Annotated in this window: 50 protein-coding genes (2 of these 50 cut by a window edge); 33 read left to right on the forward strand and 17 right to left on the reverse strand. The window is 35.2% G+C overall.

From position 1 onward, the window contains the following. A protein-coding gene (locus tag B3P23_RS07445) for an FKBP-type peptidyl-prolyl cis-trans isomerase (RefSeq protein ID WP_045753552.1) crosses the window boundary here: on the reverse strand, positions 1–569 show its 5' portion. It extends 139 nt beyond the left edge of the window; the window shows 569 of its 708 coding nt (coding positions 1–569); the start codon lies at positions 567–569; its stop codon lies beyond the left edge, outside the window. Between the two features lie 6 nt (positions 570–575). Further along, the gene (locus B3P23_RS07450; protein ID WP_293925281.1) at positions 576–1,562 is read right to left on the reverse strand and encodes a glycosyltransferase family protein; all 987 of its coding nucleotides are present in this window, start codon (positions 1,560–1,562) and stop codon (positions 576–578) included. Between the two features lie 148 nt (positions 1,563–1,710). On the opposite strand from B3P23_RS07450, the gene B3P23_RS07455 reads away from it, so the two are divergent. Continuing rightward, the gene (locus tag B3P23_RS07455; protein WP_293925282.1) at positions 1,711–2,649 is read left to right on the forward strand and encodes a zinc dependent phospholipase C family protein; all 939 of its coding nucleotides are present in this window, start codon (positions 1,711–1,713) and stop codon (positions 2,647–2,649) included. Between the two features lie 91 nt (positions 2,650–2,740). Continuing rightward, on the forward strand, positions 2,741–4,630 hold the full coding sequence (locus tag B3P23_RS07460) for a TonB-dependent receptor plug domain-containing protein (RefSeq protein WP_293925283.1): 1,890 nt from the start codon (positions 2,741–2,743) through the stop codon (positions 4,628–4,630). Between the two features lie 81 nt (positions 4,631–4,711). On the opposite strand, the gene B3P23_RS07465 is transcribed toward B3P23_RS07460, so the two are convergent. The 3 genes from B3P23_RS07465 to B3P23_RS07475 are packed head-to-tail and all read right to left on the reverse strand — an operon-like array spanning position 4,712 to position 6,765. Continuing rightward, the gene (locus B3P23_RS07465; protein ID WP_248754131.1) at positions 4,712–5,431 is read right to left on the reverse strand and encodes a ThuA domain-containing protein; all 720 of its coding nucleotides are present in this window, start codon (positions 5,429–5,431) and stop codon (positions 4,712–4,714) included. A 14-nt stretch (positions 5,432–5,445) separates the two neighbouring features. Next, entirely contained in the window at positions 5,446–6,510 is a 1,065-nt protein-coding gene (aroB, locus tag B3P23_RS07470) for a 3-dehydroquinate synthase (protein ID WP_293925284.1), read from the reverse strand. Positions 6,511–6,558: 48 nt separating this feature from the next. Continuing rightward, positions 6,559–6,765: an RNA-binding S4 domain-containing protein gene (locus B3P23_RS07475; protein WP_045753558.1), complete on the reverse strand. Its 207-nt coding sequence runs from the start codon at positions 6,763–6,765 to the stop codon at positions 6,559–6,561. Between the two features lie 93 nt (positions 6,766–6,858). Here B3P23_RS07475 and B3P23_RS07480 point away from each other — a divergent pair, with 93 nt between their 5' ends. Together B3P23_RS07480 and B3P23_RS07485 are read left to right on the forward strand one after the other, a co-directional pair. Further along, a complete protein-coding gene (locus B3P23_RS07480) occupies positions 6,859–8,052 on the forward strand; it encodes a proline dehydrogenase family protein (protein WP_045755412.1) in 1,194 nt (397 codons plus the stop codon). A 41-nt stretch (positions 8,053–8,093) separates the two neighbouring features. Then, positions 8,094–8,705, forward strand: a complete 612-nt coding sequence (locus tag B3P23_RS07485) for an HAD family hydrolase (protein ID WP_045753559.1) — start codon at positions 8,094–8,096, stop codon at positions 8,703–8,705. Here B3P23_RS07485 and B3P23_RS07490 read toward each other — a convergent pair. Both B3P23_RS07490 and B3P23_RS07495 read right to left on the reverse strand, forming a co-directional pair. Next, positions 8,702–10,042 (reverse strand): hypothetical protein, encoded by a 1,341-nt coding sequence (locus B3P23_RS07490; protein WP_260949918.1) that lies wholly within the window; start codon positions 10,040–10,042, stop codon positions 8,702–8,704. The two genes, B3P23_RS07485 and B3P23_RS07490, sit on opposite strands and share 4 nt — an antisense overlap. Positions 10,043–10,060: 18 nt before the next feature. Next, complete coding sequence (locus tag B3P23_RS07495; RefSeq protein WP_045754491.1) at positions 10,061–10,666, reverse strand: RNA polymerase sigma factor; 606 nt, start codon at positions 10,664–10,666, stop codon at positions 10,061–10,063. Positions 10,667–10,902: 236 nt separating this feature from the next. On the opposite strand from B3P23_RS07495, the gene lysS reads away from it, so the two are divergent. The 6 genes from lysS (at position 10,903) to coaA (ending at position 17,018) form a co-directional block, all read left to right on the forward strand. Continuing rightward, a complete protein-coding gene (gene lysS, locus B3P23_RS07500; RefSeq protein ID WP_094771630.1) occupies positions 10,903–12,621 on the forward strand; it encodes a lysine--tRNA ligase in 1,719 nt (572 codons plus the stop codon). A gap of 193 nt (positions 12,622–12,814) precedes the next feature. Further along, complete coding sequence (locus tag B3P23_RS07505) at positions 12,815–13,870, forward strand: patatin-like phospholipase family protein (RefSeq protein WP_045754489.1); 1,056 nt, start codon at positions 12,815–12,817, stop codon at positions 13,868–13,870. A 31-nt stretch (positions 13,871–13,901) separates the two neighbouring features. Beyond that, positions 13,902–15,134 carry a nucleoside recognition domain-containing protein gene (locus B3P23_RS07510; protein WP_293925285.1) on the forward strand — a complete coding sequence of 411 codons (1,233 nt, stop codon included), beginning with the start codon at positions 13,902–13,904 and terminating at the stop codon, positions 15,132–15,134. Between the two features lie 20 nt (positions 15,135–15,154). Next, the gene (locus B3P23_RS07515; RefSeq protein WP_045754487.1) at positions 15,155–15,529 is read left to right on the forward strand and encodes a methylglyoxal synthase; all 375 of its coding nucleotides are present in this window, start codon (positions 15,155–15,157) and stop codon (positions 15,527–15,529) included. A gap of 55 nt (positions 15,530–15,584) precedes the next feature. Then, the gene (locus B3P23_RS07520) at positions 15,585–15,989 is read left to right on the forward strand and encodes an OsmC family protein (protein ID WP_045754486.1); all 405 of its coding nucleotides are present in this window, start codon (positions 15,585–15,587) and stop codon (positions 15,987–15,989) included. Positions 15,990–16,052: 63 nt separating this feature from the next. Beyond that, positions 16,053–17,018, forward strand: a complete 966-nt coding sequence (gene coaA / locus B3P23_RS07525) for a type I pantothenate kinase (RefSeq protein WP_248754137.1) — start codon at positions 16,053–16,055, stop codon at positions 17,016–17,018. Here coaA and B3P23_RS07530 read toward each other — a convergent pair. Next, a complete protein-coding gene (locus B3P23_RS07530; protein WP_045754484.1) occupies positions 17,015–17,866 on the reverse strand; it encodes a mechanosensitive ion channel family protein in 852 nt (283 codons plus the stop codon). The genes coaA and B3P23_RS07530 overlap by 4 nt on opposite strands. A 108-nt stretch (positions 17,867–17,974) precedes the next feature. On the opposite strand from B3P23_RS07530, the gene B3P23_RS07535 reads away from it, so the two are divergent. The 5 genes from B3P23_RS07535 (at position 17,975) to B3P23_RS07555 (ending at position 26,473) form a co-directional block, all read left to right on the forward strand. Further along, a complete protein-coding gene (locus B3P23_RS07535) occupies positions 17,975–20,074 on the forward strand; it encodes a heavy metal translocating P-type ATPase (protein ID WP_045754483.1) in 2,100 nt (699 codons plus the stop codon). Positions 20,075–20,245: 171 nt separating this feature from the next. After that, a complete protein-coding gene (gene gyrA / locus B3P23_RS07540) occupies positions 20,246–22,840 on the forward strand; it encodes a DNA gyrase subunit A (protein WP_045754482.1) in 2,595 nt (864 codons plus the stop codon). A gap of 6 nt (positions 22,841–22,846) precedes the next feature. Continuing rightward, positions 22,847–23,944 (forward strand): tetratricopeptide repeat protein, encoded by a 1,098-nt coding sequence (locus B3P23_RS07545; RefSeq protein ID WP_094771633.1) that lies wholly within the window; start codon positions 22,847–22,849, stop codon positions 23,942–23,944. 2 nt (positions 23,945–23,946) lie between these two features. Beyond that, positions 23,947–25,116, forward strand: a complete 1,170-nt coding sequence (locus B3P23_RS07550; RefSeq protein ID WP_248754139.1) for a tetratricopeptide repeat protein — start codon at positions 23,947–23,949, stop codon at positions 25,114–25,116. Positions 25,117–25,399: 283 nt separating this feature from the next. Next, positions 25,400–26,473 (forward strand): fatty acid desaturase family protein, encoded by a 1,074-nt coding sequence (locus tag B3P23_RS07555; protein ID WP_045754479.1) that lies wholly within the window; start codon positions 25,400–25,402, stop codon positions 26,471–26,473. A gap of 359 nt (positions 26,474–26,832) precedes the next feature. Here the strand turns inward: B3P23_RS07555 and B3P23_RS07560 are convergent, their stop codons facing one another. After that, positions 26,833–29,406 (reverse strand): TonB-dependent receptor, encoded by a 2,574-nt coding sequence (locus B3P23_RS07560; RefSeq protein ID WP_293925286.1) that lies wholly within the window; start codon positions 29,404–29,406, stop codon positions 26,833–26,835. Between the two features lie 457 nt (positions 29,407–29,863). Then, a complete protein-coding gene (locus tag B3P23_RS07565) occupies positions 29,864–31,330 on the reverse strand; it encodes an aminoacyl-histidine dipeptidase (RefSeq protein WP_293925287.1) in 1,467 nt (488 codons plus the stop codon). 52 nt (positions 31,331–31,382) lie between these two features. Here B3P23_RS07565 and B3P23_RS07570 point away from each other — a divergent pair, with 52 nt between their 5' ends. From B3P23_RS07570 to B3P23_RS07585, 3 genes are all read left to right on the forward strand, one after another. Continuing rightward, entirely contained in the window at positions 31,383–31,820 is a 438-nt protein-coding gene (locus B3P23_RS07570; protein ID WP_293925288.1) for a sugar O-acetyltransferase, read from the forward strand. A gap of 263 nt (positions 31,821–32,083) precedes the next feature. Continuing rightward, positions 32,084–33,604: a DUF3943 domain-containing protein gene (locus B3P23_RS07580; protein ID WP_293925289.1), complete on the forward strand. Its 1,521-nt coding sequence runs from the start codon at positions 32,084–32,086 to the stop codon at positions 33,602–33,604. An 11-nt stretch (positions 33,605–33,615) separates the two neighbouring features. Next, positions 33,616–34,443, forward strand: a complete 828-nt coding sequence (locus tag B3P23_RS07585; RefSeq protein ID WP_293925290.1) for a DUF4846 domain-containing protein — start codon at positions 33,616–33,618, stop codon at positions 34,441–34,443. Between the two features lie 86 nt (positions 34,444–34,529). Here B3P23_RS07585 and B3P23_RS07590 read toward each other — a convergent pair whose 3' ends face one another. Beyond that, positions 34,530–34,967 carry a GNAT family N-acetyltransferase gene (locus B3P23_RS07590; protein WP_293925291.1) on the reverse strand — a complete coding sequence of 146 codons (438 nt, stop codon included), beginning with the start codon at positions 34,965–34,967 and terminating at the stop codon, positions 34,530–34,532. Positions 34,968–35,476: 509 nt separating this feature from the next. On the opposite strand from B3P23_RS07590, the gene B3P23_RS07595 reads away from it, so the two are divergent. Genes B3P23_RS07595 through B3P23_RS07605 form a run of 3 tightly spaced genes read left to right on the forward strand, consistent with a single transcriptional unit; the run spans position 35,477 to position 37,840 of the window. Continuing rightward, a complete protein-coding gene (locus B3P23_RS07595) occupies positions 35,477–36,733 on the forward strand; it encodes a putative DNA modification/repair radical SAM protein (protein WP_248754145.1) in 1,257 nt (418 codons plus the stop codon). Between the two features lies 1 nt (position 36,734). Next, positions 36,735–37,499, forward strand: coding sequence for a TIGR03915 family putative DNA repair protein (locus tag B3P23_RS07600; RefSeq protein WP_248754146.1), 765 nt, complete (start codon positions 36,735–36,737; stop codon positions 37,497–37,499). A 59-nt stretch (positions 37,500–37,558) separates the two neighbouring features. Further along, on the forward strand, positions 37,559–37,840 hold the full coding sequence (locus B3P23_RS07605) for a GNAT family N-acetyltransferase (protein WP_045754472.1): 282 nt from the start codon (positions 37,559–37,561) through the stop codon (positions 37,838–37,840). A 225-nt stretch (positions 37,841–38,065) separates the two neighbouring features. On the opposite strand, the gene leuS is transcribed toward B3P23_RS07605, so the two are convergent. After that, positions 38,066–40,849, reverse strand: a complete 2,784-nt coding sequence (gene leuS / locus B3P23_RS07610) for a leucine--tRNA ligase (protein WP_293925292.1) — start codon at positions 40,847–40,849, stop codon at positions 38,066–38,068. Between the two features lie 217 nt (positions 40,850–41,066). On the opposite strand from leuS, the gene B3P23_RS07615 reads away from it, so the two are divergent. From B3P23_RS07615 to B3P23_RS07635, 5 genes are all read left to right on the forward strand, one after another. Next, positions 41,067–41,945 (forward strand): cell division protein FtsX, encoded by an 879-nt coding sequence (locus B3P23_RS07615; RefSeq protein WP_045754416.1) that lies wholly within the window; start codon positions 41,067–41,069, stop codon positions 41,943–41,945. A 2-nt stretch (positions 41,946–41,947) separates the two neighbouring features. Beyond that, positions 41,948–42,178 (forward strand): DUF3098 domain-containing protein, encoded by a 231-nt coding sequence (locus B3P23_RS07620; protein ID WP_045754415.1) that lies wholly within the window; start codon positions 41,948–41,950, stop codon positions 42,176–42,178. Between the two features lie 14 nt (positions 42,179–42,192). After that, complete coding sequence (locus B3P23_RS07625; RefSeq protein ID WP_045754414.1) at positions 42,193–43,008, forward strand: undecaprenyl-diphosphate phosphatase; 816 nt, start codon at positions 42,193–42,195, stop codon at positions 43,006–43,008. 167 nt (positions 43,009–43,175) lie between these two features. Continuing rightward, entirely contained in the window at positions 43,176–43,913 is a 738-nt protein-coding gene (truB, locus tag B3P23_RS07630) for a tRNA pseudouridine(55) synthase TruB (protein ID WP_248754148.1), read from the forward strand. Between the two features lie 43 nt (positions 43,914–43,956). Then, complete coding sequence (locus tag B3P23_RS07635; protein ID WP_045754412.1) at positions 43,957–44,931, forward strand: bifunctional riboflavin kinase/FAD synthetase; 975 nt, start codon at positions 43,957–43,959, stop codon at positions 44,929–44,931. 76 nt (positions 44,932–45,007) lie between these two features. Here B3P23_RS07635 and B3P23_RS07640 read toward each other — a convergent pair whose 3' ends face one another. Continuing rightward, a complete protein-coding gene (locus B3P23_RS07640; RefSeq protein WP_094771681.1) occupies positions 45,008–47,011 on the reverse strand; it encodes a M13 family metallopeptidase in 2,004 nt (667 codons plus the stop codon). Between the two features lie 83 nt (positions 47,012–47,094). Between B3P23_RS07640 and B3P23_RS07645 the strand changes: the two genes are divergently transcribed. From B3P23_RS07645 to B3P23_RS07655, 3 genes are read left to right on the forward strand one after another with little or no spacing between them, the layout of a single operon-like run. After that, positions 47,095–47,736, forward strand: coding sequence for a YgjP-like metallopeptidase domain-containing protein (locus B3P23_RS07645; protein WP_045754410.1), 642 nt, complete (start codon positions 47,095–47,097; stop codon positions 47,734–47,736). Further along, a complete protein-coding gene (locus B3P23_RS07650; RefSeq protein WP_045754409.1) occupies positions 47,718–48,080 on the forward strand; it encodes a hypothetical protein in 363 nt (120 codons plus the stop codon). Before B3P23_RS07645 ends, B3P23_RS07650 begins: the two co-directional genes overlap by 19 nt. A gap of 6 nt (positions 48,081–48,086) precedes the next feature. Then, positions 48,087–49,289 (forward strand): oxygenase MpaB family protein, encoded by a 1,203-nt coding sequence (locus tag B3P23_RS07655; protein ID WP_248754151.1) that lies wholly within the window; start codon positions 48,087–48,089, stop codon positions 49,287–49,289. 5 nt (positions 49,290–49,294) lie between these two features. On the opposite strand, the gene B3P23_RS07660 is transcribed toward B3P23_RS07655, so the two are convergent. Next, positions 49,295–50,341 carry an alpha/beta hydrolase gene (locus tag B3P23_RS07660; RefSeq protein WP_045755563.1) on the reverse strand — a complete coding sequence of 349 codons (1,047 nt, stop codon included), beginning with the start codon at positions 50,339–50,341 and terminating at the stop codon, positions 49,295–49,297. A gap of 258 nt (positions 50,342–50,599) precedes the next feature. On the opposite strand from B3P23_RS07660, the gene B3P23_RS07665 reads away from it, so the two are divergent. Both B3P23_RS07665 and B3P23_RS07670 read left to right on the forward strand, forming a co-directional pair. Next, positions 50,600–51,640 (forward strand): L,D-transpeptidase, encoded by a 1,041-nt coding sequence (locus B3P23_RS07665; protein ID WP_293925293.1) that lies wholly within the window; start codon positions 50,600–50,602, stop codon positions 51,638–51,640. Positions 51,641–51,731: 91 nt separating this feature from the next. Continuing rightward, on the forward strand, positions 51,732–52,493 hold the full coding sequence (locus B3P23_RS07670; protein WP_045754406.1) for a murein L,D-transpeptidase catalytic domain family protein: 762 nt from the start codon (positions 51,732–51,734) through the stop codon (positions 52,491–52,493). Between the two features lie 125 nt (positions 52,494–52,618). Here the strand turns inward: B3P23_RS07670 and B3P23_RS07675 are convergent, their stop codons facing one another. The 3 genes from B3P23_RS07675 to yihA all read right to left on the reverse strand — a co-directional run bounded on the left by B3P23_RS07675 (position 52,619) and on the right by yihA (position 55,813). Continuing rightward, positions 52,619–54,082, reverse strand: coding sequence for an alanine/glycine:cation symporter family protein (locus B3P23_RS07675; protein WP_293925294.1), 1,464 nt, complete (start codon positions 54,080–54,082; stop codon positions 52,619–52,621). 171 nt (positions 54,083–54,253) lie between these two features. Beyond that, positions 54,254–55,102 carry a UbiA-like polyprenyltransferase gene (locus tag B3P23_RS07680; RefSeq protein WP_094771646.1) on the reverse strand — a complete coding sequence of 283 codons (849 nt, stop codon included), beginning with the start codon at positions 55,100–55,102 and terminating at the stop codon, positions 54,254–54,256. Between the two features lie 3 nt (positions 55,103–55,105). Further along, a complete protein-coding gene (yihA, locus tag B3P23_RS07685) occupies positions 55,106–55,813 on the reverse strand; it encodes a ribosome biogenesis GTP-binding protein YihA/YsxC (RefSeq protein ID WP_084405355.1) in 708 nt (235 codons plus the stop codon). A gap of 269 nt (positions 55,814–56,082) precedes the next feature. Here yihA and B3P23_RS07690 point away from each other — a divergent pair, with 269 nt between their 5' ends. Both B3P23_RS07690 and B3P23_RS07695 read left to right on the forward strand, forming a co-directional pair. Further along, entirely contained in the window at positions 56,083–57,024 is a 942-nt protein-coding gene (locus tag B3P23_RS07690) for an ABC transporter ATP-binding protein (protein ID WP_293925295.1), read from the forward strand. Continuing rightward, a protein-coding gene (locus B3P23_RS07695; protein ID WP_248754157.1) for an ABC transporter permease crosses the window boundary here: on the forward strand, positions 57,017–57,671 show its 5' portion. The gene runs 653 nt beyond the window's last position; the window shows 655 of its 1,308 coding nt (coding positions 1–655); its start codon is at positions 57,017–57,019; its stop codon lies off the right edge, out of view. Before B3P23_RS07690 ends, B3P23_RS07695 begins: the two co-directional genes overlap by 8 nt.

Consider the following 57,671-nt stretch of genomic DNA (forward strand, 5'->3'; position numbering starts at 1 on the left):
AGTGGCACGCCTATTTTCCAACCTTCAATCACACGATCCAACTTCATTTTCAAGGGTTCATTGCGATCAAGAGAACTATCAAATTTTTTACCATCCAATAAGGTTCCCGTATAATGCACTGTTACTTCATTTTCACGACTAGGCTTTTCACCATTACCCTCGACCAATATTTCATATTGTAATCCTTCTTCCGTACTTTTGACTGTAGCTCTCTTAGCATTTTCAGTAAAAAAAGCTTGCTCTTTTGCAAGATTCTCTTTTTCTTTAAGTTCTCTGGCTTCGTTAACGGCATTTTGGATCACAACACGTAATTGATCTTCTGCAATTAAAGAGTTCTGTCCATCAAGTGCACTGATGATAGCTTTGCCTATCAGTTCTTTATTCCAGTCGGCAATTTCTAAACTTTTTAAAGAACCACCAATATCGCGTCCAAAAGCATAAGAGATAGAATCTGCTTTTGAGGATAATAATGGTTTTACCGTTGTCGTTGTTTTTACGGTTTTCTTTTTCTGTTGTGCTGATACCGATAGTGTAGCCAAAGACAGTAATGCTAAAGCAATATATTTCATAAAATTTTAAGTATGTTTTGTCACAATATTAGTAATAATTTCTTGAGTATTATTTTTATAATCCACTACTACTCGAGATTTGCTATTTAACCAAGCTTCTATGGACAACATATTTTTTTGCTTAAGGCTAGATATGACAGGTACCCCCATTTCTTCTAAAGCTGCGGCATTCAAATGTTGTTCATACTGATTTTTCATCGGAACGACCAATAATTTCTTTTGTAGGAATAATGCTTCAGCAGGTGTTTCAAATCCTGCACCACATAGAACACCAGAAGAGCTTGCCATACTGGTGATGAAGGCATCGTTATTAATAGGACGTATGGAAACATTTTTCATATCAAAAGCGCGCGAATTATGTTTACTAAATACCTGCCAATTGATATCTGAAAATTTCATCAGATGCTTCAAGAGATGCGCATCATCATATGCTGGTAGATATACCGTATAATGCCCCTTGTCTTGCACATCGAGTTCACGAACAGAATTTCGAATAACCGGAGTAAATATGTTTTTATTATAACTTTTGAAGTGAAATCCATAAGCATAGGTAGAAGGAGCATAATTTTTCATGATAAATTTACCCAACATATCGGTATCATCGGGCTTAGGACTGGACGGGTCTAAAGCGGCAATTTGATGGCTCAACCCAATACAGGGATACTCTTTCATATGGGCCGACCAAGCAGATATGGGTTCAAAATCATTGATAACAAGATCGTACTGTTCGATAGGAAGTGATTTAATCTCCTGAGTAAATTTGCGAACCGTGGAACTCATAAATGTCTTCCAAAGATCTACTCCCCCCGATTTCCCAAAGATAAAGCTCAAACCATGTAATCGATACTTTACTTCAAACGGTAAAACCAAATCAGCCTGTGTCCCGCTAACCAATACATCTACTTCTCCAAAATTACGTAAACAAGGTACAATATCCATAGCTCGACTGAGATGACCATTTCCTGTACCCTGTACCGCATAAAGTATTTTCATAAACTTCGCGATTATTTATCGCCAAAATAAAAATTTTTGATGACATTAAAGTTAAATTTAGGTTAGGTTTTTATATTTCTCTAGAATAAATAGTTGGCATTTTAAATGATAGTATGTAACTTACTTTCTATTAACCAATTATTGAACTATGAAAAGATTATCCTTTATAATCTCTTTATTCATTATTTTTCTTCTATGCGGTTCTTGGGGATTTTTTGCACATAAAAAAATTAATGAATATGCTGTATATACCTTACCTCCTACATTAGCATCCTTTTATAAGAAAAATATTCTCTTAATTAGTGAGAAAGCTGTCGATGCAGATAAAAGATGTTACATCGATAGTCTCGAACCAACTCGTCATTATATCGACATCGATGATTTTGATGAACCTACTATTGACTCTATTCCGATACATTGGTCAAAAGCAAAAGAAAAATATCAAGAAAAACAGTTATTATTAACTGGAATCGTTCCTTGGCAAATCTCTTTCAGTTACAACAAATTAGTACAGGCATTTAAAGATAAAGATATTCCTAAGATTATTCGATTTTCAGCAGATTTGGGTCATTATATCGGGGATGCCCATGTCCCGCTTCATACCACTAAAAATTACAATGGACAATTGACTAACCAAATTGGTATACATGCTTTCTGGGAAAGTCGTCTACCCGAAATGTTTTCTAACAAATATGTATTTATTAAGGGGCGGGCACAGTTTATTAGCGATCCAATAACGACCGCTTGGGATATCGTAAAAGAAAGCAATCGACTTGTAGATTCTGTACTCATGCTTGAAAAACAATTGAACAATTCATTCTCAAAATATCAAAAATATGCATTCATTGAACGAAACAATATATTGATCAGAACTTATTCGGATGAATATGCAAATGCTTATCATCAACTACTCAATGGTATGGTTGAAAGAAGAATGACAGGCGCTATACAACAAGTAGGTGCATTTTGGTACTCTGCATGGGTGGAAGCTGGTCAACCAAACCTCAAAAACATAGGCAAAGTGACGATTGATGAGGCGCCGATCAATACAAAAAATAAAAAAAATATGGGTAGAGAAGAACTCTAAATCAGCCGGACTAGATACAATTTAAAAACCGGCACCTTAAAACACGACGTGATGAAATTACTTTTGTCCCATAAATTTTAAGACATGCCCTATGAGTAAAAAAGTTACCCTACTAGCTCTTGCTTTAGTAGCATCTACTTATGCTTTTAGTCAAGTGAATAGTGATCAAGTCGCAAGATTAAAAGATACAACAAATTTAAGTGAGGTGATCATCAATCAAAATCGATTGCAAATTCCTTTTACAAAACAAACAAGAAATATTCAAATTATCACGCAGGAAGATATCAAACGGTTGCCTGCACGCTCTGTTAATGAATTATTAGCCTATATAAATGGTGTCGATATGCGCCAAAGAGGGCCATTTGGTTCGCAGGCTGACGTTAACATTGATGGGGGGTCTTTTGAGCAAACACTTATACTGTTAAACGGAGCTAAAATATCTGATCCACAAACAGCACATCATTCGCTTAACCTTCCTATTCCAACAGAAGCAATTGAACGTATTGAAATTATTAAGGGTCCTGCATCTCGAATTTATGGTATCAATAGTTTAACGGGTGCGATTAATATTGTCACCAAATCAGCAACGAGCAACCTCATCAGTGCTCATGTATACACGGGAAGCTCTTTTCAAAACAGTGAGGATACAAAAACTGGAAAACACTATGGTAAGGGGTTCCAGTTGGGGATTATGAATAAGATCGCTAAGTTTGACCAGCAGCTTTATTTAGGACATGAAGATTCAAATGGACAGCGCTATAACACCGCATCAAAAAACAATAAAATTTATTATCAAGGAACTTATACTCCAGATAGCTTAAATAATATTGCAACCTCTATTGGCTACATCGATAATCAGTTTGGAGCAAATGGCTATTACGCTTCTCCTGGAGATAAAGAATCTTACGAATTGGTTAAAACAGCTTTTGCAACCATACAGTCAAAACATAAACTCACCGAAACAATAACTTTATCTCCTCGGATTTCTAATCGTTATAATGAAGACGATTACCGTTATTTTAGACATGACCTCAGTAAAGCAAGAAGCCAACATTACAATAATGCTTTTATGGCAGAATTAAATGCTACTTACGATCAAAATTACGGTTCATTTGGATTAGGGGTTGAAAGTCGTTTTGAAAATATAACCAGTTCCAATATAGGTAAGCACAGTCGTGAAAACTATGGTGGATACATCGAATTCAAGACTGAAATGATCAAAAATCTATATATCAACTTGGGTACTTATGTCAATTATAACAGTGACTACAGTTGGCAAGTATTTCCAGGAATAGATTTAGGATATGATCTGAATACGAATTGGAAATTGATTTTTAATATGGGATCGAGTCAACGTATACCATCGTTTACAGATCTGTATTTAAATCAAAGGCCTGCTAACATTGGAAATCCACAATTGCAAGCTGAAAGGGCTAAACAAATTGAAGGGGCTGTCAAATATACGAATGCGCATATCATTGCACAAGCTGGATATTTCTACAGAACAATTAATGATTTTATAGACTGGACGCGTTCTGCAAATACTGAACCTTGGCAACCACAAAACATGGATCACAATAAGGTACAGGGTTTTAATGCTAATATACGTATAGACTTGAATGCCCCAGAAGCTTACACAAAATATTATGCTACAGTGGGCTATAGTTACTTAAATCCTAAAATAGAGAATGACCATAATAATGCCTCTAAATATGCTATTGAAAGTTTGAGAAATCAGGTTAACGTAAATTTGACAGTTAGTCATAAAAACTGGAGTTTAACCACAGCTAATCGCTTCAATGAACGACTTTCGTATAAATCGTACTATATATCAGATATTCGTCTTGCAAATCAGATCAACAAATTAAATATTTATGCAGATGCACAAAACCTGTTTAATGTGAAATACATTGAAGCGGGTGCAGTACCCATGCCTGGCACTTGGTACACGCTGGGTGCAAAGTATACAATTGGCTATTAAAGTAACAACTGGGTAGCTAAAATAAAATGGCCCCAAATAGTTCGTCACTATTTGGGGCACACTAATGGAACTACCCTTTTGTTATTTTTTCTTCATTACATATTGGAGTCCCCCAATAATATGCTGTTGAAATTTTTCAGTATCAAAGGCATCTACAGTATGACCGAGACCGGTATAGAATGATCTTCCGCCATCAAACTCCTGATACCAGGCAATGGGATGAAATTTTCCCATCTTTCCTCCTTTATAACTGGTCTCATCCAATTCCATTAAAATATGAAGTCCTTTTTTCATTGATTTAAAATCATACCATTCGTCGCGATGAAACCAAACTTTAGGTAAGTGTTTCGTTGCTAAATGATCATGATCAACAACATTAATGTTAGCTTTCTGAACAGCTGGATGAGAAGCAAAATATCCACCAACAAGCTGTCCATACCAAGGCCAGCTATATTCGGTATCACTTGCGGCATGTATGCCTACAAATCCTTTTCCAGACTGCATAAAGCGAACAAATGCGGCTTTTTCACTTTCATTAAAAATATCACCCGTTGTGCTCAAAAAGACTAAAGCATCGTATTTTGCTAGCGTAGAGTCGGTAAATAAGCGACTGTCTTCTGAATGATCAGCCTTCATATTATTCCGTAAAGCTAATTGCTTTAATACGGCAACACCATGCTCGATGCTTTCATGCCTAAATCCTGTTGTCTTTGAAAAAATTAAAATTCGCTCCTGAGCACTCACCTGAGTTGCACAAAATGTTGTAAAAAGGAATACTATTTTTTTGAAAAGATTAGACATAACTATTATCAGGTTTATGCTATTAAATTACGATAAAAATCTAAACTTTCAATAATTAAATCTTCCGTAACAAAAATATCATAATCACATGATCCAATTTTACTCAATAAAGCAAACCCAATCTGATTAGAATGATTTTTCTTATCGTTATACATCAAACTGAGTAACTCGTGATCAATGGAATCATCAAATCTATAGTCATTGAAGTTTTTCCTAAATGTGGCAATTAAATCTTGTAGATCTTCCAACGGAAGGCCATTCAACTTGTGTGACAAATAAGCTTCGCAAATCATACCGATTGCAATAGCCTCACCATGAAGTAGGGATTGCTCATCATGAACTAATGAATAACCTTCTATAGCATGACCAATCGTATGTCCAAAATTTAATATTTTACGAAGCCCCTTTTCCTTTGGGTCTTGTGTGATCACCGTATTTTTGATTCCTACCGAATGTCGGACATATTCTGAATTAATCGCACTTACCTCAAGATTTTTGACCGTATTATAATAGGAAGCATCAAAAATCAATCCGTGTTTAATCACTTCTGCAAACCCCGAAACCAATTGCTTTCTTTCCAGAGTTTTCAAAAATAGGCTGGATATATACACGGCTTGAGGCTGAGTAAATGTACCGATGATATTTTTATAATTATCTAAATCTATACCAGTCTTACCGCCAACGGATGCGTCTACTTGAGATAATAGTGTGGTCGGAACTTGAATAAAATCAATTCCTCTTTTGAACGTTGAAGCAGCAAAACCACCCATATCTGTCACCACACCACCTCCTAAATTAATTAACAGACTGTGTCTATCTGCACCAAAATCAAGCATGGTATTCCATACACCGATACAAAAATCAATGTTCTTATTTTCTTCTCCAGGATCGACTTCAATCACATCAAAATTTCCGAGATCAGCCAAAATAGGTTGTAAAATAGGTAAACAATGATCACTGGTGTTTCGATCAACTAAGACCAAAATCTTGGAGTAATTTCTTTCTTGTATAAAGGTTTTTAGAGACTGTAATGAGTCGTCAAAGACTACTTGATAGCCTAAACTTTCTATAAATTGCATTTCTATTGCGTTCAGTTGATGTTTTTTATAAACAAATTTTGTTAAATATTATACCAATTTTACTTGTTGACCTTCAAATTCAACGATATCATTAGGCCTCACTTTCATTCTTTTCCTGTACTCCACCTCACCATTAACGATGACCATACCTTCAGTCACAACTAATTGAGCCATAGCACCATGTTCCACCCAGTTTAAAGCTTTAAGTAACTGAATTAATGGAATATATTCTCCTTCGATTTTGAATGTTTGCATACAGCAAAAATAAGTTAATATTTCAGGAATCTCCTAATCAATAAGTGGTAATATTTTTGAATTTACTACATTTGTGTGGATTAGATTAAAATGATGACACAGATTGTTGAAACCAGAAAACTATCTTTTGATAATACAGAAATTGCATTCAAAAGTAAAACCGATAAAGATTTAGATCGTGCTTATTTACTTTACAAAGTAATAGCTAGCAACTTTTTAGTAAAAGTCGGTCCTCCAATCACTAATTTTGCACTTAATATTGGATTACCTATTCAAGGAATCATCAAATCAACAATCTTTAAGCAATTCTGTGGGGGAGAAACAATTGAAGGTTGCACAGCAGCAATCAATCATTTGGGCGAAAATAACGTTGGTACGATTTTAGACTACTCGGTAGAAGGTGAGGATACAGAAGCAGCTTTTGATGCTACCTTTAAGGAAACCTTACGCACGGTAGTTGCAGCTAAAACTAATAAATACATTCCTTTTTCCGTATTTAAACCTACTGGATTAGGTCGTTTTGATCTATTTGAAAAAGTAAATGCAAACCAAACATTAACTACAGCAGAACAAGCGGAATACGACAGAATGTATGATCGTTGTGATCAAATTTGTAAAGCTTGTTATGAGGCTAATGTGAAGGTACTGATCGATGCTGAACACTCTTGGATCCAAGATGCTATTGATGATATCGCACGTGATATGATGGAAAAATACAATAAAGAACAACCTATTGTATACAACACCTACCAGTTATATCGCCACGACAAATTAGCATCATTAAAAGCAGATTTTGACTATGCTAATACACAAAATTTCTTCATAGGGGCAAAAATAGTACGTGGTGCTTATATGGAGATTGAGAGACAGAGAGCTGCAGAAAAGGGCTACCCATCTCCTATCCAACCAACAAAAGCAGCAACTGACAAAGATTATGATGCTGCTATCCATTTCATATTGGATCATATCGATCGGTTTGGCATGATGGCTGGTACTCACAATGAGGAAAGCAGTCTTTTACTAGCGAATGAACTGGACAAACGTGGTATCGACCATAGAAGTGATCGCATCTATTTTGCACAATTGTTGGGGATGTCTGATAATTTGACATTCAACCTATCTGAGTCAAACTACAATGTAGCAAAATATATGCCTTATGGTCCAATTAAGGCTGTAATGCCGTATTTATTTCGGAGAGCACAGGAAAATACTTCGGTTGCAGGCCAGACAGGTCGCGAACTGGGTTTAATCATAAAAGAAAAACAAAGAAGAAAAGCTAGTCGTTAAGACTAGCTTTTTTTGTAAGTTTGCAGACTTAAAATTTAGATATGTCACCTGAATCAATAGCGAAATTTAATAAACTTAATGAAATAGCGGAATCATACGAAGCCTTATTATTTGATGTAGATGGTACATTAGCCGATAATATAAGTGCACATAAAGCAGCCTATGTCGCTACGGCGCTAGAATATGATGTATTATTGGATGATGGCCTCATCGATGAAACTGCGGGCTGGCCTACTGTCGCGGTTGCAAAAGAAATTTGTATTCGCTATAATAAATCTTTTGATGTTCAAGAATTTTCAACTCGTAAATCAGCGATTTTTATAGAACGTTTTATTCAGGAAACCCAACCTATAGACTATGTTGTCGAACATTTAAAATTTCAAATTGGCAAAAAACGTATTGCAGCGGTATCGGGAGGATCTAGATCGACTCTAAATATCACCCTAACAGTACTTGATGTATTGGATAAATTGGAAACTTTGGTATGTGCGGGTGACACGCCTCATGGCAAACCCTCTCCAGAACCTTTTCTTTTGGCAGCGGAGAGATTGCAGATAGCTCCATCAAAATGTTTAGTTTATGAAGATGGAGTACCTGGAGTGCAGGGCGCTTTGGCTGCAGGAATGGGTGCTGTACGTATTGACCAGATTTAAAAGCTGGTCACCACTTTCAGACCTCCGTTGGTATAGTTAAAATCGGTAGACTTAAGTCCGCCAACAGGAAGTTTTACAAATGGTTCGACTGCTACAGACAATTTCTTTCCTACCTGCATCTTTTTACCAACAGAGAAATTGACAAATCCATTAAACTCGTTTGTATTGACCGCATTCCCCTTAAAGGATTGTTTCATATTTTCTGGTGCGTAAACTGCATTTCCATTATCTGCCGCAGTATTCTCATTTATTCCATTGACAAAATAATTTTCTTGCGTTTGATCCAAAACACCTATGTAAGATACACCAACGGAAGTATAGAAACTCTTCGTGACATGATAGCGTACATCTACGGGTATATCAATGGTCAAAAGTTTATTATTTACTGCACTTAATTCTTTATTTGGAGCTTGCTGTTTGGCCAATAGCAATGATTCATCATGTCTGACGATCGAATTATTGGATACAACTGCATTATAGGAGATATTTGCGGATTGCACAGCGCTTAAATTATCTTGACGATTTGCACCTGCACCATATTGTTGCATAGAAACTCCCGATCGAATACTGATTTTATCCGTGACTTGATATGCTAGACTTAAACCACCACCTAAGCTCATCTTATCCACAGTCGAAGACGGGGATACAAAGGCTCCTATCTCCCACTTTTTAATCGCTGAAGCAAAATCATGCTTTGCTGCATTACCAGGATATAAGGACCCGAGGTTTTCAAGTTTTTCAGCAATGGAACGAGTACTCTCGTTAGTGTTATTGACACTGCTATTGGTTACTAAATTATGATCCTTTACTCCCTCTCTCTTTGTTTCTACAACTTCTTTAATCGTTGAAGGTTGAGGATCTATAAAATCATTTCTTTGATCATGATTATTGAAAGTAGGAGTTGAAAAACTCAAGTCATGTCCAGCAGTAAGCATGTTATGCTCATCATGACCTATGGTACGAACAGGACTTTGATCAGTAGAATTGGAATTGGCTTCTGTACGATTTTTCTGCGGATCACTGAATGACCATGTCGGAGAATCGATTGTTGTATCTAAATCATCCTTTTGCTGAACCAGTTTTTCTGTTATTTTTAGATGTGCAACACCAGGTAAATCTTCCTGAGGTAGATGTCTTAGATATAAAAATGAAGCGCTGGCAATACATAATACTGCTGCAGCTGCACTCCAATACTTCCAATTAACTTGCTTTTTTGAAACAAGAGTAGTATGATCTGACGCAAATTTTTCCCAAGCCCCTTCTAAATAAGGAAGCTCATGAGCTTTCATTTTATCGACGATGTCGTCTATCAATTCCTTATCTTTTTCTTTTGTCATCTTAGTAACTACTTCTTATTATTTAAATTCCTGTCCTATCTTATTCTGTTCCAAATAAAGCATCCTTAGTTTTTGCTTTGCTCGAGTAAGATAAGTACGGGAGGTGCTATCGGGAATTAATAACTGCTTTGCAATTTCATCATGTGAAAAACCTTCAATCTCATATAAATTGAAGATAATACGTTGCAATTCAGGCAATGAATCTAATAACTTCATGATATCGCTAACCTCTAAATTACTTGAATTGTAAACCATGGGAACATGTATACTATTTTCTGCCACATCTTCTAATGAAATCATCTGCTTTTTTGATCGCAGAAAATCAATGGATATGTTGGCTGCAATTCTACCGATCCATGATCGAAATGATTTTTCTAACACTTCTTCTTCAACCAAATGATTAAAAGAATCTAAACGTCTGAAAATTCGTATAAATGCCTCATTTGTTAACTCTTCTGCATCTACATCGGATTTGACATAGCGAATAATGATAGCCATTAAGTATCCATAGTACTTTTTATAGACAAAAGCCTTCCCCTGCTCACGACCACGCAAACACTCATCCAGTGCACCTTTCAGTGTTTCTTGCTTTCCCTTTTTAAAGTATGATTGTATAATGCTCACTCAAATAAGACTATATTAATTTGCTAATCTTCATCTAAAATAATACTTTCTAAATTAAGATTCTAAAAGTCTTTATTTCAATTTCTGTCATGCTATTTATTAAGTACAGTTTAATAACGATCTCCAATAACATTATGCTACAGGATTATTTTATAAAATATAAAATAGTTTGAGCTCCTATAAATGCAAAAAAAAAGCTATTTTTGTCTGATTTTTATATTATTTAATCCTTACCAATGAGTACTGTATTATCCGAACAGGAACAATTAAGAAGACAGGCATTGCAATCTCTTGTGGATTTGGGTATCGACCCCTATCCGGCTGAAGAGTTTGAGATCAGTGCAAATGCTGCTGATATATTAAAAAATTACGATAGAGATAAGCTTAACTATAAGAATATAAGCATTGCGGGACGTATCATGAGCCGTCGTGTCATGGGAAATGCTTCATTTTTCGAAATTCAAGATAGTTCAGGCCGTATTCAAGCTTATATAAAACGTGATGACATCTGTCCTGATGAGGATAAAACGATGTATAATGTCGTTTTTAAAAAATTATTAGATATTGGTGACATCGTTGGAATCAAAGGCTATGTTTTTACAACTCAAACGGAAGCAATCTGTGTTCACGTTGAAAAATTAACAGTATTATCGAAGTCATTACGCCCTCTTCCAATTGTAAAAACTGCAGAAGGAAAAACATACGATGCTTTTACAGATCCGGAATTACGCTATAGAATGCGATACGTAGATCTTGTTGTTAATCCGCAAAATAAAGAGATTTTCGTCAAAAGAACGAAGTTGTTTAGCGCTATGCGTAACTTCTTTAATGAAGCAGGTTATATGGAGGTGGAAACTCCAGTTCTTCAGTCTATCCCTGGGGGTGCAGCAGCACGTCCATTTATAACGCATCATAATGCTTTAGATATGCCTCTATATTTGCGTATCGCAAATGAATTGTATCTGAAACGATTGATCGTGGGTGGTTTTGATGGTGTTTACGAATTTTCAAAAAACTTCAGAAATGAAGGAATGGATCGCACACACAATCCAGAATTTACAGCAATGGAAATTTATGTAGCTTATAAAGACTACAACTGGATGATGAAGTTTACAGAACAATTGTTAGAACACTGTGCAATTGCTGTAAATGGAACAACGAAAACGACATTCGGTGAACATGAAATCGATTTCCGTGCCCCTTATAAAAGGATTACTATGGCCGATTCAATTAAGGAATTTACAGGTTTTGATATCACTGGAAAATCTGAACAAGAAATTTTTGAAGCGGCTAAAGACATGGGAATTGCGGTGAACAACACCATGGGCAAAGGAAAATTAATTGATGAGATTTTTGGCGAAAAATGTGAAGGAAACTATATTCAACCGACGTTTATCACAGATTATCCAAAAGAAATGTCTCCATTGACTAAAAAGCACCGGGATAATCCAGAGATTACTGAACGTTTTGAATTGATGGTGTGTGGTAAAGAAATCGCTAATGCTTATTCTGAGTTGAATGACCCTATTGATCAGCGTGAGCGTTTTGAAGCTCAAATGGCATTATCCGCTCGTGGAGATGATGAAGCCATGTTTATCGATCAGGACTTTTTACGTGCACTGGAATATGGTATGCCTCCAACCTCTGGTTTAGGTATTGGTATGGATCGTTTAATCATGTTCCTAACCAATAATGCTTCTATTCAGGAAGTATTATTCTTTCCTCAAATGCGTCCAGAAAAGATTACGACAGTTGCTTCAACTGAAGATTATATAGCACTAGGAATTCCAGCTGAATGGGTGCCTGTATTACAAAAAATGGGTTTTAATACAATCCCTGAATTGAAAGACGCTAACCCAAACAAAGTTTTTAACGACTTAGGCGGAATGCGTAAAAAAATGAAATTAGAAATCGCAATGCCAACCAAAGACGAGGTGTTGGCTTGGTTTTCTTAAATCACGATTTAACCTATAAGGGTGCGATTATTAGCTTAATAATCGCACCCTTTTTATTTGAACTCTAATTTGATACATTCATGTCATTCGACAGTAATTGTTCCACAAACAAGACGATATCCAATAAATAAAGAGAAAAAGCATTTACCTATTTCATTATTTAATCCTATTTTTATAAGGATAAACATTAAAAATGAAAAATATACTTTCCATAGATGGGGGTGGGATTAGAGGTATAATACCAGCTTTAGTATTAGTGGTATTAGAAGAAATTCTTCAAAAAAAATGTAATGATCCTGATGCTCGAATTGCCGAATATTTTGATTTTATAGCGGGTACAAGTACAGGTGGTATTTTGGCCTGTATCTTATTATACCCTAGTGATGAAAATCCTTTAAAACCTAAATTTTCTGCTAAAGAGGCGCTCAATCTCTACGTTTCTCACGGTAGTGATATTTTTAAAACGACAAAATGGAGAAAATTTTTAAGCGAATTTGGCTTGGTAAGCGAATTGTATTCTGCTACTGCGCTTGAGAGTGTATTGCAACAATATTTTGGAGAAACGAAACTCAGTCAACTCATCAAGCCATGTATCATCACGGCGTATAATATAGAGCTCCGAAAGAATCATTTTTTTAGGCAACAAAAAGCGATCACGCATGGTACAGCCCGCGACTTCTATTTAAAAGACGTTTGCCGAGCGACCTCAGCTGCTCCTACCTATTTCTCTGTTGCTGAAATCTACTCCATAGCGGGAACGAGATATCCATTGGTAGATGGTGGGATGGTGGCTCAAAATCCATCCATTTGTGCTTTGCTGGAGGTGATGAAGGCTTTTGAAGATACGGAAATAAACGATTTATTTATGGTTTCTTTAGGCACAGGTATAGCAAAGACGGCCTATAATTATGAACATTTTAAGAAAAAATTAGCTATTCAGATCGGACCTGCCTTGGTGGATATCATGACTAGCGCCTCTTCTGAAAGCACAGAGTTTTTTATTGAACAATTATTCAAGTTTAATCGAAAATCAAAAAATTATGTTCGTTTAGAACCTACAAATATGTCAAGTGTCGAATCTTCTATGGATGCAGCTTCCCAAAACAACATCCAAAAGCTCATCTCTCTGGCAGATAGACTCATGAGTGAAAATGAAAATCAACTGAACCGGATCGTAGATCACTTGATCAAAGAAAATAATGCTAAAAACAAGAAAAATCCGTGGTCGAAGTTGATGGATAGGTTGTAAAAGTTTACATTTACGCATATTTTAAATCAATATGGCACTAAATATCGTTTGGATCTCCTTTTTTGTTATTGCATTCATTGTTGCTTTGATCAAGCTCATTTTTTTTGGTGATACCGATATTTTCATGAAAATAATCAATGGCATGTTTGACAGTGCTAAAAATGGGGCTGAAATTTCGTTAGGGCTAGTTGGTATGATGACGTTTTGGTTGGGTATCATGAAAGTTGGTGAAAAAGCAGGTATGATTACATTGTTTGCTAAAGCGGTTAATCCTTTTTTTAGTAAGTTGTTTCCTGGGATTCCAAAAAATCATCCTGCGAATGGTTCTATTATCATGAATTTTTCTGCGAATATGCTTGGTTTGGATAATGCCGCCACGCCCGTTGGACTTAAGGCAATGCAAGAACTACAGGAACTCAATCCTGAAAAAGAAACAGCAACTAATGCACAAATCATGTTTTTGGTTTTAAATACGGCTGGTATTGCATTAATTCCTACATCAGTCATTGCACTACGGATGGCTAATGGCGCTGCTAATCCTGCTGATATTTTTATTCCAGCCTTAATCGGAACATTTATTTCCTTTATATCTGGTATGGTAGCTGTTGCTTTTTTTCAAAAAATCAACTTATTTAAATTACCTATACTCATTTTTTTAGGGAGCTTTGTTGTTTTAATGGCTGCATTATATTTTGGTTTAAATGGCTTACCTCCTGAAAAAATTGAAATTGTTACTGGATTAATTGGTGGCGTTTTAATCTTTTCTATTATCATCTTATTTATCGTTTATGGTGCATTTAAGAAACTAAATGTATACGATGCTTTTATTGATGGGGCTAAAGATGGGTTTAAAACTTCTATTATGATTATTCCTTTTTTAATCGCTATTTTAGTTGCTATTTCTGCTTTTAGGACTACTGGATGTATGGATTATCTTGTAAATGCAATCGGGGCATGCTTTGCTTATTTTGGTCTAGACACGCGTTTTGTGCCAGCACTTCCGGTTGGATTGATGAAAACGTTAAGTGGCGGTGGTGCAAGAGGTCTTATGGTAGATGTGATGCAAGCGTACGGGGCTGATTCGTTTCAAGGTAGACTGGCAAGTGTTATCCAGGGATCTTCTGAAACAACTTTTTATGTTCTGGCTGTCTATTTTGGTTCTGTCGGTATTAAAAATACCCGACACGCTCTTATATGTGGCTTGATTGCTGATTTGGTGGGTTTGATCGCGGCTATTATTTTAGCCTATATCTTTTTTGGTTAAATTTTTCAATATTTATTTAGATGATAAAAACAATTGCTTTAATCGCGCACGATGGTAAGAAACCAGAAATGGTTGCTTTTGTAAAGGATCATATCGAGTTTTTAAGAAAGGCACATTTGGTCGCAACTGGTACAACTGGTTCTTATGTGAAACAAACAGGGCTTGAAGTGGAGCTAAAGTTAAGCGGTCCTATGGGTGGTGATGCACAAATTGCTGCTCTTGCTGCGGAAGGAAAGGTGGATGGTATCATCTTTTTTAGGGATCCACTTGGTAAACATGCTCATGAACCAGATATTCAAATGTTAATGCGGGTCTGCGATTTATATAATGTTCCACTGGCAACCAATCCAGCGACTGGAAGCCTGATCATCGAAGGGCTATTGGAAGATGAATAAGGATTTAAAAAACTTTAAATTCATACTATCCTAATTATTATTTATATTTAGAAATATGAACGATAACGAGATCTTGGTAACGATTGGCGATATTCCTTATACAACAACCATTACACATGGGAAAAATACCTTGATTGCTGATGAGCCACAAGAACTAGGTGGACAGGATAAAGGGGTTAATCCTCCTGCCCTATTACTATCTGCAATAGGCTCATGTAAGGCAATGACAGTAAAAATGTATGCCGATCGTAAAAAATGGAAATTGGAAGAGGTCAATATTAAACTTTCCTATGAAACTTTAAAAAGTGAATTACAACAAACAACCTATATAAAATGTCACCTCTCTTTTAAAGGAGAATTGGATCAGGAGCAAAAAGATCGTCTGCTACAGATCGCAGAAAAATGTCCTATTCACAAAATTTTGTCTAATCCAATTATCATTTCTTCTAATTTGATCTAAAAAAATCGATTAGAATTTTTGATTATATCCATCAGATGCTATATTTGTCGCCACAAAGAATCTATGAACATGCAAAATGAACAGCACACTCCAATTGACTCTCCTTTTACTTCAATAAAAAGAGAAAATTGGAAAAAACTGAATGGTCACTTGAAGCACAAATTTTCGCAACACGATTTGGATCAATTGCATGCACTCAATGAGCCTTTGAACGCTGAAGAAATTGAAGATGTATATTTTCCGCTAAGTCATCTTTTGGGTATTCATATTGAACGTTTTCAGGACTTGCATAAAAGTACAAACCATTTTTTTGAAAAAAATGAAAGTACACTTCCATTTATTATTGGTATTGCAGGTTCTGTTGCTGTTGGAAAAAGTACGACTGCCCGTGTACTACAACGGGTTTTGAGCTTACTTCCTAATAAGCCAAAAGTAGATTTAGTAACGACCGATGGATTCTTGTATCCTAATCATATCTTAAATGAGCGAGATATCATGAATAGAAAGGGCTTCCCTGAGAGTTACGATGCTAAAAAATTAATACAATTTTTATCGGCGATAAAATCAGGTATGGGATCCCTTTCGGTCCCCTTATATAGTCATCTTGAATATGATGTCTTACCGGACGATCAACAACAATTGATAGATCATCCGGATATCCTTATTGTTGAAGGGATCAATGTACTGCAAGTCAATTCGCAAAGACCAAGAAAAGGACACAGTGTTTTCGTTTCTGATTTCTTTGATTACTCCATTTACGTTCATGCCAGTGAGAAAAATCTATTAGAGTGGTATACCAATAGATTTGAGTCTTTACGACGTACAGCTTTCCAAAATCCAGCATCTTTTTTTCATCGCTATGCCGATATGAACGCAGAGGAGAGTATTCAGATGGCGCATCAAATCTGGAATGAGATCAACAAACCAAATCTAATACACAATATATTGCCGACTCGATATCGAGCAGATCTGATCTTAGAAAAAGGTAGTCATCATTTTGTTAAAAATGTAAAAGTTCGCAAAATCTAGTCTTCTCTAGAGCGAAATAATAACATTTCATTTAAGATTTCATTTTGAATCTGATGATGTAACTTATTGCTGCTGGATATGGTTGTCAGTTCAATTTTATATTTAACAAAATCCTTGCCCACTTCAGCGACTTTTATTTTAAATAAATCATTCCAAATAATGTTGCTATTTACTTTGAGCAGCGGTTTCAAATGGTTTTCAAAAGAAGTAATCTCAAGAGGTTTTTCTAAAGGAAGCTCAAACTTGACAATGAGCTTATTGGACTTTTGAGATGACTTATTCACCATAGTGGACGTAAATATCAGATTATTAGGAATTAAAACCACATCATCATCTTCATCCCTAACAACAATATTGGCTAAGGTAATATCAACGATCTTACCTTGATAATTGCTGATTTTAATATGATCTCCAATAGAAAATTGGTCAGAGAACATGACCAATAATCCACTTATCATATTGGTTATATACTCCCTAAAGATAACGGCTATCGCCATCGCGACAATGGTCATACTAGTAATGAATTCCTTTGGATCAATACCCAATGCAATCATAACCGTAACCACAATCATAGCAGCATTGAGCACACGCGCAACGCGTGAGATACCTAAAACAAAATTACCTCTGACATCGTGATTTGCATGTTTACGATTGTATAGCGAAACAATTAAAAATCGTCCAATAGAAATAAGCAGATTGGCAGTCAAAAATGTGTTTAAAGCATAAGCGAAATGTAGTATAATACGATTTTGTTCATAAAATGAAGCTAAACCAACAAATGAGTAGCTTAAGGCTAGCCAAAGAATGCAACGAACGACGAATGATAGGGACAATTTATTTTTAACCATTTAAATCTGATTTTCTTGAGGAACTAAACTAATCATTTTTCAATCAATATAGAAAAATGATACACCTAAAATTAAGTATATTTGCAGTAGACCAGCGGTCGAAAAAGTATGAAGGAAGAAACAACAACTGTAGAACTTACTGTAACTGGGATGCATTGCACGAATTGTGCAATAGCCATACATCAATATTTAGAGAAAAAGGATGCTAAAGATATATTTGTGGACTTTGCTTCAGATGAAGTGAAATTTTCAGGTATCGCACAAGAAAGTCTTACAGAAATAACCAAAGGTATAGAAAACTTAGGCTTCCATGTCGTAACCGATGAAGCGCCGAAAGAGCATTTTTACAAAAAAATAGAAACTAAATTTTGGTTCAGTCTGATTTTTACGATTCCATTATTTGCCCATATGTTTATCCATCACCCCTTGTTGCATGATCCTTATGTACAACTTGGGCTATGTATTCCTGTATTCTTACTTGGTTTCTTTCATTTTGGCAAAAGTGCATTTTTTTCCTTAAGGAATGGAATGCCAAATATGGATGTGCTTATATTTATAGGGTCGTCGGCAGCATTCACCTACAGTCTCATCGGTACCATCCAGCAGCTGGGCCCTGATTATATGTTTTATGAAACATGTGCTACGATTATTACTTTAGTTCTTTTAGGAAACTTGCTAGAAAAGAAGTCTGTCAAAAAAACAACCTCAGCAATTGGAGATCTCATCAAAATTCAAAATGTGAATACGACCAGAATCTCAGGTGAACATGAAGAAATAATACATACGAAAGATGTCAAACAGGGAGATGTTCTACTCATCAGATCAGGAGATCTCATCCCTGTCGATGGTGATATTTTATCTGGGGATGGGTTTGTCAATGAAGCTATGATTACGGGGGAAAGTCTACCTGTATTTAAAAAGAAATATGATAGCGTTATTGGAGGAACAACTTTAACAGATGGTAACTTTAAGATAACAGCGACTAAAGTAGGTCGTAAAACGGTACTTTCACAGATCATCTCCTTGATCAAAGATGCGCAATCAAAGAAACCTCCTATTCAAAAGCTAGGTGATAAAGTTGCCTCTTATTTTGTACCCTTAGTGGTTGTCATAGCGGTATTCACATTTTTCATCACGTATTTTATTGCTGAAATTTCATTGCAACAGTCGTTAATGAATGCCATTGCTGTACTTGTCGTCTCCTGCCCCTGTGCTATGGGGTTAGCAACTCCAACGGCAATCATGGTTGGATTGGGCAGAGCTGCAAAAATGGGAATATTAATCAAAGGAGGTGATACGATCGAAGAAATGTCAGAATTGAAGTATATGGTATTTGATAAAACAGGTACTTTGACAACGGGCGATTTTAATATTAAAGCAATCCAAACTTTTGGTATCGAACAAAAGCAAGTTGAATCTATTATCGCCCAATTAGAAAGTTATTCGAATCATCCTATTGCAACCTCTATACGCCAACATATGACAGAGGTGAAAGCATACCGCATCATCTTTCAAGATGTCAAAGAGATTAAAAGCGAAGGCATCTATGCAACAGATACCAACAACAATGCATACAAACTGATCAATGCACGATTAGGAAAAGTTGATTATTCAAACCGTTATGACTTGATATTATCTATCAATGACGTTGTTGTTGCGGGACTGGTTATTGAAGATCAAATAAAACCTTATGCAAAAGAATTGATTCAGGCGATTAAAGCTAAAAACATTATACCCGTCATACTGAGTGGCGACCGCAAAACTAAATGTGATCAAGTGGCTCAAAAACTGGGAATAGCAGAAGTTTATTCTGACCGCAATCCAGAAGAAAAATTAAACATCATCAATCAACTAAAAAAAACTGGTATCACCGCCATGGTTGGAGATGGAATTAATGATGCCCCTGCCCTAACCACAGCTCATGTTGGCATCTCTTTGGGAGATGCAAGTCACATTGCCATTCAATCGGCAAAAATTATCTTATTGAACTCTGATCTAAAATCCATTGAGAATCTATTACTTATTGGTCGACATACCTTACAAACAATCAAAGAAAATTTATTTTGGGCTTTTGCTTACAACATCGTGGCAATACCACTTGCAGCGATGGGATTTTTAGGTCCTATGCTGGCGGCATTCTCTATGGCATTTTCAGATGTAATTGTGATTGGCAATTCACTTCGACTACGTTTTAAAAAATTAAGATAGAGAGCAACTGTGATTAGATTTTGATTTTAAAATCAATAAAAAAATAGACTATTTTTTTCACTATCTTGAACCTCAAAACATTCGCTTTTGAGGTTATTTTTTTGTAACTTCGCATGCGTAGCAATCCGTGTAGACGGCATTGTTTAATAGTTTTATCGAAACCAAATTAATATGGCTGAAGAAACAGAAAATGATAATAATTTAGTGCCTGCAAACGATCGAATTATTTCGGTAAGTATAGAGGATCAAATGAAAACTGCTTACATTGATTATTCAATGACAGTTATTGTTTCTCGTGCATTACCAGATGCTAGAGATGGCATGAAGCCTGTACACCGTCGTGTTCTTTATGGCATGTTGGATTTAGGTGTTACAAGTAGTAAACCTTACAAGAAGTCGGCACGTATCGTTGGTGACGTTTTAGGAAAATACCATCCACATGGTGATACTTCCGTATACGATGCAATGGTGCGTCTCGCGCAAGATTGGAACATGCGCTATCCTTTAGTGGACGGGCAGGGTAACTATGGTTCAGTCGATGGAGATCCACCTGCAGCAATGCGTTATACAGAAGCAAGATTGAAAAAAATTGCTGAGGAGATTTTATCGGATATTAATAAAGATACAGTTGACTATCAGTTGAACTTTGATGACTCTTTGCAAGAGCCAACAGTATTACCTACCCGTATTCCTAATTTATTAGTAAACGGAGCATCAGGTATCGCAGTTGGTATGGCGACAAATATGGCGCCGCACAACTTGACAGAAGTCATTAATGGTACAGTTGCTTATATTAATAACCGCGATATCGACATTCCAGAATTAATGCAATACATCAAAGGCCCAGATTTCCCTACTGGTGGTTTGATATATGGTTATTCGGGAGTGCAAGATGCTGAAAATACAGGTCGTGGTCGTGTGGTCATGCGTGCAAAAACCGAAATTGAAGTATCAAAATCTGGTAAAGAATCAATCGTTGTAACAGAGATTCCGTATCAAATCAATAAAGCGAATATGATTGAACGTACCGCTGAATTGGTTAATGAGAAAAAACTAGAAGGTATTTCAGCTATTCGAGACGAGTCCGATCGTACGGGTTTACGTATTGTCTATGATATCAAACGTGATGCTAATGCAAATGTTGTTCTCAATAATCTATTTAAGTATACTGCTTTACAGACATCGTTTTCAGTAAATAACATTGCACTTGTCAAAGGAAGACCAGTGTTGATGAATTTGAAAGATATGATTCAGGTATTTGTCGATCACCGTCATGATGTAATTACACGCCGGACTCGATTTGAATTATCTGAAGCAGAAAAAAGAGCGCATATATTAGAAGGATATTTAATTGCACTAGATCATTTAGATGAGGTTATTAAACTTATCCGTGCTTCTGCGACTCCTGAAGATGCCCGCGTAGGTTTAATGGAGAAATTTGGTTTATCAGATCTCCAAGCTCGTGCTATTCTAGATATGACGCTTCGTCGTCTAACTGGACTGGAACATGACAAAATCAAAGAAGAATATGCTGAATTAATGAAAACAATCGAATACTTAAAATCTGTTCTAGCAGACGAAGGTCTTCGTATGCAAATCATTAAGGATGAATTGATCGAAATCAGAGAGAAATATGGTGACGAACGTAGATCGGTTATCGTACACTCGGCTGAAGATATGCGTATGGAAGATTTTATTGACGATGAAGAAATCGTGATTACAATCTCTCACAATAGTTATGTAAAACGTACTCCACTTACTGAATATAAACGTCAAGGTCGTGGTGGACGTGGATCTATCGGTTCAACTACACGTGAAGAAGACTTTACGGAACACATCATTACAGCTTCGGCACATAATTACATGTTGCTATTTACAGAATCTGGACGTTGTTTCTGGCTTCGTGCATTTGAGGTACCGGAAGGAAGCAGAACTTCTAAAGGTCGTGCTTTACAGAATATCATCAATATTCCAAAAGACGAAAAAATTAAGGCCTACATTTTAGTGAAGAATTTAAAAGACCAGGAATATCTGGAGAATAATTTCATCATTATGTGTACTAAGAAAGGTACAATTAAGAAAACATCTTTAGAAGCTTACTCTCGCCCTCGTGCTAATGGTATTAATGCTATTAACATCAACGAAGGAGATCAATTATTAGAAGCTTGTTTAACGAGTGGCACTAGCGAAATTGTAATGGCATTACGCTCTGGACGCGCTATTCGCTTCAACGAGTCTACGGTTAGACCAATGGGAAGAACAGCTACTGGTGTCCGTGGTATCACTTTGGGTAGTGAAACTGATGAAGTAATTGGTATGATTAGTGTAGATGATCCAGAGACTACGGTACTTGTTGTTTCGGAAAAAGGTTATGGTAAACGTACTGACATCGAAGATTACCGCGTTACAAACCGTGGTGGTAAAGGTGTGAAAACAATTAGCGTTACAGAAAAAACAGGTAGTTTAGTGGCGGTAAAAGGTGTTAACGATACTGAAGATTTGATGATCATCAATAAATCAGGAATTGTTATTCGTATTTCAGTAGAACAACTAAGAGTAATGGGACGTGCTACACAAGGTGTACGTTTGATTAATCTAAAAGGTGATGATGAAATCGCATCTATTACTAAAGTAGATCGAGAAGAAGAGGAAGAAGAAGTGATCGCAGATGAAGATGGTGAAATGCCAACAACAAAAGATGGCGAAGCTTCGACTGAAATAACAGAAACCGATCAAGACGAAAAATCTGAATCTAACGAAGAATAAAATAGAATGAGAGCATTATTGACATCATTAATACTGTCAGCTTCAAGTTTAACTGTTGTTGCCCAATCCAATATCAAGGAGGGCAGCAACAGTTTTGCACTTTATACGCAAACTGGAGATATAAAACATCTTGAAAATGCACGAAAATTTAGTGATGCTGCATTTAAAACTCGAAAAGATTCATCTTCTGTTCGGAATAATATTTTAAGAGGATTAGTTTATAGTTCCTTTGCTGTGGCAGATTCAACAAGAAAACAGAAATATACCCTCGACCCTATTGATGAAAGTCTAAATACATTAAAACTGATCAATAGCAAAAAGGCTTATAAAAATTTTCCAACTGAAGTTGACTATATCAAACAAAATTTAGCAACGTCTTTAATTTACAAATCAAATATTGATTTGAAAAATAACAAGTTTGATGAAGCTTACAAAGGATTTCTTAAAGTAGATTCTCTTGGTTTTAAAAATGCTGACTTAAAATTTAATTTAGCAACGCTAGCGGTAAGTAGCAAAAGATATCCTGATGCCATTAAATACTATAATGAGTTAATCAAACAGGATTCTCGCAAAGCGCAATATTATCTGGAACTAGCGGCGGTATACGAGAAAATTGGCACCAAACAAGATGAACTTAACACATTGACAGCTGGTCGTCAACAATTTCCTCAAAATAAAGAGATTCTTTTTAAGCTAATCGATATTTATGCTAAAAATGAATCTTATGACGCTGTTTTGCCTATCATTGATGAAGCGATCAAATTGGAACCTGAAAATGTGGAGCTAAATTATCTAGCTGGATATGCATATGAAGACGCTAAAGATATTCGAAATGCAAAACAATATTACAACAAGGTTTTGCGTTTAGATGCTAATAATTATCCATCAAATTTAGCTTTAGGACTTATTTATTTGAAAGATTTCCTAAAGTCTAAAACAGACGAAGATAGACAATATGCACAAGCATATCTGCTGAAAGCAAATGAAATTAAACCATATGATGTTAATGCACTTAAAGCCCTATCTACTTACTACAATGCGATAGAAGATTTTGTACAATTAGATCGTGTGAATATATTATTAAATCAATTAACAGTTAATTAGAGATGAACATTAAATCATTATTATTATTGGCAGCTATTGCATCGGCAGGAACATCTGTGTATGCACAAAAAAATAATGTTAATAAAGCAAAAACGGGTATAGCCAAATTTGAAGAACTGAAAGGCGCAGGTACTCCACAATTAGCTTTGCCAAATTTAAAAACTGCACAAGAAGCTATTGATCTTGCTGTTGTTCATGACAAGACAAAAGATAATGCCGAGGCTTGGACGATCTATTCTTTAGTATATGCTAATTTAGCTAATTTGGATAAATCTACGGAAGCTGCAAAAAAAGCAGAAGATGGAATTGCTAAAGCTAAATCTTTGGATACTGATGGTGCAAATAAAGATAATATACGTGTGTCGGAGCAAGTATTAGGTCAATATAATTTTAATATCGGTGCTGAAGAATATCAAGGTCAAAAATATAAAGAAGCTTATGACTCTTTTGAAAAAGCTTTGACATATTTACCAGGTGATACCACATTAATTTACTATGGCGGTATTTCTGCATTACAGGTGAATGATTACGGTAAAGCAATTGCAAAATATAAGCAATTGATTCCTGTGAAAGAATTTTCTTCTCACAAACAGGTAGTGGTAGATCTTCCAAAATTATATTTATCAGCAAAAGATACAACTTCAGCATTAGAATATGCTGCTAAAGCGGTAGAATTATATCCTGAAGATAATGCTGCGGCAGTTCAAAATATTGAGTTTAACTTGATTACTGGACGTGAAAAGGAAATTTTAGCTGGTATCACGGCACAATTAGCAAAGGATCCAAATAATAAAAGTTTAAATTATTATTTAGGTATTGCTAATTCTGCAAATAAAAATGACGCTGCTGCTATCGAGGCTTATAAAAAAGCACTAGCTATTGATCCTGATTATTTTGAAGCAAATACCAATATCGCGATTACAATGATGAACGGTGTTCGTGAAAAATTGAATATTTTGAATAATGATAGATCATTGAGTCAAGCAAAATACAATGAAGGGGTTGCTAAGATTAAAGAAGAGATAAAACCTGCATTAGTATATTTAACAAAAGCAGTGGAGCTGCAACCTAAGAATGTTGATGCTTTAACAAATCTAAAAAACTATTACGTTTTCATGCAAGATGAAGCAAAAACTTCAGAAATTACAGCTAAAATCAATGCTTTAAACTAACATTGAAGATTGATACAGAAGAGGGGATTGCTAATTACAGCAATCCCCTTTTTTTTGTGCAGTTATTAAAAATTTCATATTATATGCAAAATTTAAAATAAAACTTGAATCTCAATAAATAACTCTGCATAAAGGACCAAATTACTTTTTAAAACCTTTAACTTAAATTAACATCATTGAAAAAAATATTTGTTACCTTTATACAAATAATAAATTAATCAATTTAAGCTCTGTATGTAAATTTAGTTTTACCATTATTTTTAACCAGAGTTAAACGATCTCAATGAAAACAACAATTAAATTTAATAATGTTAACACATTATTTTCCAAATCTTTAAAGGAAAGAATTAACGACTACTTCAAAACTAATAAAATTCAAAAAACAGGAGAAAAAAGAGTATTAACAAAAGCAATTATCCTGTTTTTAACGGCTATATCTTTCTATATCATATTAGTTGTCATTCAACCTCATTGGTTAATCAGTGTTGTTGTTTTAATATTGTTAGGTATTAACTTTGCTGCGATTGGATTCAATGTGATGCATGATGCCGGTCATGATACTTTTTCTAACAGTAAAAAACTAAACAGCGCTTTGTCTTACAGCCTTAATCTTATGGGCGGCAATATATATTTTTGGAAACTAAAACATAATATAGCACATCATACTTATACCAATATTGAAGGTGAAGACCATGATATTGATATTAAATTTATGCGTGTGCACAAAGACCAAGAGTTAAAGAAGCACCACTCCTATCAAAAGTATTATTTTATGCTTTTATACAGTATATCTTATTTAGCGTGGATATTTTACCAAGATTATGAAAAATATTTTCTTGAAGCTATGGGTAGCAGAAAAAAATCATTTGACTTCCCTTTACGCGAAAAAGTAATATTTTGGGTAAGTAAAGTTGTTCATCTTAGCATTTTTATTGTTATCCCTGTTTTAGTTGTTGGTTGGGTGCCTACTTTAGTGGGATTATTGATATCGGGCATTGCATGTGGTATATGTTTGGCAACAGTTTTCCAACTGGCTCACGTCGTAACAGAAACAGAATTTGTTGCTTTAGAACAGACAACAGATCCAACTAAAATGGAAAATGAATGGATGATCCATCAATTGAGCTCAACAGCAAATTTTGCTACAAAAAATAAGTTTTTGACTTGGATATTAGGTGGTCTAAATTATCAAGTGGAACATCATTTATTCCCAAAGATAAGTCACATACATTATCCAGCCATTAATAAATTGGTGAGAGAAACTTGTCAAGAGTTTAATGTTAAATACTTGGAATATAAAACATTAAATTCGGCTTTTAAATCACATGTTAATGTGATACAGTCCATGTCAAGATAAATAAATTTAAAGATATTCAAAAAGGCTAATCTTAATCGGTTAGCCTTTTTTTTATCTAAACCTGATCTTACTTAATGAGTATTTTATACTGAAAAAACATGATCGATCATAAGGTGGGAAATAGTCGTGATCGACAGCAGAATAAAGCTTATAACCGTGTCTATTTTCACCTTAAATTAGATATCCTAACCCTATCTTATTGTTTCTCCATTCTAATAAATCAATTGGCAAAAATAATATAACATCCCAGAAAGAACATCATATATCTTTCTTTAAGATCCAGATTAATCGGTATTAAAAAAGCCGTTGCAAGTATTGCAACGGCTTTAAGAAATATAATTATGTATTTGTATTCGAGCTTAGAAAGTGAATTTAACAGAAGCATTCCATGTACGTCCCCATCCCATCAACACGTAGTTTGAAGTATCAATGCCTTTCCAGTATGTGGCACCTGCTTTAGACTCAACATTTGAAGTAGCTTCAGAAATATACAACTTGTCCAAAACATTATTCATATTAACACGGAAACTGATCGCATTTTTCTCACTCACAGCAACTCTATAAGATATACCCGCATCTAACAGATCATAATTCGGTAATTTCATTGTAGGTGTATTACTCGGTAATGCACCGTATAATCTTTCATATCTTCTGTAATCAGCATCTACAGAAAGACCTTTTATGATGAATACTTTAGCACCAGCTCCGAATGATGTTTGTGCAGCATCACCCACTTTAACACCTGTTAAATCCCTTACTTTATTCTCTAATACAACGCGATCCTCGTTACGGACGATAGTATTGGATTCACCATCATATACCCACTTACCTACTGAACCGAAACCCTTTAATTGTAAGAAAGAAAAAGGACGTGTCAATAATTCCAATTCTACACCTTGGTGATCCTGTTTTACACCATAGTTTGTATTGTAAATAAGACTACCAACTTGAACTAAGTCAGCTCCATATTTATCCACTTCTTTTTGAGTAGCAGTAAAAGAGCTACCAGTTGTACGGTCAGCCCAAGTTGTACGGTACGCATTTACGCTTAAATCAAAATATCTAGAATTATATTTATAACCTAATTCTAATCCTAAGATTTTTTCATTAACAGCATATGGATTAACATCATTTTTGTAGTTCATGAAGATATTGTTCTGGTAAGGTTGACGTGAATAATATCCCGCATTACCAAATAACGTATGACCACCTAATGTATAACTTAATCCTCCTTTAGCATTATATCCAAAATTGTTAACAGATTCTGATTTACCTTCACCGATTTTGTATAAAAATACATCATTACGGCTATTGTGCTGTTGCGATACCGATCCTTGCGCAAATGCTGTGAAACCATCCTTCGCATATTCGATCTGTCCAAACAAACCCGCGTAACGAATAATTTGTTCGTAATCCCAAGCTAAGCGATCTTTAGCATCAGTTGGTTTATCTGACCATGTTTTCCAAGGATTTGTAGAATACTGATTTGAAGTAACGGTCAATCCAGGTAAATTTACATTGTCTTTATGTGATATACTTGGAGCTCCTAATAGATCTGTAACTTGTCTATAGTGCTCTCCTTTGTAGTCTCGTAAATCAAATCCAATATTAAAGTTTAAATTATCGTTTAATTTACGGTTATAGTTAGAAACTACACCATACCATTGGTGATTATTAACATCAGCAGCTAAATAAGGAACTTTTTCTTTAGAAGCATCATTACGTAGTGACTGACCGCCACCACGAGCCATAGAAGCATATACAACCGTTGATAACGATGATTTATCATCAATTGTCCAATCCCAGTTTAAATTAGCAACTGGTTTATGATAATAATTTTTACGTGGGTTAGTCTCTACCCCGTTAATTATTTTTATGTTATCATTATACTTTCTTCCTTCTTTCAAGAAGTTAGATAATTCGGAAGTATAACCTTGATTGTGCCATTGAGGAGCACCTGTCACCATTAGATTTAAGTTGTGCTTCTCGTTTACCTTATAGCCAACAGATAAAAAATAGTTTTGACCAGCACCTTCAGTACCTTTCATGTACCCATTACCTTGCCATCCTGTAACCATTGCTGAGACAGCGAATCCGCTTTTCATTAAACCTGTGTTATAAGCTATGGTTGATTTTACAAACATATCGTTACCGATCGTTGTCTTAATAAAACCACTTTGTTTCATATCTGTCGACTTAGTAACAAAGTTTGTTGTACCACCAACAGAAGAAATCGCTAATTTTGAGGATCCTAAGCCACGTTGAATTTGAACAAGAGAAGCAATATCTGTCAAACCGCTCCAGTTAGACCAAAATACACGACCATTGTCCATACCATTGATCGGTTGACCGTTTAATAAGAAGGCAGTATTAGATTGATCGAATCCGCGAGTGGTCATCGAAGACTCTCCAAAACCACGCGCTTGACTTGTCACATATACAGATGGAGTATTAGCCAAAGTCGCCGTGATATCTTGTGCACCTACTTTTTCTTCAATTTCTTGTTGAGAAATAGTGGAAACAGCAATTGGCGTTTTACGATCTTCAGCAATGTCAATCAAACCACGACCTACCACAACAACTTCACCCAAATTTGTTGAAGATGATTCTGCAAAAACAGGGTCTAAATGTAGTGCTTGACCGGCTTTCAAGAACACATTTTCGTAAACAAGGGGTTTTTGACCAATGTAGGTAACCTCAATTTTGTAAGGCCCTCCTTCTTGAAGATTTACGATGTTAAATTGTCCGTTAGAATCTGCCGATCCGCTGAAGGTGGCTCCGCTTGACTGGTGTGTAACTTTAATGGTTGCACCTGTCGTTGTTTGTCCAGTAGATTGTTTGACAACCCCTGTAACACTACTTGTTGTTGTTTGTGCATGGATTGTGCCATAACTTGCAACAGCAAGAGCAAAAAAAAGTAGAGACTTTTTCATGTAAGATGTGTTTGATATAGTTTTGATGGTGCAAAAGTAAAACTCCCATACCTATTTAACTAATTTTAACATCAATTGCATGTGTTAAAACATGCTTTTTGTTGCGTTAAATTTTAACAAAAACATATAAAAAACGCATATAAGCTAAAAAATAAACAGTATAACATTGCACTTATTATGGATTTGAACATAAATTCCAATCATATATGAATCAATGGCAATTTTGCCAAGAATAAAATTTTGTCCTTTTTGAATAAATTTAAAATTATATGGAATCGGTCGAAAGCAGTTGAAGACAGAAGGAGATATTGAGGTATAATCGTTAAGAAATAAGTATTATATATGTTTATTCTTACAACTCTAAAAGTAAATCTAAAGAATCTTTGTCGCAATAACAATAGATAAAAATAAAAAAGGCTTAAAAATTAATTTAAGCCTTTTCATAAAAACTAATATATTACTTCTTTGGAATTTCCTTCAAGATCTGTTTTACAAATTCCCAGTACTTCTGAACAGAAGAAATAGATACTCTTTCTGCTGGAGAATGGGCTCCCAAGATGGTTGGCCCAAACGATATCATATCCATTTCAGGATAATTTTTACCTAATATTCCACACTCCAATCCAGCATGGCAAGCAACCACTTTTGGTTCCTCCTGATGCTGTTCTACATAAATACGCTTTAATATTTCTAAGATTTCAGAATTTGCATTTGGAGTCCAACCTGGATATGAGCCGGAAAATTCGACGTCAAATCCTGCTAAAGAGAAAGTTGCTTCCAAAGATTGTGCTAAATCTATTTTAGAACTCTCGACAGATGATCTTGTTAAGCATTTGATACTCATTTTACCGTCAGCAACACTAACCTTGGCAATATTATTAGAAGTTTCCACTAAATCGTCGAAATCAGCACTGATCCGATATACGCCATTTTGGGCTGCATAGATCGCATTGATCAGCTGTTCTTGATCATGAGCTGAAATAACTCGGGCGGGAACCTGCGTTAGCTTTTCAATGGTTATCGTCAAACCAGCGTCTACTGTTCTAAATTCAGCTTGAATATCAGCTACTAAAGGTGCTAGATCGGATGCAAAATTATCTTCATGTTCTGAAGACACAATCACTTTGGCAACCGATTCGCGAGGGATTGCGTTACGTAAGCTTCCGCCATTTAAAGTAGCAATCTGTAAACCAAATTCTTCATATGATTTGTACAGCAATCGGTTCATAATTTTATTTGCATTGCCTAATCCTTTGTGAATCTCAATACCAGAATGGCCACCATTAAGTCCTTTTACAGCAATTTCAAAAGCTACTGCCCCGGAAGGACTTGCTTCTTCAACGTAAGATTTAGATGCCGTTACATCAATTCCTCCGGCACAACCAATATCAATTTCATCATCTTCTTCCGTATCTAGATTTAATAAGATTTCGCCTGTTAAAACTCCTCCTTGCAGTCCCATTGCACCAGTCATACCTGTTTCTTCATCAATAGTAAATAAAGCTTCGATAGCAGGATGTACCAAATCTTTTGATGCCAATATAGTCATAATCGTGGCTACACCAATACCATTATCCGCACCTAAAGTGGTTCCATTAGCTTTGACCCAGTCTCCATCAACAAACATATCGATTCCTTGCGTATCAAAGTCAAAATTAGTATCATTGTTTTTCTGATGTACCATATCTAAATGAGATTGCAGAACAACTGTTTTACGATCTTCCATTCCTGGAGTCGCAGCTTTTCTCATCAAAACATTCCCAACATGATCTTCAGTAACTTCTAATCCCAATTTTTTACCAAAATCTATCATAAATGCGATAACACGTTCTTCTTTCTTAGAAGCACGAGGAACTGCATTTAATGCAGAAAAATTTGCCCACAACTCATGAGGAGCTAGGGCTTCTAAATTATTATTTGTCATAATTTTTTCTATTTCAATAACAAAGTTAGTTTTTTTGAAGTAATTTCGACCCATGGATAATAAGAATGTAACGAATCAATTCTATCGTGAATCGGGAAAAGAACTTTTCGAAAAAAGACTCCATGCAAAAATGCAGGTTAAAAAATTTAATGATACCGAGCCAAAATCGTTTAAGGAAAGACAACTCATCATTAAGAATCTATTAAAAGCAAAATCCAATCGTTTCTTTATCGAAGCCCCATTTTATTGTGACTATGGCTTCAATATTTCGATCGATGATAATTTCTTCGCTAATTACAACTGTACTTTACTTGACTCAGCTCCTATTACCATAGGTAAAAATGTATTATTTGGACCGCATGTATCGTTATTTACTTCTACACATGCGATTCATCCAGAGGACCGTGCAAAAGGTTGGCAATGCTCAAAATCTATCACGATTGCTGACAATGTCTGGTTAGGGGGCATGTTATCGTTAATCCGGGCATAAACATTGGAGAAAACAGTATTATTGGTTCAGGATCAGTAGTGACCAAGGATATTCCTGCAAATGTTATTGCTGCTGGTAATCCATGTAAAATTATAAGGAATATTACCGAAGCTGATAGGCTTGAAATTAAAGAATCTAACAATTTTTAATCAGATTTTGGTCAAATTAACTGTATTTCGATAATATTTTTCGGCATTAAATTTAAAACTATTTAAGTTTATTACTTGTTTATGAATTTAAGCCTGATATATGACATGCTCAAAATGACGAAAATTAGATTTCTTTTCTTATATGTAATAATGCTACTGCTGCAGTTTCTGCTTTCGACGCAAACTTTACATGCCCAAGAGTATATTCAGGAATATATCGATACGGTTAATAATTTCGAACCGTTACAGAATAAAATTCCTTTTGATACAACTAAAAACAGTAAAAGTATCCTAACTTCTTCTACAATTACTAATGGAAATTACCAACTCCCTAATTATCAAGACACCATCAATCATAATCCACGTAAACATTTTGCTAGGGCAGCAACAGAATGGTTTATGTTTCAGGCTTTACCGGCTTCATTCAATTATTTCATCAGAAAAGATCCATACTCACATATCACGCTAAATAATTGGTTTAAACATCTTAAACCAAACGCATGGGCATGGGACGATAATGCTTTTGCGACAAACCAAATTGCTCATCCTTATCATGGTCAATTGTATTTTAATGCGTTCAGATCCAATAATTATAGCTTTCTGCAGTCATCTGCTGCCACTTTGGCGGGAAGCTTTATATGGGAAACGGCAGGTGAGACACAAGCCCCTTCGATCAATGATTTAGTTAACACCACTTATGGTGGTATTATATTAGGTGAAATCACTCACCGTATTTCACAAAATGTGCTATCTAGACCGACAAGTTCTTTGGCAGAGCGACAAGGAAAAGAAGTACTAGCTTTTTTTATTAATCCTGTCAATGGCCTAAATCGCCTACTGGATGGACGTTGGGGAAGAGTTGTAAAAGGTGCTGTAATTGATTCTTCAACAGTTAGAGCTGAGGTCGATTTTGGTTTTCGACGCTTCGACACCAAAGATCTAGATATCATCACGAAAGGCAAAACAGATTATTTTGTCCGGTTAAGCTTGATTTATTCCAATGATAATATTGAAAACAAGAAACCATTTGATGATTTTTATGTCAATTTGGAAGTCGGCGGTGACGACAGTTCATTTGTCAACACCGTCAATGTATATGCCTCACTTTATGGAAAACGGGTACTAAAAAATCTACCGGGCAGACATCTGGGAGTTTTGTCTGCAAATTATGACTTTTACCATAACGAAGCTTTTTTTTATGGAGCACAGAGCATGAATTACAATGTCATATCAACCTTTAGTTTGGGTGGTAAAAATCGATTAACAACAACCCTAGGAGGCGGTCCTGTGATATTAGCTGCAGTACCAGATCCCTACCTCCTTTTTGGAGAAAGCCGAAATTACAATTATGGACCAGGTGTTGACGTCCGCGGTTCTGGGGAAATTAGTGTACTGAACAGGTTTAAGTTCGGTGCACAATACCATGGGGGGTATTTTGTCACCTTGAGCGGCAATGAATCCCACTATTTTTTACACACAGCTTCCATCAGCGGAAGTCTACGTCTGTTGAAAAACTTTTCATTAAACATGAATTCTGGTTATTTTAGATTAGAAGGTAATTTTAAAGACTATCCTGATGTAAACAAAAGTTATCCATTTGCCCGTCTTTCTCTAGGATATAATGTTTTATTTTAGGATCAACTGTAATGAAAATATTGTGTATTATTTCTATTGGTTTCATCCTGATAAACTGTACTGCATCTTCCAATCAAAATAAATTGGAAGATAAGTCCGAACAATTGCATATGGTTGATGGCTATAATCAGCAATTGGTAGATGCCGAGGGAAAAATCATTAAAGATAGATTCAAACCTCCGGTTGGCTACGAAAGGATAAATTATAAGAAAAATGAATTTGGTTATTTCTTAGAACAGCTCCCAGTCAAACCTATTGATAAACTCGTGACCTATTATAATGGAAGGACTAAAGATAGAAGACACATCTATGCAAGTGTGGTTGATCTGCCTATAGGAAAAAGAGATCTACATCAATGTGCAGATGCTGTTATGAGACTGCGAGCTGATTATTTATATCAAAATAAGAAATATAATGATATTCATTTCAATTTCGTGTCTGATGGCAAGCCTAGGTATTATAATAAATTTGCAGATGGGGACTATTCCTATTCAACATACTGGAAGTACTTAGAATATATTTTCACATATGCTAACACTGCATCTCTTCATGATGAATTATCGACAGTTAAATCGATGGATGACGTGCGAATAGGAGATACTTTTGTTCAAAAAGGAAATCCTATCGGCCATGCTATCGTGGTTGTAGATCTGGTAGTAAATCCCAAAACAGGTCAAAAATTAGTATTAATGGCACAAAGTTACATGCCTGCGCAAGAATTACAAATCATCAATAATCCCATTAACAAATCTATAAGTCCTTGGTATGCCCTATCTGATGAAGTTATACGAACACCAGAATGGAAATTCTATTCTGAAAATTTAAAAACGTGGAATTAGGTCTATACATTGTTTAACACATGACGACATCATACTCCCATAGATAAACCTATTTTGATATCGATACTAGCTCATATCAAATAGTATCATGCTAGATCGGCGGTTAAACAAATTTGCATGCGGACATATGCAAGCGTTCCCTTAAGAAAAGGTTGCCCTTTCTCTTCCATACCAAATTTTTTATAAAATGAAACTGCTTCTACTCGCGCATCACAATAAAGTGTACGACCATTCCATAGCACACAAAAGTCAAAAACAGACTGTAGCAATGCAGTGCCTATACCATATCCTTGAAATTTAGGTATTACGGCAAATTTTCTAAATTGATAAGTCTCTTTATCAACCTCAAAAACAGAAATAACACCCACTATCTCCCCTTCTACGCTAGCGGCAAAGTGTGTTCCATCAAAGTCATCATCAATCATCACATCTTTTAGTGACCCCTTAGGATATAATACCTCTTGACGAATTTTCCATGTTCGCGAGGCAATCACTTGCTCTATATAAATTTGATTAATTTCCATTCATTAAATTATAGAATCATTGACCATAACATCATATTAAGCTTAAATCGCCTCAACAAGAATAAAATAAGCTCGTGAATTAAGCCAATATCACCATCATATTGTTTAAAATAATTTATCATATTTCTTTCACATTTCCAGTCCATTTTAAAGTTCCCCAGCTAGTTAGTTCTCCTTTTAATGCTTTCTTAAGCGATCTAAAGAGTACGATATACATCAATTGTCTCCAAAAAAACGTTGTGGAATAATATAAATAAGGGATATTCCATTCACCTCGCTTAACGAAAATAAACCGCTCAATAAAGAAAAAAGCATAAATAAATCTGCTAAGGGTGAAAATATAGGCAAAATGATTTGAAATATTAACATATTACATTTTGCACTCGGAGAATTGATCTGTATTTTTAACAAAAGAGATGTTAAAAAATATGTGACTAGTCATTACTAAATTTCATTCAATATATATTAATTCTAATAATATTAGTACATTTACTAAAATTAATAGATTTATGTCAGATCGTATATTTCAAAAACTTAATATTTTAGCAGACGCAGCCAAATATGACGTAAGCTGCAGTTCGAGTGGAAGCAATAGGGCTAATAAAAATAAAGGTCTAGGCAATGCTAATCAAGGAGGGATCTGTCATTCTTATACCGAAGATGGTCGATGCGTCTCCTTATTAAAAATCTTATTGACTAACCATTGCATTTATGATTGCGCTTACTGTGTATCAAGAAAAAGCAATGATATAGAGCGTGCAGCCTTTACTGTACAAGAAGTAGTGGATCTGACCATCAATTTTTATCGTAGAAACTATATTGAAGGTTTATTTTTAAGTTCGGGCATTTTTAAAAACGCAGACTATACAATGGAAAGGTTGGTTTCTATAGCTAAAAAGTTGAGATTAGAACATAAATTCAATGGCTATATTCATCTAAAGACTATTCCAGGAGCTAGTGATGAACTTGTACATCAAGCAGGTTTATATGCTGATCGTCTCAGCATCAATTTAGAAATACCAACAAAAGAAGGGCTTAAACTCTTAGCTCCAGATAAAAATCGCGAAGATATGATTGTCCCTATGCGTTATCTGAAAAATGAAATTATAAGAACAAATGAAGAACGAAAGATCATCAAATCGACACCGACCTTCGCTCCTGCTGGACAAAGTACACAGATGATCATTGGCGCATCAGGCGAATCTGATAAACATATTATTCAGACTGCGCAGCATTTTTATAAAAATTTTAATCTAAAGCGTGTTTATTACTCGGGCTATGTTCCGATATCTTACGATAAGAGACTGCCTGAGATTGGTTCTGCAGTACCTATGGTGAGAGAAAACAGATTGTACCAATCCGATTGGCTTTTGCGTTTTTACGGTTTTAATGCCGACGAAATCGTTAATGATACTCACCCACTGCTTGATCTTGATATTGATCCTAAATTAAGTTGGGCACTACGCAATCAGCATGTATTTCCTATTGATATCAATAAAGCTGATTATAATGCCATCGTGCGTATCCCAGGTATTGGAGTTCAATCTGCCAAGAAAATCATCATGGCTCGACGATTTGGTCCCTTACGCATAGAAAATCTTCAAAAGTTAGGAGTTGCGATCGTTCGTGCGAAATATTTCATCACTTGTCTTGGATTTCAACAAATATATGCTGATAAAACAGGAGCAAATATTAAACAATACATATTAGCACAGTCTACTAGTAAATACATCAAAAATAATACGCAACAATTAAGCTTATTTTAAGATGCTCAAAACACTTATTTATGATGGTACATGGTCAGGACTGATCACTTGTGTATTTTGTTCTTTTGAATACAAATGGCAGGTTGAAAATATTCAGCAAAATAACCAGGACATACAGTCCGGATTATTCGTTACTGCAGAAACAGTAATAACAGATGATGTTAAGGTGAAACGCGTTCTTCTGGGATTAGAGAAAAAAATAGGAATGCAAGGAATTAAAGAGCTTTACTACGTATTTCTTTCCGAGGTGAAAAATATGGAACTCCTCATACTGAGGAGTATTGTTTATTACTTTAAATCGAATAATAAACCAAATCTTAATTACGCAAATGATCATATTTTAAAAATAAAAAAAATAGTAAAATCTGTCTCTAGGGAAAGACATCGCATTAAAGCATTTGTTCGATTCCAAAAAATGAAAGATGGCTTATATTATGCAAATCTAGAACCCGACTTTAACGTATTACCCTTAATTGTTAATTTTTTCAAAGATCGTTATGCCGATCAAAAATGGCTGATCTACGACTTAAAAAGGAATTACGGCATTTACTATGATCTAGCACAGGTCACAGAGGTTAAATTTACTAACAGATTAAATAAAAATCATGTTGTAATTCAATTAGATGATGAAGAATTACACTATAGTAATCTATGGAAAAATTACTTTGATGCTGTTAATATAAAAGAACGAAAAAATACAAAATTACATGTTCAAAGTTTGCCAAAACGCTATTGGAAATATTTGAATGAAAAAAAATTATTGTAAAAAATCTTATTTTTGAAAAACCAAAAATAGAAATTAGCTGTTTATTTAAATAAAAAGAGATGACTATAAAAAATATTGAAGACGAAAAGAAAGGTCAAATAATCGCAGAAATAGACGGTAAAGAAGCCGGTATTATGGAATATACCTGGGCAGGAGAAGATAAATTCATTATTGACCATACAGAAGTATATCCAGAATTTAACGGCAACGGTGTGGGAAAAAAAATGGTTTTGGAAGCTGTAGATTATGCACGTAAAAAAAATGTTAAAATCATGCCGCTTTGTCCCTTTGCAAAATCTGTATTTGACAGAACAGAAGCATTTCAAGATGTTTTGTTTTAAAAACTACATGGATGGTATAAAGTAAAAGCTTATTGTAAATGGGTCAACTGATGGACGAAAAAGAACGTCCGGTAATAAAAACTTACCCTGAATCACTTCGATAGAGCAACGCTCATCTATTAAATGTATAAGGCTAGGGAAACATAATGAAACAACAATACATCAATCTAAAAAGACGCTTTCGATAATTCAAAAGCGTCTTTTTTACACTGTCTCTTGCCCCGGTTAGACGACTATATTGATAATCTTACCTTTGACAAAAATTAACTTCTTTAATGATTTCCCGTCCATAAAACGTTGAACATCTTCATTCGATAAAACAATTTCTTCGACAGCTTTCGCATCCAGATCCAATGGCAATAAAAGATTCATTTTCATTTTTCCATTGATCGATACTGGATAAGCAAACTCAGATTCAACTAAATAATCAGCAATAAAAGTTGGGTATGTCGCATATGAGATGGATCCATTTTCTTTTCCCAATAATGACCACAACTCCTCTGAAATGTGTGGTGCATAAGGTTGAAGTACAATAACCAGTTGCTCTAAAATAGCACGCTTATTACATTTAAGATCTGTAAGCTCATTGACACAAATCATAAAAGCAGAAACAGAAGTATTGAATGAAAAACGTTCAATATCATCCTCAGCCTTTTTAATGATCTTATGCAAAGCCTTATATTCAGCTTTTGTAGGTTGATCACTTGATATATTAAAGTTACCTTCAGCGTCATGGAATAAGCGCCATACTTTTTTCAAAAACTTATATACCCCCTCAATACCATTCGTATTCCAAGGTTTCGCCTGCTCCAATGGACCTAAGAACATCTCATACAAACGAAGCGTATCTGCACCATATGTATCAATGATATCGTCAGGATTTACGACATTGAATTTCGATTTAGACATTTTCTCCACTTCCGTTCCGCAGACATATTTACCATCTTCTAATATAAATTCTGCGGTAGCATAATCCGGTCTTGAGGCTTTGAATTTCTCCAGATTCAAGACGTCGTTTACGACAATATTAACATCTACGTGTAGTGGAATGGTATTATATTGATCTTTCAATCCGTAAGAAACATAGGTATCTGTCGCTTTCCCCTCATCACTCAATAAACGGTACACAAAGTTAGAACGTCCTTGAATCATTCCTTGATTTATTAATTTTTTAAAAGGCTCTTCCTCATTGTGGAAACCTAAATCTTTGAGGAATTTATTCCAGAAGCGTGAGTATAGCAAGTGACCTGTAGCGTGCTCAGAACCACCTATATATAGATCGACAGATTTCCAGTAATCGACAGCTTCTTTAGAAGCAAAAGCCTCCTCATTTTGAGGATCCATATAACGGAACCAGTACCAAGAAGAACCAGCCCAACCTGGCATTGTACTCAGTTCATACTCGTATTGATCTTCATACTTCCAATTTTCTGCACGTCCTAACGGAGGTTCGCCAGTTTCTGTTGGCAAATATTTATCTACCTCAGGCAATAGCAAAGGAAGCTCATCTTCTTTAATCAAGTATGGCAATCCATTTTTAAAGTAAACCGGAACCGGCTCTCCCCAGTAGCGCTGACGACCAAAGATCGCATCGCGCATACGGTAGTTAATTTTAGCCTTTCCTAATTTTAGCTCTTCCAATTTTGCGATTACAGCAGTAACACCATCTTGGTAGTTCATGCCGTTCATAAAATCAGAGTTGATATATTTACCATCTTTATTTGGATCCGCTTCTTCCTCGATCTGCTGTGAATCAGAAATTTGTATGATAGGCAGATTAAAATGCTTAGCAAATAGATAATCTCGCTGATCTCCAGATGGTACTGCCATCACAGCTCCAGTACCATAGCTTGCCAATACATAATCAGCAATCCAAATCGCAACATCTTCTCCCGTGATCGGATGTTTTGCATATGAGCCTGTAAAAGCGCCCGATACCGTTTTAGTATCAGACATACGATCCAATTCAGATTTTTTACTTGTTCTATCAATATATGCGCTGATGTCAGCCTGTTGCTCAGCAGTCGTCAATTTTGAAACCAATTCATGTTCGGGAGCTAACACAACAAATGAAACACCAAAGATCGTATCTACACGTGTCGTGAATACTTCAATATTTGTATCTAATTGTGGAACTGGAAACTTCACTAAGGCACCGACAGACTTGCCAATCCAGTTACGTTGCATCTCGACTAAGGGTTCAGGCCAGTCAACTAGATCCAATCCCTGCAACATACGATCGGCATATGCTGTGATACGCATAGACCACTGCATCATCTTCTTTTGTTCTACTGGAAATCCGCCTCTTTCAGAAAAACCATTGATCACTTCATCATTAGCAAGTACAGTTCCTAATGCAGCACACCAGTTAACAGTACTTTCACGCAAATAAGCAATCCGGTATTTCAACAACTCACGCTGTTGCTTCTCTTCATCAAATGCAAGCCATTCTCCTGCTGTAAACGATAATACATCATCATCAGAAACAGCATTAATTCCTTCTGAACCAGATACCTCAAAACGACTAACTAAAGTATCTATTACCTCGGCCTTATTCGATTCATTATTATACCACGAATTGAACAATTGCATAAAAATCCATTGCGACCACTTGTAGTATGAAGGATCAGAAGTACGTACTTCTCTACTCCAATCAAAAGAAAACCCAATGTTATCCAATTGTTCACGGTAGCGACTTATATTCGCTTCAGTTGTGATCGCTGGATGCTGTCCCGTTTGAATTGCATATTGCTCCGCTGGTAGACCGAATGAATCATATCCCATGGGATGCAAAACATTAAAACCTTTTAAACGTTTATATCTTGAAAAAATATCCGAAGCGATATAACCAAGTGGATGACCGACATGCAAACCAGCTCCAGAAGGATAAGGAAACATGTCTAAAACATAATATTTCGGTTTGTCATGTGTATCCGAAGATTTGAATGTTTCATGATCGGCCCAAAATTTTTGCCACTTTTTTTCTAACGATTTGTGATTGTACTCCATTTTTGTATTGAGGAATTTTGTAAGACTTGCGAAAATACAATTTTAATGGGGAATTGTAAGAAAAGTTTTGTAGTTTGAACAATAAATGATAGTATTGAAAAGTTAATTACAAAGGATATAGCGAATTTTTGCAGTTTCGAAATAAAGTTATTACAAGATTAATTCGAATTAATCCCCTCAAATCATTACTTTCGCAAATAAATTTTTATTGCTTATTATGTCAGAATACGAATCAAGCACGCAAAAAAGAAAAACAAAATCAGTTTACGTCTCTACTGTTATCAGTATAGCACTGGTCCTTTTAGTGACTGGATTATTAGGTTTATTACTTGTGCACGCAAAGAATTTATCCAAATACGTTAAAGAAAACATTGTTTTAAATGTTATCGTTAACGATGGCACTAACGAAGGCGATGTTCTTTCATTGCAAAAAGATCTAGAAAAGGATAATTATGTTTTACGCTCAGAATATATCAGCAAGGAACTTGCCGCAAAATCGTTGAAAGAAGATTTGGGTGAAGATTTTGTTCAATACTTAGGCCACAATCCTTTACTTCCTTCTATCGATGTTTATATGAAGGAAGATTATGCAAACTCCGACAGTATCAAAACTTTTATCGATAAAATATCGCGAAATAGCAGAATAAAAGAAGTTGTTTATCAAGAATCACTTATTGATATGGTCAATAAAAATGTGCGCATCATCAGTATTGTTGTACTGGCATTTGCTGCAATTTTATTGGTAATTGCAGTAGCACTGATCAACAACACGATACGTTTAGCGATTTATTCACAAAGATTCCTGATTAAAAGTATGCAACTAATTGGGGCTACAAAAAACTTTATACGTAAGCCATTTATTACCTATGGTATCATACATGGTTTGTTAGGTTCATTGATAGCAATCTTATTATTAATATTTACATTAAAATTTGCACAGCAGCAAATTCCTGAATTGGTATTTTTAAGAAATTGGTATGAGTTTGCGGCTATTTTTATTGTAGTTATCGCAATTGGAATTCTAATTTCTGGCCTTAGTACATACTTTGCCGTTACCAAATATTTAAAAGCAAAATCTAACGATTTATACAGTTAAAAATGGCTCAAATCAAAAAATCTGAATCGACAAACAAAAGTTCTTTTGTTTTCGGAAAATTGAATTATCAATTATTTATTGTCAGTATTATTATTGTAATCATTGGTTTTTTCCTAATGAGTGGTAATACAGATATCTATAGCTTCACTAAAATCACGTTAGCTCCCATTGTCATAGTACTTGGTTTTGCTTTAGGCTTTGTAGCCATTCTTTACAAACCAAAATCTAAATAAAACAATACTAGACTATGTCCTTATTTGAAGCTATCCTTCTAGCGATTGTTGAAGGATTAACTGAATATCTTCCAATTTCATCAACAGCTCATATGGGTTTTACTGCAGCTTTGATGGGCATGCAGGAAAGTGAATACCTCAAAATGTTTCAAGTGTCCATCCAATTTGGCGCCATCCTTTCCATTGTAGTTCTCTATTGGAAGAAATTTTTTGATATTAAAAATATCCAACTTTATTATAAATTAGCTATTGCTGTTATTCCGGCATTGGTATTAGGAAAACTATTGGACGACAAAATCGAAGCTGTATTAGGTAATCAGATCGCGATCTCTACGGTATTGGTCCTTGGCGGTGTAGTTTTGCTATTTGTCGACAAATGGTTTAAGAATCCAACGATCTTGGATGAAAAAGAAATTCCAATAAAGAAGGCATTAATTATCGGTTTCTGGCAATGTCTAGCCATGATGCCTGGTACATCTCGTTCAGCTGCATCTATTATAGGTGGACTGACTCAAGGATTAGACCGAAGAGCTGCAGCGGAGTTTTCTTTCTTTTTAGCAGTTCCTACTATGCTTGCCGTAACCGTTTACTCCGTATTTGTTAAAACGTGGGGAGAAGGAACAGCACATGCACAGAAAGGCTATGAGATGATATTTGCCAGCAATGAAAATATCATTGTTTTTATAGTCGGTAACGTCGTTGCCTTTATCGTTGCTATGATAGCGGTTAAATCATTTATAACCGTATTAACAAAATATGGATTTAAATTTTGGGGTTGGTACCGTATTATTATTGGTATCGCTTTATTAGTATTTTTCTGGAATAACTAAACCATTTGACGCTACACTTACTATTTAAATATTAGTGCGAGAAATAAATATTAGTACCTTTGCAAAAAAATACAAAATCAACTTGACTTTGTTATGTTAAATGCTTGTTTTAACGAGATTCAGCAAATGGAAACAAAATCAATGATCTAGTGCAATTGAATCAATGAATGGAAAATAACGAAAAAGATCAAATAGAAAAAGTGTTTTCATTTGCCGAAGGACAAATGTTATTGATAGATAAGCCACTGACCTGGACAAGCTTTGATGTAGTTGGGAAAATTCGTAACTCCATTAAGCCATTAAAAATAAAAGTAGGTCATGCAGGTACATTAGATCCATTAGCAACGGGTTTGTTAATTGTCTGTACTGGTAAATTCACAAAAAAAATAGATAGCTACCAAGCAGAGGATAAAGAGTACATGGGAACCATCACGTTAGGTGGGACAACCCCTTCTTACGATCTTGAAACAGAAGTCGATGAAACTTTTCCTACAAATCATATTTCGGAACAAATGATATATGATGCTGCGAAAACTTTTGAAGGTGATATCGACCAATACCCTCCTGCGCATTCGGCTATTAAAATCAACGGAGAGCGTATATATGAAAAAGCTCGTCGAGGTGAAACAGTGGAATTAAAAACCCGCAAAGTAACGATTAATAGCTTTATCATTGAAAAAATAGAAATGCCTGTTATCCATTTCAGGGTTTCGTGCAGTAAAGGAACCTATATTCGTTCACTAGCATTTGATTTTGGAAAAGTACTCAACAGTGGTGCTCATTTAAGTTCACTCAGAAGGACTAAAAGTGGCGATTACCAGGTTGAAAATGCTTGGAACTTAGAAGAATTAATTCAAAAAATAAAAGTTCATAAAGAAATTAATATCGAAGAACATCAATCTTAGGAATTGATTTCTATCTATTAATTTATCGAAAATATTTCATTAAATGAAAATTTATAGAAGTTTAGATGATTTTAAAGCATTGGAAAATGCAGTTGTTACCATTGGTACATTTGACGGCGTCCATATCGGTCATCAAAAAATATTAACTCATTTAAAAGAATGTGCTAAAAAAATTAATGGGGAAACGGTTTTATTAACCTTTTACCCTCACCCAAGACTAATTATCAATCCTGACGATGATAGCTTAAGGCTTATTAATGATATCGAAGAGAAAGTCAGTAGACTTTCTGAATTAGATATTGATCATTTAATCATTACCCCTTTCTCTCGTGATTTTTCAAACCAAACTCCTGAAGAATATATTAGCAATGTATTAGTCGGAAAATTAGGTACAAAAAAGATTGTAATTGGATATGATCATCACTTTGGAAAAGATAGAAAAGGTAGTTTAAAAGATTTGCAGCAGTATGCTGATATTTTTGATTATTCCGTAGAGCAGATCCCGGAGCAGGATATCAATGATGTAGCCGTATCCTCAACCAGAATACGTCTCGCCTTGATTACGGGTGATATCAACACCGCAAACCTGTATTTGGGTTATCCCTTTGAATTAACAGGAACGGTAATACGTGGTGATCAAATTGGACGAACAATAGGTTTTCCTACAGCCAACCTGCAGGTACATGAACAGCATAAATTGATTCCGGCCTATGGTATCTATGCTGTAGAAGTTCATATTTTTGATCATCTTCAAAATATCACCACAGGTGAATACATCGAAACAGAACCATATAGCATTGCTAAAGGAATGGGATACATAGGCACACGTCCGACGGTAGATGGAATGAATAGGAGTATTGAAATTAGTCTTTTCGACTTCAATGAAGATATTTATGGTAAAACATTGCGTGTGAAATTTTTACACTTTATTCGTCATGATGAAAGATTTGATTCGCTACAAGAAATGAAAGATCAAATTAAAGAGGATGAAAAACAAATAAGAGCGTTACTTTTTTAAATAAGATCAAGAATAAATAGAAATGGGTCAACGTTTTTTAGCGTTGACCCATTTCTATTTTAAAATTGATTCTAGATTACCAAATCACGATTCTATTCTTTTTAGGGACAAATAATTTATCACCTTCTTTAGTACCGAATGCTTCATGGAAACCATCTAAATTGATGATGGGCGCAAAAGCACGGTATTGTGCAGGCGAATGGGGATCTGTCTTCACTTGGTTCACAACAAACTCATCTGTGGTTTTCGTTCTCCAGATTGTCGCCCATGATAAAAAGAAACGTTGCTCTTGTGTATATCCATCGATCAAGCCTGGATTACCTTTATCTTTCAAATACATCTTCAATGCATCAAAAGCTACAGATGATCCACCTAAGTCTCCAATGTTTTCTCCTAAAGTAAAACGGCCATTTACTTTAACACCTGGTACGGGTTCGTACGCCTCAAATTGCTTGACCAACGCATCAGCCGAAGCTTCAAACTTAGCTTTATCTTCTTCAGTCCACCAGTTGTTCAAATTACCATTTCCATCATATTTAGCTCCTTGATCATCAAAACCATGAGATAACTCATGACCAATCACAGCACCGATACCACCAAAATTAACAGCTGCATCAGCTTTATAATCGTAGAATGGCGGTTGTAAAATAGCTGCTGGGAATACGATTTCGTTAAATAAAGGACTGTAATAAGCATTTACCGTTTGTGGAGTCATACCCCACTCTGTCTTATCAACAGGTTTACCTTGTTTATCTAAATTGTCTTTAAAAGCCCATTTGCGTTCATTTAAAATGTTGTCAAATAAAGAAGTACCAACTGCTAAAGTAGAGTAATCCTTCCATTTATCCGTATAGCCAATCTTCACTTTGAATTTAGCCAATTTTTCTAAAGCTTTCACTTTCGTATCTGCAGACATCCATGCTAGATCTTTGATGTGTTGCTGAAAAGATTTGATCAAATAATCGACCAATTCTTCTGCCTGTGCTTTTGCTTGTGGCGGGAAATTTTCTTTTACATACAACTTACCCAAAAGCTCTCCCACAAGGCTATTGACAAATTCAAGACCTCTTTTTTCCAGATCGCGCTGCTCTTTTTGACCTTTTAGCTTTTTACCCCAGAAATCAAAATTGAGTTGATCCAAATCCGCAGTTAGGTATCCTGCAGCATCATTCATGACATTAAATTTGAGCATCTCTTTGATCATATCCAAATTCTCAGGTTTCAGTACCTTATCTAGATTTTGGTAATAGCCCAATTCTGAAATAATAACCGTATCCGCCTTAAATCCTGTATCTTTCAAATATTTCGCTAGATCAATATTCTTAACCATCTTACCTAAATCAGCAACTGCAACTGGATTATAACGCTTTTCAGCATCACGCGACTGCTCTACTGTTTTTAGATTTTTAGCCAATTCTTTTTCAAATGCAACAATTTTTGGACCTTTTAAGTCACGAGAACGTTGACCGACTTTGCTATAAAGCGCCGAAATAAAATTAGAATAATCACCTAAAGTCTCGGTATTTTTAGCGTCTACCACTTGGTAATAAGAACGACCAAGACCTAAACTGGCAGCACCTAAATAAACCGTATTGACATTACTGTTTTTCAAATGCGCATATACATAACCACCAAAGAAAGGATTGCCACCGATAGGTGTTACTTCGACTAAGTAATTATATAGTCCTTTAAAATCCTTTATAGCATCGATCTTATCTAAAAAAGGCTTTATTGGAGTTACCCCCAATTGATTACGCTTGTCAAAATCAATGTAAGAACGGTACAAATCACCAATCTTTTGACCATCAGAGCCTTTTTCAAATGTAGTACTTAAGGATTCTTTTAAAATCTTTAAAGTGGCGATATCCGTATTTTCACGAAGTTCATCAAAAGATCCCCATCTTGCTTTATCTGAAGGTATTTCCACTGTTTTCATCCACTGACCGTTTACAAAATTGTAAAAATCATCCTGTGGACGGACACTCTTATCCATAAATGCTGGATTGATTGCTGGATTTTGCTGTGCAAAGAGAACCCCTCCACACATCATCAAAGCAGCAAGTACTGTGTGTTTTTTCATATCACCGTTATTTTGTTTTAATTTAATGACAAACTTAATAAAAGTAAGTATTATGTTTACAAGGAGAAACATTTAATTTCCATATGATCACTGAAATAGCTGGAAAACACTATAAAATCATTACCACAAATGCGAAGGATATTCGTTTAGAAACGAAGTTGGGTGTTCATACCATCTTTGTTCCTGCGAATATTGATGTCAATACATTAGAACAGTTTATAAAAAACAAAAAAACGATTACAGCTATTAACGAAGAAATTAGTTATATAGATGAGCCTATTCAACTATTTCAGCAAAACTATTTGCTTAAAATTATCGAGAGGAGCGCTATGCCTAATATCGTTGTAAAAAATACAACGATTTCCATTTATTGTAAACGTAAGAAGGAGTATCAAAAACAGTTAAAAAAATGGAGGAAACAATTTATATTACAGCAGCTGGCAGATCTCATTGGCTATTGGGAAGAAGAACTGCAGATATTGATCAATGAGATCAAACTTAGATCCATGCAAAAGCGTTTATACACTATTCAAGACCAAAATAGTATCACTTTTAGCAACGTTATTATTTGTTTGTCTATTTCTGAGCTGAAATACCTCATTTTTAATGCAATTACTGAACTTTTGAATTTGAGCCCCAAAATACGAACACACTATTTTCCTGAAGAACAATTGATTCAGGATCAAATTGCTTATACATTAAAGACATGTCAACAATCAAATTAAATATAAAGGTGTCTGAAAAAGAATGGGTAGAAATCAATCATAATTTCACATTATTAGTCAATAAAATCACAGTTGACGACCGAAGAAAATTACAGGAAGTTGTATTTGACAATTTATCAGATAAAGATGGTGCCCCGCAAATTGATGATCTGATTATCGAAAAATTCACTATTGATGAAAAAAAGACACGTGGTAAGTTCCGAATTAATTTCAGTATAAATCGTCAATTCTGTTGCAGCGATACCAGCTCTTGTCAGTCGGATTATATCGATTTCACTTTTACTTATCGGCCAAATTTTATAAATGCGATAGGAGATTTTGTAAACTGGAATATTGAAAATTAGTATAAAATGGAAATACCAAATCGGTACAAAGTCAATACTTCCTCTTTTCAACATTATTGGACAAAGGGAGCTGGAGTAAAACTATTAAAAAAGTTAGACCATAAACCCAGCATAGATGATGCGAAAAACCTTATTCCTTATCTGTACGCATACGATGAGTCTGCAGACAAATTGGTAAACCAACTGCATCTACAAGTGGGATTTGTAAAAGGTCAACAACTTATAAAAGATTATTTAACAGATCCTAAAAGTGTTCTGATGCCCTTTAAAGATGCACTAGATACCTTTTTTAAACAAATAGACACTTCACCATCATGGCTCAATTGGAACATGGTAGAAAAAGGTATAGAAGTTTGCCAACGGTCAGGTTTAAGTGGATTAATTGTACTTCGCGATTATTGCCTTATGGGTGGCTATGAATCTGCGGCCATCAATAAACCATTAATTTATACAGGCGCTTTAAAAAAAGGAGCAGTCAAAAGACTTGCTGATACAGTTGAATTCTGGGTTGATATCATGCAAAACCAATCCTTAAAAAAGGATCAGATCGGTTTTCGGAAAATCATTGAAACCAGAATGATCCATTCCTATTCTCGGATTAATATTTTGAGTAAAACGAATTGGAAGCAAGATGACTGGGGCATTCCACTCAACCAGTGGGACATGTTGGCAACAAACCTAGGCTTTTCTTTAGTTTTTATGGTAGGTCTACAACGTATGCATTTTCAAATCCTTCCTGACGACATCACTGCTGTACTTCACCTTTGGAAATATATTGGTTACTTATTAGGAATTCCTCTTGAATTATTGCCTGACACAGAGCAGGAAGCAATCCATGCACTTTATTATTGGACTATGACACAAAAAGAAGGCGATGCAGATTCTAAACTGCTAGCAAATGCACTACAGCAGGAACCAATAGCAGCATATTACCCCACATCAGCATTAGGACGTAAAATGATGCGTGAAATTCACCTTTATTACAACTACTACCTTTTAGGTAATTATTCATGTCAACTTTTAGGTTTAAACAAATCGCGATTTGGCGCTATTGCCTATCTTAACATCTTAAAAAATAAAATCCGAAATAGCAAGCTTATGACGGACAATCATCTACATATGATGATTACAAAAGGGAGATCCGAACAATTAGAAGTAAAAAGAATTTATCTGACTTATAATAAAAGAGAAAACAATAAAAAGAGCTAGTTTGTCTACCTTAATGCAATTCCATTTGCTTTTAACATGGTTTTAAATTTAGGATTGCGAATATACTGGTTAAAAGCGTGGCTTTCCATTCCTGAAAAATCAGTTTTATCAATGCAAGTATAATGTTTGATCAATTCGTTGTAGACATCATCTTTGTACCCTAAATCCGTTGGTGTTAATTTATCCGCAAGAAATCCAACAAATTTCTTGAGCATCTTGTCGGTATTATTCGTGGTAATATGAATTTTTTTAATTTGAGGACTAAATGAACAGAAAGAATCATTACCCATTTCATTTGATTTAAAATCTATCAATCCAATTGCTGGTGCTAACATAATACATGTAATACGATTTTGGTTTTCTGATAAGCTACTTGCTTTTTCTACATCAACATTATGAACTTCCTTAATTTCTTTAATAAATTTCTCATTAAAAGATGGCTTACTCAACGCGCTGAGCACTACAGATGCTCCACGACTATGTGAAATAATATAAATATCTTTATTAGATATCGCATTTAACACCCTTCGTAAACCAAACTCACCTGCCATTTGGCTGAAAGATGTGGCCGTAAACCAAACTTTGACTCCTGCAAAAGGATTTGTAATGGACAATCCATCCCAGTAAAAACGTATGATCTCGTCTTCCTGAGCATTAATCTTAATCAGCTTTTGGATGTAACCATAACTCTCATTTACTTCTTGATTGGTAGCATTAAATCCATGAACAAAAATAAAAATACGTTTCTTTGATTTCACATGCTCCTTGAGTTCTTTTAGTTTTTTAACTTCAAATCCATTCAGCTCATCTACAATTCCTCTGTCTGTCGCTATTTTCATCAATGAATAGGCTTCTCTTTTTCCATTCTGCGGAGGATTTCCATAAGATTTTCGCCAATTATCAGGATAAAAATTTCCATTCTGGTCTACAAATGAATTTGAGATATTTGGTTTTACGAATGAATTAGGTTTCTGCGAAATAGGCACATTGTGGATAATACCACAAGAAGAACAAAATATGAGTATGATTAAATAGCGCAAGTTTGAATTCATATATCTTTGAAATATAGTTAAACTAAAAATAGTGGAAATTATTGATAGAACGTCACCATCACCTAATTGTTTTATCTTGCTAATGATAAAAGTATTGTAAATAATATGAATTACAATACTTTAATTATATTTCGCTGCAAAATCGTGGCTATATACTAAATCTCGGCACTATGTTTGGTAAAGAAATAATTCAGAAAAAACTATCCTTTAAGAAGTTAAGATTTTCTGATATGTCATCGTTTTAATCAGCCATGTTTTATGAAGTATTTCTCTATCGAAAAAAAATTACAATTTACTATTTTTATATGTCTCCTATTTATTTCTTGTCAAAATGGGCAACCTAAAAATAGTCCCCAAAAAGATACTACTGCAGATTCATTGGCAGCGTCGAAAAAGAAAGCAGAGCAAATAGCGAAAGCTGAACCAAAGACCGCAGAAGACATCAAGATCACCAAAGAGTTACAATATACAAAGTATACATTGGAAGATACTTATCCATATAAAGATACTGTGCGGCAATTTCAATGGGATAAAATAAAAGAAAAATTAGCCTTTATTGAAAATTTTCAAGATGGAGAGTCGATCTATGGAGTTTTGCAAAATTATCAAAACTCGAATGGTGAGGCACCAACAATTCCTAATTTTAAAAGAGATTCTTACAAGCGCGTTGCCGACTCTTTAGGAACGGAGCGCTATCAAGCAAGTCCATTATATCGTATAGGGGAAACAAAATTACCTGCTATATATGGTAAAGATGGATGGCTAGTCAAGCTACAAAGTAGTGACACCCTAAAACGTATAAAAGTTGAGGGTGTATCTTTTAATGGAACTTGGGAAGTGCCAAAAAGATATGTTAAAACAATTGGAGATTCGGTCAAATTTGACCAAGTAGCGGTTGTAGATGTTACAAACCAAAATATTTGTACACTGGATAAAACAGAAAAAGGATGGGTAGTACGCAGCATGAATCCTGCTACAACAGGCCGTCACAAGCCTCCCCATGCACAAGAAACACCTACGGGTATATTTGTGCTTCAACAGCATAAATCTAAAATGTTCTATTTTAAAGATGGTACAAAGAGTATAGAAGGATATGCGCCATATGCAAGCCGTTTTACGGCCGGAGCTTATATACACGGGGTTCCTGTTAATAATCCTAATGGAAAAATAACAGAATATACCTCTACTTTAGGTACCATTCCTCGTTCACATATGTGTGTCAGAAATGCGTCATCGCATGCACAATTTGTTTATAAAAGGTCAAAAGACTTTCAAACATTGGTGATAGTTATTGATTAACAATAATTAATAAACTGATTAACAATTTTTTACACTTTTTAACTATCTTTAGTTCTTAGATTTGTATTTGAAAAACAATTAAGGATAAGATATGGAGAAATTAGTGTTCATTTTATTTATGGGTTTATATGCGGCAGTATTCTCAGAATCAAAAAATACAGTAGCGCCAGAAATTCATAAAAAACAAATTGAAATTAAAAAAGAACTATCGAAGGTAGATTCACTCTACCAAAGCATGAATCTGAAGGATGTGGTGAACTATAAAGCATTCGCAGAAGCAATGGAAGGTTATCAATTACTACCGGCTAAAAACAAAGATATATTATCAATAATTGATTTTACATTGGCATCAACAGAAAAAAGACTTGTTGTATTAGATATTAAGAACGAAAAAGTCCTTTTTCATTCCCTTGTTTCGCACGGTAAAAATAGCGGAAGCAATTACGCTACTTCTTTCTCAAATACTCCCGAATCTTACCAAAGCTCACTTGGTTTTTATGTAACGGAGAATACTTATCAAGGTGAAAATGGATATTCTCTAGTGCTAAATGGATTGGAAGAGGGGTTCAATGACAAGGCTAAATCAAGAGCTGTAGTGGTGCATGGAGCAGATTATGTAAACACAGGTATCGTAAGTGCGTTGGGTCGATTAGGACGCAGCTATGGCTGTCCTGCCTTGCCCAGAGAATTAAGCAAACCTATTATCAACACCATCAAAGATGGTACGCTGTTATTTATATACGCGGACAATGAAGAGTACTTTGCAAAATCAAAAGTCTTAAATCATCGCAATGCGCTCATGGCACATTACGAAAAAGATATGGCTGATCGTCAATTTGGAACGTTAAATTAATAAAAAAGCTCTCAAGTAAATCTTGAGAGCTTTTTTATTAATTACCGTAGGTAAAGTTGCATGTAGAGACTGACTCCATCTTCAAATGCGTTAATTCTTAATATATGATTGATGATACATCTCTTCTATAATTTTTCCTGATCCCAAAAATCTGCGTTTTTAATGCCCAATTCCCTTGCACTAAATTTTGGATTCAACTCCCCTCTATTTCGTTTCATTTTATAGTCTTTCCAAACCTTTAATGCTGTTTTGCTCATCAATAATATAGCAATCAAATTGACATAAGCCATTAGACCGACCCCAATATCTCCAATTGCCCAAGCAATCTCAGCCGTTTTTACAGATCCATAATATACCGCACCTAAAAATACCAGTCGTAAAACCCAAGTAATTGTAGGATTTACCTTATTTGAAAAGATATAGGACAAATTAGTTTCTGCATAATAGTAATAGGCCATTACTGTAGTAAATGCAAAGAAGAATAGTGCTATTGCGACAAAGCCATTACCTATCAAAGGAAAATGGTGCGATACTGCTGCTTGTGTAAAAGCTGTATAATTTACTCCAGGTATATGTTCTGAAATAAACCCCATCAGTTGGCCAGCACCATCGAATTGCCCCACATTATACTGATTGGTAAATAAAATCATGAGCCCTGTGGCTGTACAAACAAATAGAGTATCGACATATACTGAGAATGCTTGCACCAATCCCTGTTGTGCTGGATGACTCACTTCTGCTGCTGCGGCAGCATGTGGGGCAGTGCCCTGTCCAGCTTCATTGGAATAAATACCTCTCTTAACTCCCCAAGCTATGGCCATACCGACCACTCCTCCAAATGTAGCATTCACACTAAAAGCAGAGCTGAAGATTAAACCAAAAACATCGAATATCTGGGTATAATTTAAAGCAATGATCACTAAAGCCATTAATATATAAGCTCCTGCCATAAATGGCACAACAAGCTCAGCAACACGTCCGATACGCTGTACACCACCAAAAATGATAACAGCAAGTAAAATTACTACTCCTATGCCTGTGTATGCTACAGGTATCTCAAATGCGTTGTGCATGGAAGATGCAATGGCATTACTCTGCACACCCGGTAATAAAAAACCAGTACTTGCAATTGTTATAATAGCAAATAAAACAGCATACCATTTTACACCGAGACATTTTTCGATATAATAAGCCGGACCTCCTTTAAATTCACCACCGACCTGCTGTTTATATACCTGCGCTAAGGTAGACTCAACAAACGCTGACGCAGCACCTAAAAATGCAATGGCCCACATCCAAAAGATAGCACCTGGACCGCCCATATATATAGCTGTAGCAACTCCGATAATATTTCCGGTACCCACACGACCTGAAATAGCCAGTGCAAAAGCTTGGAAGGAAGAAATACCTTCGTCGGTTTGTTTCTTTTGAAACAACAAACGCAACATATCTTTGATATAGGTCAGTTGAAGAAATCCGGTACGTATGGAGAAATACAAACCCGTCAATAAGCATAAATAAATAAAAATATCACTCCATACAAGGTCAGAGGCTATTTTCACAACATTTTCAAAATAATTTTCCGTCATAATTTAAGGTTTTGCTAATTACTAGCGTTTAATTCATATTTCAAGTTCTGAAAATATAAATTTTTATTCAGGATGATGCAAAAAACATTTCAGAAAATAAAAAAAAGCCAGACTAATCAAAATTAATCTGGCTTTAAGTGATCTATGCAGTGTAACGCTACACCATATCAATTATAGAACAATATCGAGCAAATAGAAAATAGCAAATATCACCGATGCGATACCATTTGTTGTCATAAAAGCACGATCAACACGACTCAAATCAGTAGGACTCACAATTCGATGTTGATAGATCAGTAAAGATCCGTAAAAGACAACACCTATATAATAAAACCAGCCTACTTCCATATACAATATCGGTAGTAGGACGAATATAAATGAACATATGTGTAAAATTTCAGAGAACCTTAAAGCTCCTTTTGTACCTAGCAATACAGGAATAGAGTTCAACTTATTTAGACGGTCAAATTCCTCATCTTGTAATGCGTAAATAATATCAAATCCACTTACCCAACACAACACTGCCAGTCCATAAAGTACGGGTACAATATGAAATTGTCCTGTAACTACTAAATAAGCACCGACAGGAGCTAAACCTAATCCTAACCCAAGCACCAAATGACATAATGCAGTAACACGTTTAGTATAAGAGTAAAACAGCACAACAAATAAAGCAATAGGTGATAACATAAAGCACAAACTATTGATAAAATAGGTCGCAATTACAAAAATCAAGCAGTTCGTGATGGTAAATAGTAGTGCGCCATGTGCAGAAATTCTACCAGCTGGAATATCACGCATTGCTGTTCTAGGATTAATTGCATCAATATCCCTATCTAAGTAACGATTGAACGCCATGGCTGCATTCCTTGCTGTAACCATACAAATAAGCATAAGTAATAACAGCTTCCAATCAAAAGTATGATTGGTTGTATGGATTGCTAAGAAAAAACCAATAATGGCAAATGGCAATGCGAAAATACTATGCGCAAACAATACTAAGGATAAATATTTCTTCATAAACTATTCCTCTTCGTCAGCATGACGATATCTATCAAGATCGACGTCACCGTATTTATCCTCATCACCATCATCATATCCATCTTGATCAATATCTGAAGTCACCTCAGGCAAAACAAATCGCGTATTGATATCAGCGATAGTATCCAATATAGCATCACAACCTGATTTCACTTCTGCAGAAGTTAAGAAACATTTGGGGATCTCTTCAAACCATTCCGACAAAGCTTTTCTAAATTTTGACATATTCACATCAGATTTCACATGGGATTGTTTATCTGCTTTGGTAAATACGAGCATAAAGGGCAATCCCTTCTCACCTAACCAATAACAAAATTCAAGATCTATTTTCTGTGGTTCATGGCGGCTATCGATCAAAACAAAAATACATTGCAAATTATCGCGATGGGTTAAATAACGACGAATAAATTTCTCCCAAGCTTCACGATTAGTTTTCGAAGTCTTAGCAAAACCATAACCAGGCAAATCCACTAAAAACCAATCATCATTGATAATAAAATGGTTTATAAGTTGCGTTTTACCGGGTTTTTGAGACGTTTTAGCTAAACCTTTTTTACCAACCATAGCATTGATTAGTGATGATTTACCCACATTGGAACGACCAATAAAAGCATACTCTGGTAGTTTGCCTTCCGGCAATTTATCAACTCGTGTATTACTACAGATGAATTCGGCTTTTTTAATTTGCATCTTGCAAAGGTAGCATAAAACTCTCCTTCTGACAAATTCAACTCAGATCCAAATTTATAAAAACGATAAAGTAAATAAAAGTGTAACATTTCATGCGGACTGTTTACTAACTTTAAAAATACTCATGTAAAGCACATGTAACTGATTAGCTAACTGATACACATTATCGATAAATAGGATGAGTATCATCAACTATCAAAAAAACAGCAAGAGTATACTACAAAGCCGTTACAAAATATATAACACATAAGAATTAACCAAAATAAAACATGCTTTTAGAAATCAAAAATGTCGTAAAAGACTATGCGAGTCATAGAGCCTTGGATCATGTATCTCTTAATATTCCAAGAGGAAAAATATTTGGACTTTTAGGTCCCAATGGTGCAGGAAAAACATCATTGATCAGAATCATCAATCAAATAACTGGTCCAGATTCTGGAGAAATTATTTTCGATGGTGAGCCATTAGCGCCTAAACATATTGGACGTATAGGCTATCTTCCTGAGGAAAGAGGACTTTATAAGAAGATGAAAATAGGTGAACAAATGCTTTACTTAGCTCAATTAAAAGGTCTGAATAAGAAAGAAGCAACTGATCGAATTAATTATTGGTTTGAAAAACTAGACATTTTGTCATGGTGGGATAAACGAGTAGAAGATCTCAGTAAAGGCATGCAACAAAAAGTACAATTTATAGCCACTGTACTTCATCAACCTGATCTGATTATCTTGGACGAACCGTTCTCTGGATTTGACCCCGTCAATGCTAACCTAATCAAAGATGAAATCATCGAATTGAACAAAAAAGGCGCTACAATCATCTTTTCGACACATCGTATGGAATCTGTCGAAGAACTTTGCGATCATATCGCTTTGATAAACCGCTCGAAGAAAATACTAGATGGTAACATTAAGGACATTAAAAACAAATATAAAAATCAAACCTATAAAATAGAATTACAGTCTTTAGCTGATGAAAAATTAATCCATATAGAAAATCTATACGAATTAAAATATTTAGAACAAATTGAAAACAAGACAAATATAATAATCAAGATAAACAAAGACATTAGCATAAATGAAGTATTACAAAGTCTCCTACCATTAGCCGAGATCCATCAAGTATTAGAGATCGTTCCGTCAATTAATGACATTTTCATCGAGCAGGTTACCCTATCCAATAATTCTAAAAAAGAAATCGATCATGCATAAAATATTACTCATTATCCAACGCGAATACTTTTCACGTGTCAAAAAGAAATCATTCCTATTGATGACATTTCTGGTTCCCCTATTTTTCATCGCTTTATACGGTGGAATATTTTATTTGACAAAGAAAAGTTTCAAAGATGCCCATGCTCATGTTTACATTCTGGATCAACATGGTGACTTTGCTTCCCAATTGAAAAGTGACCCCAACATAACGTTCACTGTAAGTGACCGCTCGCTAAAAGATTTGAAAATACAAATCAAAGACGATGAGCAAAACAGCTCCATTCTGGTTATTCCAAAAAACATCTACCAGAAATCTGACATTGAGCTCATTTCTGCTGATAAAGCAAATATTACAATCCAAAACTCCATCGCTCGCCAGCTCGAAGGTATCATCCGACTAACGGAATACAAAAAACTGGGCATTGACCCTCAAGTACTAGTTTCTGTACAACCGCATATAAACGTCAATGCCAAAGAATTGACTGAAGACGGGGAAGAGAAAAACAGCAACACAGGTATCGCTATGGGTATCGGTGTAGGGTTAGCAATATTAGTTTACCTTTCGCTATTTCTTTATGGCGTTCAAGTGATGCGGGGTGTCATTGAAGAAAAAAGTAACCGTATCATCGAAGTCATTATCTCAT

The sequence above is a fragment of the Sphingobacterium sp. UBA6320 genome (genome assembly GCF_002440335.1).
Taxonomy (GTDB): domain Bacteria; phylum Bacteroidota; class Bacteroidia; order Sphingobacteriales; family Sphingobacteriaceae; genus Sphingobacterium.

Bases quoted from the DNA above. Each gene is read 5' to 3' on its own strand.
- B3P23_RS07615 (WP_045754416.1), top strand. From the start codon at position 41,067: ATGTCAGAATACGAATCAAGCACGCAAAAAAGAAAAACAAAATCAGTT.
- B3P23_RS07645 (WP_045754410.1), top strand. From the start codon at position 47,095: ATGATCACTGAAATAGCTGGAAAACACTATAAAATCATTACCACAAAT.
- B3P23_RS07485 (WP_045753559.1), top strand. From the start codon at position 8,094: ATGTCACCTGAATCAATAGCGAAATTTAATAAACTTAATGAAATAGCG.
- B3P23_RS07690 (WP_293925295.1), top strand. From the start codon at position 56,083: ATGCTTTTAGAAATCAAAAATGTCGTAAAAGACTATGCGAGTCATAGA.
- yihA (WP_084405355.1), bottom strand. From the start codon at position 55,813: ATGCAAATTAAAAAAGCCGAATTCATCTGTAGTAATACACGAGTTGAT.
- B3P23_RS07680 (WP_094771646.1), bottom strand. From the start codon at position 55,102: ATGAAGAAATATTTATCCTTAGTATTGTTTGCGCATAGTATTTTCGCA.
- B3P23_RS07595 (WP_248754145.1), top strand. From the start codon at position 35,477: ATGTCAGATCGTATATTTCAAAAACTTAATATTTTAGCAGACGCAGCC.
- leuS (WP_293925292.1), bottom strand. From the start codon at position 40,849: ATGGAGTACAATCACAAATCGTTAGAAAAAAAGTGGCAAAAATTTTGG.
- B3P23_RS07605 (WP_045754472.1), top strand. From the start codon at position 37,559: ATGACTATAAAAAATATTGAAGACGAAAAGAAAGGTCAAATAATCGCA.
- B3P23_RS07565 (WP_293925287.1), bottom strand. From the start codon at position 31,330: ATGACAAATAATAATTTAGAAGCCCTAGCTCCTCATGAGTTGTGGGCA.
- B3P23_RS07510 (WP_293925285.1), top strand. From the start codon at position 13,902: ATGGCACTAAATATCGTTTGGATCTCCTTTTTTGTTATTGCATTCATT.
- B3P23_RS07480 (WP_045755412.1), top strand. From the start codon at position 6,859: ATGACACAGATTGTTGAAACCAGAAAACTATCTTTTGATAATACAGAA.
- B3P23_RS07665 (WP_293925293.1), top strand. From the start codon at position 50,600: ATGAAGTATTTCTCTATCGAAAAAAAATTACAATTTACTATTTTTATA.
- B3P23_RS07475 (WP_045753558.1), bottom strand. From the start codon at position 6,765: ATGCAAACATTCAAAATCGAAGGAGAATATATTCCATTAATTCAGTTA.
- B3P23_RS07450 (WP_293925281.1), bottom strand. From the start codon at position 1,562: ATGAAAATACTTTATGCGGTACAGGGTACAGGAAATGGTCATCTCAGT.
- B3P23_RS07465 (WP_248754131.1), bottom strand. From the start codon at position 5,431: ATGTCTAATCTTTTCAAAAAAATAGTATTCCTTTTTACAACATTTTGT.
- B3P23_RS07515 (WP_045754487.1), top strand. From the start codon at position 15,155: ATGATAAAAACAATTGCTTTAATCGCGCACGATGGTAAGAAACCAGAA.
- B3P23_RS07530 (WP_045754484.1), bottom strand. From the start codon at position 17,866: ATGGTTAAAAATAAATTGTCCCTATCATTCGTCGTTCGTTGCATTCTT.
- B3P23_RS07650 (WP_045754409.1), top strand. From the start codon at position 47,718: ATGTCAACAATCAAATTAAATATAAAGGTGTCTGAAAAAGAATGGGTA.
- B3P23_RS07555 (WP_045754479.1), top strand. From the start codon at position 25,400: ATGAAAACAACAATTAAATTTAATAATGTTAACACATTATTTTCCAAA.
- B3P23_RS07620 (WP_045754415.1), top strand. From the start codon at position 41,948: ATGGCTCAAATCAAAAAATCTGAATCGACAAACAAAAGTTCTTTTGTT.
- lysS (WP_094771630.1), top strand. From the start codon at position 10,903: ATGAGTACTGTATTATCCGAACAGGAACAATTAAGAAGACAGGCATTG.
- truB (WP_248754148.1), top strand. From the start codon at position 43,176: ATGGAAAATAACGAAAAAGATCAAATAGAAAAAGTGTTTTCATTTGCC.
- B3P23_RS07670 (WP_045754406.1), top strand. From the start codon at position 51,732: ATGGAGAAATTAGTGTTCATTTTATTTATGGGTTTATATGCGGCAGTA.
- B3P23_RS07655 (WP_248754151.1), top strand. From the start codon at position 48,087: ATGGAAATACCAAATCGGTACAAAGTCAATACTTCCTCTTTTCAACAT.
- B3P23_RS07580 (WP_293925289.1), top strand. From the start codon at position 32,084: ATGACGAAAATTAGATTTCTTTTCTTATATGTAATAATGCTACTGCTG.
- B3P23_RS07625 (WP_045754414.1), top strand. From the start codon at position 42,193: ATGTCCTTATTTGAAGCTATCCTTCTAGCGATTGTTGAAGGATTAACT.
- B3P23_RS07535 (WP_045754483.1), top strand. From the start codon at position 17,975: ATGAAGGAAGAAACAACAACTGTAGAACTTACTGTAACTGGGATGCAT.
- B3P23_RS07590 (WP_293925291.1), bottom strand. From the start codon at position 34,967: ATGGAAATTAATCAAATTTATATAGAGCAAGTGATTGCCTCGCGAACA.
- B3P23_RS07560 (WP_293925286.1), bottom strand. From the start codon at position 29,406: ATGAAAAAGTCTCTACTTTTTTTTGCTCTTGCTGTTGCAAGTTATGGC.
- B3P23_RS07675 (WP_293925294.1), bottom strand. From the start codon at position 54,082: ATGACGGAAAATTATTTTGAAAATGTTGTGAAAATAGCCTCTGACCTT.
- coaA (WP_248754137.1), top strand. From the start codon at position 16,053: ATGAACATGCAAAATGAACAGCACACTCCAATTGACTCTCCTTTTACT.
- B3P23_RS07640 (WP_094771681.1), bottom strand. From the start codon at position 47,011: ATGAAAAAACACACAGTACTTGCTGCTTTGATGATGTGTGGAGGGGTT.
- aroB (WP_293925284.1), bottom strand. From the start codon at position 6,510: ATGCAATTTATAGAAAGTTTAGGCTATCAAGTAGTCTTTGACGACTCA.
- B3P23_RS07585 (WP_293925290.1), top strand. From the start codon at position 33,616: ATGAAAATATTGTGTATTATTTCTATTGGTTTCATCCTGATAAACTGT.
- gyrA (WP_045754482.1), top strand. From the start codon at position 20,246: ATGGCTGAAGAAACAGAAAATGATAATAATTTAGTGCCTGCAAACGAT.
- B3P23_RS07635 (WP_045754412.1), top strand. From the start codon at position 43,957: ATGAAAATTTATAGAAGTTTAGATGATTTTAAAGCATTGGAAAATGCA.
- B3P23_RS07490 (WP_260949918.1), bottom strand. From the start codon at position 10,042: ATGACAAAAGAAAAAGATAAGGAATTGATAGACGACATCGTCGATAAA.
- B3P23_RS07520 (WP_045754486.1), top strand. From the start codon at position 15,585: ATGAACGATAACGAGATCTTGGTAACGATTGGCGATATTCCTTATACA.
- B3P23_RS07570 (WP_293925288.1), top strand. From the start codon at position 31,383: ATGGATAATAAGAATGTAACGAATCAATTCTATCGTGAATCGGGAAAA.
- B3P23_RS07600 (WP_248754146.1), top strand. From the start codon at position 36,735: ATGCTCAAAACACTTATTTATGATGGTACATGGTCAGGACTGATCACT.
- B3P23_RS07505 (WP_045754489.1), top strand. From the start codon at position 12,815: ATGAAAAATATACTTTCCATAGATGGGGGTGGGATTAGAGGTATAATA.
- B3P23_RS07455 (WP_293925282.1), top strand. From the start codon at position 1,711: ATGAAAAGATTATCCTTTATAATCTCTTTATTCATTATTTTTCTTCTA.
- B3P23_RS07550 (WP_248754139.1), top strand. From the start codon at position 23,947: ATGAACATTAAATCATTATTATTATTGGCAGCTATTGCATCGGCAGGA.
- B3P23_RS07460 (WP_293925283.1), top strand. From the start codon at position 2,741: ATGAGTAAAAAAGTTACCCTACTAGCTCTTGCTTTAGTAGCATCTACT.
- B3P23_RS07660 (WP_045755563.1), bottom strand. From the start codon at position 50,341: ATGAATTCAAACTTGCGCTATTTAATCATACTCATATTTTGTTCTTCT.
- B3P23_RS07545 (WP_094771633.1), top strand. From the start codon at position 22,847: ATGAGAGCATTATTGACATCATTAATACTGTCAGCTTCAAGTTTAACT.